Source organism: Sulfitobacter sp. PS-8MA, assembly GCF_040933935.1.
GTDB lineage: Bacteria > Pseudomonadota > Alphaproteobacteria > Rhodobacterales > Rhodobacteraceae > Sulfitobacter.
In genome coordinates this window covers 57672-115342 of sequence record NZ_JBFQYJ010000003.1, presented here as the reverse complement: position 1 = coordinate 115342, position 57671 = coordinate 57672, and the positions used below count along the sequence as shown (strand labels likewise).

52 protein-coding genes and 4 pseudogenes (1 of these 56 only partly in view) are annotated in these 57671 nt (G+C 56.3%); 23 read left to right on the top strand and 33 right to left on the bottom strand.

The features are described from left to right. The first annotated feature begins 347 nt into the window (after nt 1–347). The gene (locus AB4M76_RS01645; RefSeq protein WP_368440076.1) at nt 348–2063 is read left to right on the top strand and encodes a peptide ABC transporter substrate-binding protein; all 1716 of its coding nucleotides are present in this window, start codon (nt 348–350) and stop codon (nt 2061–2063) included. 203 nt (nt 2064–2266) lie between these two features. On the opposite strand, the gene AB4M76_RS01640 is transcribed toward AB4M76_RS01645, so the two are convergent. Next, complete coding sequence (locus AB4M76_RS01640; protein ID WP_368440075.1) at nt 2267–4651, bottom strand: 1-deoxy-D-xylulose-5-phosphate synthase N-terminal domain-containing protein; 2385 nt, start codon at nt 4649–4651, stop codon at nt 2267–2269. A 287-nt stretch (nt 4652–4938) separates the two neighbouring features. Here AB4M76_RS01640 and AB4M76_RS01635 point away from each other — a divergent pair. The 4 genes and pseudogenes from AB4M76_RS01635 to AB4M76_RS01620 all read left to right on the top strand — a co-directional run. Next, nucleotides 4939–5678 (top strand): annotated as a pseudogene (locus tag AB4M76_RS01635) (IS5 family transposase); the annotation flags it as partial. A 418-nt stretch (nt 5679–6096) separates the two neighbouring features. Continuing rightward, nucleotides 6097–6555 carry a hypothetical protein gene (locus AB4M76_RS01630; RefSeq protein ID WP_368440074.1) on the top strand — a complete coding sequence of 153 codons (459 nt, stop codon included), beginning with the start codon at nt 6097–6099 and terminating at the stop codon, nt 6553–6555. Next, nucleotides 6552–6860 (top strand): nucleotidyltransferase domain-containing protein, encoded by a 309-nt coding sequence (locus tag AB4M76_RS01625; protein ID WP_368440073.1) that lies wholly within the window; start codon nt 6552–6554, stop codon nt 6858–6860. Before AB4M76_RS01630 ends, AB4M76_RS01625 begins: the two co-directional genes overlap by 4 nt. Nucleotides 6861–7508: 648 nt before the next feature. Next, a complete protein-coding gene (locus tag AB4M76_RS01620; RefSeq protein WP_368440072.1) occupies nt 7509–7805 on the top strand; it encodes a hypothetical protein in 297 nt (98 codons plus the stop codon). Between the two features lie 157 nt (nt 7806–7962). Here AB4M76_RS01620 and AB4M76_RS01615 read toward each other — a convergent pair whose 3' ends face one another. The 7 genes from AB4M76_RS01615 to AB4M76_RS01585 all read right to left on the bottom strand — a co-directional run bounded on the left by AB4M76_RS01615 (nt 7963) and on the right by AB4M76_RS01585 (nt 13115). Continuing rightward, nucleotides 7963–8109, bottom strand: coding sequence for a hypothetical protein (locus tag AB4M76_RS01615; RefSeq protein ID WP_368440071.1), 147 nt, complete (start codon nt 8107–8109; stop codon nt 7963–7965). 17 nt (nt 8110–8126) lie between these two features. Further along, complete coding sequence (locus AB4M76_RS01610) at nt 8127–9314, bottom strand: zinc-dependent alcohol dehydrogenase (protein WP_271689205.1); 1188 nt, start codon at nt 9312–9314, stop codon at nt 8127–8129. A gap of 10 nt (nt 9315–9324) precedes the next feature. Beyond that, the gene (locus AB4M76_RS01605) at nt 9325–10020 is read right to left on the bottom strand and encodes an SRPBCC family protein (RefSeq protein WP_368440070.1); all 696 of its coding nucleotides are present in this window, start codon (nt 10018–10020) and stop codon (nt 9325–9327) included. A 395-nt stretch (nt 10021–10415) separates the two neighbouring features. Beyond that, on the bottom strand, nt 10416–10961 hold the full coding sequence (locus tag AB4M76_RS01600) for a hypothetical protein (protein WP_368440069.1): 546 nt from the start codon (nt 10959–10961) through the stop codon (nt 10416–10418). 625 nt (nt 10962–11586) lie between these two features. Next, nucleotides 11587–11760: a hypothetical protein gene (locus tag AB4M76_RS01595; protein ID WP_368440068.1), complete on the bottom strand. Its 174-nt coding sequence runs from the start codon at nt 11758–11760 to the stop codon at nt 11587–11589. Between the two features lie 6 nt (nt 11761–11766). Next, nucleotides 11767–11889, bottom strand: coding sequence for a hypothetical protein (locus AB4M76_RS01590; protein ID WP_277871167.1), 123 nt, complete (start codon nt 11887–11889; stop codon nt 11767–11769). Nucleotides 11890–12329: 440 nt separating this feature from the next. Next, on the bottom strand, nt 12330–13115 hold the full coding sequence (locus AB4M76_RS01585; RefSeq protein WP_368440067.1) for a cation diffusion facilitator family transporter: 786 nt from the start codon (nt 13113–13115) through the stop codon (nt 12330–12332). 129 nt (nt 13116–13244) lie between these two features. On the opposite strand from AB4M76_RS01585, the gene AB4M76_RS01580 reads away from it, so the two are divergent. Continuing rightward, on the top strand, nt 13245–13595 hold the full coding sequence (locus AB4M76_RS01580) for a helix-turn-helix transcriptional regulator (protein ID WP_014132722.1): 351 nt from the start codon (nt 13245–13247) through the stop codon (nt 13593–13595). 187 nt (nt 13596–13782) lie between these two features. Here AB4M76_RS01580 and AB4M76_RS01575 read toward each other — a convergent pair whose 3' ends face one another. Next, nucleotides 13783–14262: an SRPBCC family protein gene (locus AB4M76_RS01575; protein WP_368440066.1), complete on the bottom strand. Its 480-nt coding sequence runs from the start codon at nt 14260–14262 to the stop codon at nt 13783–13785. Between the two features lie 303 nt (nt 14263–14565). Next, a protein-coding gene (locus tag AB4M76_RS01570; protein WP_368440065.1) for an IS630 family transposase occupies nt 14566–15524 on the bottom strand; the annotation gives its coding sequence in 2 pieces (ribosomal slippage) (nt 14566–15180 and nt 15183–15524; 957 coding nt in all). A 115-nt stretch (nt 15525–15639) separates the two neighbouring features. Between AB4M76_RS01570 and AB4M76_RS01565 the strand changes: the two genes are divergently transcribed. After that, a complete protein-coding gene (locus AB4M76_RS01565) occupies nt 15640–15993 on the top strand; it encodes an MliC family protein (RefSeq protein ID WP_368440064.1) in 354 nt (117 codons plus the stop codon). 378 nt (nt 15994–16371) lie between these two features. Here AB4M76_RS01565 and AB4M76_RS01560 read toward each other — a convergent pair whose 3' ends face one another. Together AB4M76_RS01560 and AB4M76_RS01555 are read right to left on the bottom strand one after the other, a co-directional pair. Further along, on the bottom strand, nt 16372–17025 hold the full coding sequence (locus AB4M76_RS01560; RefSeq protein WP_368440063.1) for a GNAT family N-acetyltransferase: 654 nt from the start codon (nt 17023–17025) through the stop codon (nt 16372–16374). A 264-nt stretch (nt 17026–17289) separates the two neighbouring features. Continuing rightward, on the bottom strand, nt 17290–18009 hold the full coding sequence (locus AB4M76_RS01555) for a putative quinol monooxygenase (protein ID WP_368440062.1): 720 nt from the start codon (nt 18007–18009) through the stop codon (nt 17290–17292). A gap of 156 nt (nt 18010–18165) precedes the next feature. On the opposite strand from AB4M76_RS01555, the gene AB4M76_RS01550 reads away from it, so the two are divergent. Then, nucleotides 18166–19026, top strand: a complete 861-nt coding sequence (locus AB4M76_RS01550; RefSeq protein WP_368440098.1) for a LysR family transcriptional regulator — start codon at nt 18166–18168, stop codon at nt 19024–19026. 453 nt (nt 19027–19479) lie between these two features. Here the strand turns inward: AB4M76_RS01550 and istB (AB4M76_RS01545) are convergent, their stop codons facing one another. From istB (AB4M76_RS01545) to AB4M76_RS01535, 3 genes are all read right to left on the bottom strand, one after another. Next, nucleotides 19480–20211, bottom strand: coding sequence for an IS21-like element helper ATPase IstB (gene istB, locus AB4M76_RS01545; RefSeq protein WP_108485421.1), 732 nt, complete (start codon nt 20209–20211; stop codon nt 19480–19482). Then, entirely contained in the window at nt 20208–21707 is a 1500-nt protein-coding gene (gene istA, locus AB4M76_RS01540; RefSeq protein WP_368440061.1) for an IS21 family transposase, read from the bottom strand. The genes istB (AB4M76_RS01545) and istA (AB4M76_RS01540) overlap by 4 nt, the downstream gene beginning before the upstream one ends. 73 nt (nt 21708–21780) lie before the next feature. Further along, on the bottom strand, nt 21781–22938 hold the full coding sequence (locus AB4M76_RS01535) for an IS110 family transposase (RefSeq protein WP_368440060.1): 1158 nt from the start codon (nt 22936–22938) through the stop codon (nt 21781–21783). A 137-nt stretch (nt 22939–23075) separates the two neighbouring features. Here AB4M76_RS01535 and AB4M76_RS01530 point away from each other — a divergent pair. Continuing rightward, a pseudogene (locus tag AB4M76_RS01530) lies at nt 23076–23357 on the top strand (integrase core domain-containing protein); the annotation flags it as partial. A gap of 607 nt (nt 23358–23964) precedes the next feature. Beyond that, on the top strand, nt 23965–24321 hold the full coding sequence (locus AB4M76_RS01525; protein WP_368440059.1) for an H-NS family nucleoid-associated regulatory protein: 357 nt from the start codon (nt 23965–23967) through the stop codon (nt 24319–24321). A gap of 1134 nt (nt 24322–25455) precedes the next feature. On the opposite strand, the gene AB4M76_RS01520 is transcribed toward AB4M76_RS01525, so the two are convergent. Further along, nucleotides 25456–26730: a cbb3-type cytochrome c oxidase subunit I gene (locus AB4M76_RS01520; RefSeq protein WP_368440058.1), complete on the bottom strand. Its 1275-nt coding sequence runs from the start codon at nt 26728–26730 to the stop codon at nt 25456–25458. Here AB4M76_RS01520 and AB4M76_RS01515 point away from each other — a divergent pair. From AB4M76_RS01515 to AB4M76_RS01495, 5 genes and pseudogenes are all read left to right on the top strand, one after another. Continuing rightward, nucleotides 26700–27014: a GMC oxidoreductase gene (locus AB4M76_RS01515; RefSeq protein ID WP_368440057.1), complete on the top strand. Its 315-nt coding sequence runs from the start codon at nt 26700–26702 to the stop codon at nt 27012–27014. The genes AB4M76_RS01520 and AB4M76_RS01515 overlap by 31 nt on opposite strands. Next, nucleotides 27011–28234 carry a cytochrome c gene (locus AB4M76_RS01510; protein ID WP_368440056.1) on the top strand — a complete coding sequence of 408 codons (1224 nt, stop codon included), beginning with the start codon at nt 27011–27013 and terminating at the stop codon, nt 28232–28234. The genes AB4M76_RS01515 and AB4M76_RS01510 overlap by 4 nt, the downstream gene beginning before the upstream one ends. Nucleotides 28235–28454: 220 nt before the next feature. Continuing rightward, complete coding sequence (locus AB4M76_RS01505; protein WP_368440055.1) at nt 28455–28817, top strand: transposase; 363 nt, start codon at nt 28455–28457, stop codon at nt 28815–28817. Further along, nucleotides 28814–29161: an IS66 family insertion sequence element accessory protein TnpB gene (gene tnpB, locus AB4M76_RS01500; protein WP_368440054.1), complete on the top strand. Its 348-nt coding sequence runs from the start codon at nt 28814–28816 to the stop codon at nt 29159–29161. The genes AB4M76_RS01505 and tnpB (AB4M76_RS01500) overlap by 4 nt, the downstream gene beginning before the upstream one ends. Nucleotides 29162–29223: 62 nt before the next feature. Next, a pseudogene (locus AB4M76_RS01495) lies at nt 29224–30651 on the top strand (IS66 family transposase); the annotation flags it as partial. A 289-nt stretch (nt 30652–30940) separates the two neighbouring features. On the opposite strand, the gene AB4M76_RS01490 reads toward AB4M76_RS01495, so the two are convergent. Then, complete coding sequence (locus tag AB4M76_RS01490; protein WP_368440097.1) at nt 30941–31396, bottom strand: transposase; 456 nt, start codon at nt 31394–31396, stop codon at nt 30941–30943. A 125-nt stretch (nt 31397–31521) separates the two neighbouring features. On the opposite strand from AB4M76_RS01490, the gene istA (AB4M76_RS01485) reads away from it, so the two are divergent. Further along, nucleotides 31522–33090, top strand: coding sequence for an IS21 family transposase (gene istA, locus AB4M76_RS01485; RefSeq protein WP_368440053.1), 1569 nt, complete (start codon nt 31522–31524; stop codon nt 33088–33090). Next, a complete protein-coding gene (istB, locus tag AB4M76_RS01480; protein WP_317388941.1) occupies nt 33020–33748 on the top strand; it encodes an IS21-like element ISPkr1 family helper ATPase IstB in 729 nt (242 codons plus the stop codon). The genes istA (AB4M76_RS01485) and istB (AB4M76_RS01480) overlap by 71 nt, the downstream gene beginning before the upstream one ends. A 1-nt stretch (nt 33749) precedes the next feature. Here istB (AB4M76_RS01480) and AB4M76_RS01475 read toward each other — a convergent pair whose 3' ends face one another. After that, on the bottom strand, nt 33750–34538 hold the full coding sequence (locus tag AB4M76_RS01475; protein WP_368440052.1) for a transposase: 789 nt from the start codon (nt 34536–34538) through the stop codon (nt 33750–33752). 63 nt (nt 34539–34601) lie between these two features. Here AB4M76_RS01475 and AB4M76_RS01470 point away from each other — a divergent pair. Then, nucleotides 34602–34811 (top strand): annotated as a pseudogene (locus AB4M76_RS01470) (transposase domain-containing protein); the annotation flags it as partial. Between the two features lie 854 nt (nt 34812–35665). On the opposite strand, the gene AB4M76_RS01465 reads toward AB4M76_RS01470, so the two are convergent. From AB4M76_RS01465 to AB4M76_RS01420, 10 genes are all read right to left on the bottom strand, one after another. Next, nucleotides 35666–36268 (bottom strand): plasmid pRiA4b ORF-3 family protein, encoded by a 603-nt coding sequence (locus AB4M76_RS01465; RefSeq protein ID WP_368440030.1) that lies wholly within the window; start codon nt 36266–36268, stop codon nt 35666–35668. Continuing rightward, on the bottom strand, nt 36265–37905 hold the full coding sequence (locus AB4M76_RS01460; protein WP_368440031.1) for an IS66 family transposase: 1641 nt from the start codon (nt 37903–37905) through the stop codon (nt 36265–36267). The genes AB4M76_RS01465 and AB4M76_RS01460 overlap by 4 nt, the downstream gene beginning before the upstream one ends. A gap of 59 nt (nt 37906–37964) precedes the next feature. Then, entirely contained in the window at nt 37965–38315 is a 351-nt protein-coding gene (gene tnpB, locus AB4M76_RS01455) for an IS66 family insertion sequence element accessory protein TnpB (protein ID WP_072630505.1), read from the bottom strand. Continuing rightward, nucleotides 38312–38707 (bottom strand): transposase, encoded by a 396-nt coding sequence (locus tag AB4M76_RS01450; RefSeq protein ID WP_009827085.1) that lies wholly within the window; start codon nt 38705–38707, stop codon nt 38312–38314. Before AB4M76_RS01450 ends, tnpB (AB4M76_RS01455) begins: the two co-directional genes overlap by 4 nt. Before the next feature lie 277 nt (nt 38708–38984). Next, nucleotides 38985–39158, bottom strand: a complete 174-nt coding sequence (locus AB4M76_RS01445) for a hypothetical protein (protein WP_368440051.1) — start codon at nt 39156–39158, stop codon at nt 38985–38987. A gap of 130 nt (nt 39159–39288) precedes the next feature. Continuing rightward, complete coding sequence (locus AB4M76_RS01440) at nt 39289–39555, bottom strand: hypothetical protein (RefSeq protein WP_067631353.1); 267 nt, start codon at nt 39553–39555, stop codon at nt 39289–39291. Between the two features lie 24 nt (nt 39556–39579). Further along, the gene (locus AB4M76_RS01435) at nt 39580–40647 is read right to left on the bottom strand and encodes a sodium:calcium antiporter (protein WP_368440050.1); all 1068 of its coding nucleotides are present in this window, start codon (nt 40645–40647) and stop codon (nt 39580–39582) included. Beyond that, nucleotides 40619–43087, bottom strand: a complete 2469-nt coding sequence (locus AB4M76_RS01430; protein WP_368440049.1) for an NAD-dependent epimerase/dehydratase family protein — start codon at nt 43085–43087, stop codon at nt 40619–40621. The genes AB4M76_RS01435 and AB4M76_RS01430 overlap by 29 nt, the downstream gene beginning before the upstream one ends. Nucleotides 43088–43731: 644 nt before the next feature. After that, nucleotides 43732–44478, bottom strand: coding sequence for a PRC-barrel domain-containing protein (locus AB4M76_RS01425; protein ID WP_067937569.1), 747 nt, complete (start codon nt 44476–44478; stop codon nt 43732–43734). 466 nt (nt 44479–44944) lie between these two features. Further along, on the bottom strand, nt 44945–45715 hold the full coding sequence (locus AB4M76_RS01420; protein ID WP_368440048.1) for an endonuclease/exonuclease/phosphatase family protein: 771 nt from the start codon (nt 45713–45715) through the stop codon (nt 44945–44947). Nucleotides 45716–45785: 70 nt separating this feature from the next. Between AB4M76_RS01420 and AB4M76_RS01415 the strand changes: the two genes are divergently transcribed. Then, the gene (locus AB4M76_RS01415; protein WP_368440047.1) at nt 45786–46775 is read left to right on the top strand and encodes a lysylphosphatidylglycerol synthase domain-containing protein; all 990 of its coding nucleotides are present in this window, start codon (nt 45786–45788) and stop codon (nt 46773–46775) included. On the opposite strand, the gene AB4M76_RS01410 is transcribed toward AB4M76_RS01415, so the two are convergent. The 5 genes from AB4M76_RS01410 to AB4M76_RS01390 form a co-directional block, all read right to left on the bottom strand. Beyond that, complete coding sequence (locus AB4M76_RS01410; protein ID WP_368440046.1) at nt 46670–48211, bottom strand: phospholipase D-like domain-containing protein; 1542 nt, start codon at nt 48209–48211, stop codon at nt 46670–46672. The two genes, AB4M76_RS01415 and AB4M76_RS01410, sit on opposite strands and share 106 nt — an antisense overlap. 1021 nt (nt 48212–49232) lie before the next feature. Further along, nucleotides 49233–49910 (bottom strand): glutathione S-transferase, encoded by a 678-nt coding sequence (locus AB4M76_RS01405; protein WP_368440045.1) that lies wholly within the window; start codon nt 49908–49910, stop codon nt 49233–49235. Between the two features lie 178 nt (nt 49911–50088). Beyond that, a complete protein-coding gene (locus tag AB4M76_RS01400) occupies nt 50089–50595 on the bottom strand; it encodes a superoxide dismutase family protein (RefSeq protein ID WP_368440044.1) in 507 nt (168 codons plus the stop codon). A gap of 157 nt (nt 50596–50752) precedes the next feature. After that, nucleotides 50753–52786, bottom strand: coding sequence for a CocE/NonD family hydrolase (locus AB4M76_RS01395; RefSeq protein ID WP_368440043.1), 2034 nt, complete (start codon nt 52784–52786; stop codon nt 50753–50755). A 20-nt stretch (nt 52787–52806) separates the two neighbouring features. Then, nucleotides 52807–54138 (bottom strand): acetyl-CoA carboxylase biotin carboxylase subunit family protein, encoded by a 1332-nt coding sequence (locus tag AB4M76_RS01390; RefSeq protein WP_368440042.1) that lies wholly within the window; start codon nt 54136–54138, stop codon nt 52807–52809. A 401-nt stretch (nt 54139–54539) separates the two neighbouring features. Here AB4M76_RS01390 and AB4M76_RS01385 point away from each other — a divergent pair, with 401 nt between their 5' ends. The 4 genes from AB4M76_RS01385 to AB4M76_RS01370 form a co-directional block, all read left to right on the top strand. Next, nucleotides 54540–56351, top strand: a complete 1812-nt coding sequence (locus AB4M76_RS01385; protein WP_368440041.1) for an acetyl-CoA hydrolase/transferase C-terminal domain-containing protein — start codon at nt 54540–54542, stop codon at nt 56349–56351. 144 nt (nt 56352–56495) lie between these two features. Then, nucleotides 56496–56699: a dodecin family protein gene (locus AB4M76_RS01380; RefSeq protein WP_067627044.1), complete on the top strand. Its 204-nt coding sequence runs from the start codon at nt 56496–56498 to the stop codon at nt 56697–56699. A 378-nt stretch (nt 56700–57077) separates the two neighbouring features. Then, nucleotides 57078–57389 (top strand): MgtC/SapB family protein, encoded by a 312-nt coding sequence (locus tag AB4M76_RS01375; protein WP_368440040.1) that lies wholly within the window; start codon nt 57078–57080, stop codon nt 57387–57389. A 173-nt stretch (nt 57390–57562) separates the two neighbouring features. After that, a protein-coding gene (locus tag AB4M76_RS01370) for an HPF/RaiA family ribosome-associated protein (protein WP_067942133.1) crosses the window boundary here: on the top strand, nt 57563–57671 show its 5' portion. 476 nt of this gene lie beyond the right edge of the window; only the first 109 of its 585 coding nucleotides appear in the window; it begins with the start codon at nt 57563–57565; its stop codon lies off the right edge, out of view.

The window sequence follows — 57671 nt, the reverse complement described above, 5'->3', positions numbered from 1 at the left end:
GCAACCAATTTAGAAGTGACGATCGGCTCGGTATCAGTGCAGCTTGTCGGGAAATATTTCGCGCAGTTCACTATCACCGAAACCTTAGATGGAGGCTTGATTGCCCAGTGGCCCTGTCCCTAAGAAGGGCGTTTGAGACGGTCGGCGATTTAGATTAGAACCCATGGTGCCTTTGGATTCCGGTTTCCAATTGATCCTCGTTAGTCCTTCTCGGTAGTGGTGACCATTGTCCGGAAGATGCCTACTCGTTCGCCGAGGTGCGTCCTTAGCCTTGTAAATCGTTAAGAATCTGTTTGATTGGTTAAGTATTTATTCGCGTTAAACACGAACAAAACAGAGGATAGGCCATGCGGTTCATAGCACATTTACTCGGAGCAACCTCGATGACCTTATTGTCATCAATGGCGTTTGCCCAGGAGGGCGAGCGCGGTCGCGATGATCAACTCAACATTATCTACTGGCAAGCGGCCTCAATCTTGAACCCCTATCTATCCGGCGGTGTGAAAGAGCGCGATGCTTCCAGCATGGTGCTTGAGCCTTTGGCCAACGCCGATGAGAAAGGCGAGCTTGTTCCGAAACTGGCGGTCGAAATCCCAACGGTCGAGAACGGCGGCATGACCGAAGACCTAACGGCTATCACTTGGAAACTGAAGGAAGGGGTGACTTGGTCCGACGGCACGCCGCTTACCGCCGAGGATGTTAAGTTTACGGCAGATTATTGCATGAACCCCGAAGGCGGTTGCGCACAACTGTCAAAGTTCAATGACGTGAAAGAAGTCGAAGTCATTGATGACCACACCGTGACGATCCATTTCGACGAGCCGAAACCGTACCCCTATCTGCCATTCGTGGGCGCGGCCGTGCCCATCCTTCAGGCCGCCCAGTTTGCGGAATGCACCGGCGCGCGGGCACCGGGTTGTACGGAGGAGAACTTCAACCCGATTGGCAGCGGCCCCTTTGTGGTGACGGATTTTCGGCCTAACGACTCAATCCAGCTTGTCGCGAATGACAATTACCGCGATCCCAGCAAGCCTGCTTTCGCCAAGCTCAACTTCAAAGGCGGCGGGGATTCCGTGTCAGCCGCGCGCACGGTGATGGAGACGGGCGAGTTTGACTACGCTTGGGATCTGTTGATGGCTCCCGATGTGCTGGAAAAGATTGCCGAAGGCGGAACCGGCAAGCCTATTTTTGAGTTCGGCCCTTTGGTGGAGCGGATCGAGATCAATATGACGAACCCCTCGCCGGACCTGCCGCCGGAAACCCGGGCGACGGTGGAGGAACCGCATCCTTTCCTTACCGATCGGCGCGTTCGTCAGGCCATGAGTATGGCCATTGATCGCGAATTGCTGAACGAAATCGGCTATGGTCAAGCGGGTCGGCCAACCTGCAATTTGGTCCCCGCGCCGCCGATCTATAGCTCTGATAACACCGAATGTCTGACACAGGATTTGGAAGCGGCGAAGACGCTTTTGGATGAAGCGGGCTGGCAGGACCAAGACGGGGACGGCGTGCGCGAGAAAGACGGTATGCGTCTGTCGATCCTGTTCCAGACCTCCACCAATGCGGTGCGCCAAGACTTTCAGGCGCTGATCAAAGATTGGTGGAACCAGATCGGCATCGAGGTTGAGTTGCGCAACATCGACGCGTCGGTCTTTTTCGGCGGCGACCCCGGTAGCCCCGACACTTTTCCCAAGTTCTATGCCGATGTCGAAATGTATGCGAACCTCTATGACGGCACTGATCCGCAAGCCTATCTCGCGCAGCGCCGTTGTGGGAATGAGCCAAAACCATCAACCCAGTGGCAGGGCGAGAACATCAACCGCTTTTGCGATGAGGAATACGACTCTCTGCTGGATGAGCTATCTCGCACCAGCAAGATCGAAGAGCGGGCGCGTCTGGTGAAACGTCTGAATGACATTATCACCACCGAAAGCAAATCTATGCTGCCGTTAATCAACCGCGCGGCGGTGGCAGCACAGGGTAACACGCTTGGTGGCGTCAAGCTGAACGCTTGGGACAGCGACCTGTGGAACGTCGCCGACTGGTACCGCACAGAAGGCTGAACGAAAAAGCGGTGGTCCTATGTAGGGCTGCCGCTCCAACCTGAAGGAATGCTATTCAGAAGAACGGCTTTCAGAAAGAAGCCTTAGTGGCGCCAGGCCACATTTTTCCTGAAACGCTCATGCGCATTCATAGCTGTTCCTGCGTTCTTCTGAGCAAAGCTAGCACAGTCACCGCAGGAAAAAATCATCAGATCGTCGAGCTCTCAGTAGCCCACCATTACGCGGTGTAGCACCCGCCGCCCTGGCGTCAGCCCTTCGACCTTTGCAACGATCGACTGCGCGTCGATGCCGAAATGCCGGTAGAGGTCGGCGATGGTGCCGGTCTGGCCGAAATGTTCCACCCCGAGCGGCACCGTCTGATGCCCCACGACCGCGCCCAGCCACGACAGTGTCGCTGGATGGCCGTCAATCACCGTCACCAGCTTGCAGTCGCGCGGCAGCTCAGACAGCAGCGTCTCGATATGGCTTTGCGCCGCGTGGTTGCCGCGCGCCCGGGCGCGCTGTGCCGCGGTCCAGCCGGCATTCAGCCGGTCGGCGGAGGTCACCGCCAGCACGCCCACGTCGCGCCGGCCCTCGGCGATGCTGCCCGCGGCCTTGATTGCTTCGGGCGCGACGGCACCTTGATAGGCGATCACCACGTCGCAGTTCGGCCCGGGCTTGCGCAGCCAATAGGCGCCGTCGATGGCGCCTTGGCGGAAATCCTCGTCGACGCGTTTGCCGGGCTGTTCGATGGGGTTGGTCGTCAGCCGCAGATAAACCGAGCCGCCGGTCTCATCGCGCAGCCATGTGCGCTCGTCCGGATCGCCCTCGCCGTCGCGTTGCAGGTAGTCGAAGGCCCAGCCCATGATGACCGCAAGTTCATCGGCAAAAGCGGGCTCGAAACCCGCCAGTCCATCCTGGCTCATCCCAATGAGCGGCGAGCCAATGGATTGGTGCGCGCCACCCTCGGGCGCCAACGTGACGCCCGAGGGGGTGCCCACGATCATGAAGCGCGCATCCTGATAACAAGCGTAGTTCAGCGCGTCCAAGCCGCGGGCGACGAAGGGGTCGAAGACCGTACCGATGGGAATGACCCGCTTGCCGAAGAGCGAATGGGACAGGCCCGCGGCGCCCAGAAGCAGGAAGAGGTTCATCTCGGCGATGCCCAGCTCGATATGCTGGCCCTCAGGGGTGAACTCCCATTTTGCGGTGGAGGGGATTTTCTCATTGATGAAGGTGTCGGCCTGTTCGCTGCGCGCGAAGAGCTTGCGCCGGTTCACCCATGGCCCGAGGTTCGTGGTCCCGGTCACGTCCGGCGACATGGTGACGATGCGGGAGGCGAGATCGCTGTCGCCCTTCGACAGATCGTCGAGAATTTTGCCAAAGGCCATCTGCGTGGAGATTTCGCGGTCGCTCGACAGTTCGATCTGCGGCACCGGCAGCGTGGTATCATTGTAACGGCGACGGCCCTTGGCGAAGAAGGGCACGCGGTCAAGCGCCGCTTGCAACGCATCCGGGTCTTCGACGGTGGCGAAGGGCTCCCATTCCTCCCCCTCGGCCACGCCCATGTGTTTCTGCCAGTCGGCCATCTGGGTCTTGGTCATCAGACCGCCGTGGTTGTCCTTGTGCCCCGCGATCGGCGTGCCCCAGCCCTTGATGGTATAGGCAAGGAAACAGACCGGGCGGTCGTGGTCGATGGCGGCGAATGTCTCGGCCATGGTCTGAACGCAATTGCCGCCGAGGTTCTCCATCAGCTCGGCCAGTTCATCGTCGCTGCGCGCGTCGATGAGTGCCGTCACATCGCCCTGATCGCCAAGCGCTTCCATCAGCCGCTCGCGCCAGACCGCGCCGCCCTGATAGGTCAGCGCCGAGTAGAGCTGGTTGGGGCAATTGTCGATCCAGTCGCGCAGATTGTCGCCGCCCGGCTCCTCGAACGCCGCACGCTGCAATGCGCCGTATTTCACCTTCACCACATCCCAGCCGAAGGCGTCGAAAATTTGCTCGATGCGTTTGAACAGCCCCTCGCGCACCACCCCGTCGAGCGACTGGCGGTTGTAGATGATCCACCATGTGTTGCGCAGGTCGTTCTTCCAGCCCTCCTGCAGGGCCTCGTAGATGTTGCCCTCGTCCAACTCGGCATCGCCCACCAAGGCGACCATGCGGCCCAGATTGACATCCGCGCCCCAGTCTTTCGCGGTGATGTAATCCTGCACCAGCGAGGCGAAGGAGGTCACCGCGACGCCAAGCCCGACCGATCCGGTGGAGAAATCCACGTCATCCACGTCCTTGGTGCGACTGGGGTAGCTCTGCACGCCCTGAAACCCGCGGAAATTCTCCATCTTCTCGCGGGTCTGGTTACCCATCAGGTATTGCATCGCGTGGAAGATCGGCGAGGCATGCGGCTTCACCGCCACCCGGTCCTCTGGCCGCAGGGCGCTGAAGTAAAGCGCCGTCATGATCGACACCATCGAGGCCGAGGACGCCTGATGCCCGCCCACCTTGATCCCGTCCACCTTGGGCCGGATGTGGTTCGCGTTGTGGATCATCCAGTGCGACAGCCACAGCAGACGTTGTTCGATGGTCTTGAGGAGAAGTGGGTCAGATGTCATGGTCATTCCTCATTAAAATGAGACTTTCTGCTTATTGTATTTGAAGATCACCTACGCACGCTAGTGCGCCGATATAAATTCGAAGCATTGGCAATAGATGAATAACTATCAGACAACTGATCCCCCTAAAGTCATATTCGATCAGTCCGTTAAGTCAGATGAGCGATGACCAGCTATTCATCCCGGTATAAAACTATCGCATCCAGCCCCCCCGACCTTGCTAGGCTCAGGACCCATTGATTTCCGGTTTGGCGCATGTTTCACGGCTCTGAAAACGGAGCGGTGATATGTCTGATCTTTTCTGGCTGACGGACGCGCAGATGGCGCGGCTTGAGCCCTACTTCCCGAAGTCCCATGGCAAACCACGCGTCGATGATCGGCGTGTCTTGAGCGGCATTATCTTCATAAATCGCAATGGGTTGCGTTGGCGTGATGCTCCGAAGGAGTATGGGCCCCACAAGACCTTGTACAACAGATGGAAGCGCTGGAGTGACAAAGGCATCTTCGCTCAGATGATGGCTGGTTTTACGGCCGAGCATGGTGAAAAGAAGACGGTGATGATCGACGCCACCTATCTGAAAGCACATCGCACGGCGTCCAGCATGGGCGTCAAAAAAGGGGGCGCGGCCGCCTGATCGGCCGGACCAAGGGCGGCATGAATACGAAGCTCCACGCCATCTGCGACAGCCAGGGGCGCCCGCTGGACTTCTTTGTCACCGCCGGACAGGTCAGTGACTACATCGGCGCACGAGCCCTGCTCGGCAACCTGCCAAATGTGGAATGGCTCCTGGGTGACCGTGGCTATGATGCGGATTGGTTCCGAGAAGCCCTGAAAGACAAGGGGATACGCGCCTGCATCCCCGGCCGGAGACAGCGCAAGAAGACCGTCAAATATGACAAGCGCCGGTACAAACGCCGCAACCGGATCGAGATTATGTTCGGGAGGCTCAAGGATTGGCGACGTGTCGCCACCCGATACGACAGGTGCCCCAAGGTCTTCCTCTCAGCACTCGTCATCTACTGGCTTCGAAGCTCAATGAGTCCAGACCCTAGGTGTCCGGTGAAACGGGGGCCGGTCCATTCAGCAGATGCAAGCTTCTTCGTTTAAGACAAAGGGCCGTGAGGCCCAGATGCGGGGGCAGCCAAACAACTCTCGGTAACTTTAAGTAACTCTCATACCGCCAACCTCAAGCTTGCCAAGAGACGCCTTACGAGCATGACACTAAGCTCGCGGATGCATCGCATCCACCTCCGAATACCTAGCTGATTCAAAGCCAGCGTTCGGGAGTGCCTTGTTGAGCAACAGGCCCTATACACCCTACGGACAGCAGATTACCGTCGGCGCGAGAGTTCGACTCTCTCCACTCCTACCGCTCCCTTCGGCGAAGTTATTGGGCCCGCAATAACTCGGGGCAACTGTCAGTATGAGGGGCGAAGAGATAGTGATGACACAAGCGATTGCGCTGGCAGCCGTACAAGACGTGATCGCAGCACAGTATCCAGCACTGTCGATCGATCTGGTCGCCCAAGTGCATTATGTGCGACCCCATGAAATCGCGCATATCGACGTCTATGGATGCGATGATACCACGCGACGTCGGGCCATCAGGCAGCAAGCTGTGAGCTTGTTACGGCAGCTCGGCATCCGTGTGGAGTTGATCGGCGGGCATGACGTCTATACAGTATCGCCGGACCGCTCGGAACGCTTGGCGTTGCAGGGCTACGCTGACAGATTGTACCTCTTTGCGTGCTCTGAAGCGGGAACATATGTCGATCCACAGCGGCTGTCAGCGCCACTGCGAGAGCGTGTTGATGCCCAGGTGGCGCGGCAAAGGCCTGTCATTAACGGCCGCGAGTATTATTACGCCAACGACGTTGAGGCCGCGCTTGAGGGACATAGATGACCCGTGGCGCCAATATCCTTCAGTGTAGATCTGCCATCCGGTGTGAGAGGGCGCTGGCAGCTTGGCGCCAGATTAGGTCAGACCTCGAGGCCGTTGGTCTGAAATTGAAGCTCTTCGGCTCCTTGGCGAGGGGTGGTTTTTCCAGCCATTCTGATATCGATATCCTGGTCCAACTGGGGGAAAGCGGTCTGTCCAGATCAGCCGTCGAACGTGTCATCAGCAAGGTTTCGGGTGACATACCTGTCGATCTGATCTTCGTCGAGGATTTGACCCAGTCAGATTTGGAGACGTTGCTTGGCGCCTGATGGAAATTTGCTGTTCGCGCCAGGCGTAACTTATATTGAGGTAAGGTGCTGGGACTGCGGTCACATGGTGACGCGCCGACCGGGCGATGTGCCCAAGGGGATGAACAAGCATGATTACGAGCGCCGATCTGTATGCAGATGTGGCACAGGCTGGCCTCAGGTGACGCGGCACCCACGCACGACATCTACATCGATGTAGATGCTGGCGTAGCGCTAAAATCGGAACCAGGGACACGAGGATTTTCAATCCACTGCTCTACTCCTAAGCTATTCGGGCACCATAGGATCGGTCGGACTTCGTATTTGCTAGGTGGTCGCTCAAAGTTGCGTCAACCGCCTTTCCAAGGCGCACATTATCCTTAAAATAAGGCCTGATCGGCTTTTTAGATGGCGCTAAAGCCGCCCCAGCACCGCCTTAGCTCAATTGATTAGAGCGCTTAATTGTGAATCAAGAGGTCCCTGGTTTAGGGGCATGAGGAGGTACCACCCTTAGCCCCAGGTGAATGCAAGATTTAGGTTCTGGCGCCTTGTTCAGTTGAGCACAGACCCTGTGCGCTGCACCGCCGAAACTAAGGTGCGAAATCTATCGTTTCTTCACCAGAACGCCATCGCAATGAAGCGATGGAACGGGTTTGAAAGGAACTGAACATGAAGCTGATCATCACAACAGCTGCCGCCGCCCTGATTTCCACTGCCGCCACTGCGGATGTGTCCACCTATACCAAGGACCTCTTCCTCGACACTTCGATCGGTGCTGAGAACGTCTATAGCGACGAGACCCGCGTTTTGGCGAACGGTGAGTCCACCAAGGCCAACGACATCACCTTCGATACTGCCGACAACACATTCGAAGCCGACACGGTGTTCAGCACCAGCGGCGACCTGCGCAGTCCTGGCGAAGGCTATATCTACGGTGGCTACGGCCCCGGCAATGACAGCCGCTAAAGCTGACCCGTCGCAACCTCATCGATGGGCACAAATGTAGAAAGGCTGTTAATATTCGCGGGGTCTAATCTGCCCCTTCTGCGTGCGTGAGATGGCGCCCGAAAAATGCCCGGGCGATACGAAAAAGCAGCGCGAATTTCTCGCGCTGCTTTGCCGTTCACTTCTCTTGCTTCACCACCTTTTGCGGGTTCTTTGGATCGAACTCCTCGGGGCGGTGCGCCGCGCCTTCGTGGTCGTCCTGCGCATGGTGGCGCTCACGATGGGGCGGGCGTTTCTCTTTGGCGTGATCTGGCTCGTTTGGCATGTCACTCTCCTATTTTGCTATGCAGCGGCCTGCATGCCGGGTTTGAGGACCACTTTGGTCCAGTCGTTCTGGTCGAAGCGGAAGTTGTGATAGCCCTTGGCGGCCTGCTCCAGCGGCAGGCGGTGGCTGATCATGAAGCGGGTGTCGATCTCGCCCTCGGCGATGCGGTGCAAAAGCTCCTTGGTGTAGCGCTGCACATGGGTCTGGCCGGTGCGGATTTGCAGACCTTTCTCCATCATCGCGCCCAAGGGGAACTTGTCGAGGAAGCCGCCATAGACACCGGGGACGGAGACGCGACCGCCCTTGCGGCAAGCCATGATCGCTTCGCGCAGCACATGGCCCCCATCGGCACCGACGCCGACCGCCTGTTTGACGTTGTCCATCATCGTGTCGGGCGCGAAACCGTGGCTTTCCATGCCGACCGCATCAATCACCGCATCGGGGCCGTGACCGCCCGACATCTCCATCAGCGCCTCCAGCACATGGGTCTGGGTGTAGTCGATCACCTTGGCCCCCATCTGCCGCGCGAGGTTCAGCCGGTTCGGATAGTGGTCGATCGCGATGACCTGAGCGGCCCCCATCTTGAGCGCGCTTTGCACGGCGAAAAGCCCCACCGGGCCGCAGCCCCAAACGGCGACGGTGTCGCCCTCTTCGATGTCGGCGTTTTCGGCGGCCATCCAGCCGGTCGGGAGAATATCCGACAGGAACAGCACATCGTCATCGTCGAACCCTTCGGGAATGACGATCGGGCCGACATCGGAGAAAGGCACCCGCACATATTCTGCCTGCCCGCCGGGATAGCCGCCGGTCAGATGAGAATAGCCAAACAGCCCGCCAACCGCGTGGCCGAATTGCTTTTCGGTCAAATCCTGTTTGTCCGCCGGGTTGGAGTTGTCGCAGGCCGAATACTGTGTCTTTTTGCAGTGAAAGCAGGAGCCGCAGGAAATGGTGAATGGCACCACCACCCGCTGGTCTTTCTTGAGCGTGCTCTTGGGGCCGGTCTCGACCACCCGACCCATGAACTCATGGCCCAGAATATCGCCCGCCATAACGCCAGGGATTACGCCATCATAGAGGTGTAAATCAGAGCCACAGATCGCGGTCGAGGTGACCTCGATAATCGCGTCGCGGGGGTTGACGATTTCCGGATCGGGGACCGTATCGACCCGCACGTCGTGCTTGCCTTGCCATGTCAATGCGCGCATGTCTCTCTCCTCACTTGTCCGATTTGCGATTGGCGGAGGTGGCGATTTCGCCGGTCTCCATCAGCATTTTGAACCGCTTCAAATCCCGCCGCCCCTGAAGCGCGGGTTCGGCCTGAAACAGCTTGGCGATCCAGCGCCCCAGCTCCCCGGCGGGCGGGTTATAGGCGATGATCGCCTCCACCTCGGTGCCCCGGTCGCCCGGCGCGTCGCGGAACGAGACTTTGCCCTCCGTATCGATCTGCGAACTGTCGAGGGCGCGCCACGCGATCTCTTCCCCCGGTTTGTCACTGACCACTTCGGTCTCGACCCGCAGGTCTGTGCCCGCCGGGCCTGCGATCATCCAACGGAACTGCCCCTTGGCGGCGTCGATTGGCTCGACCACCTTCACGTTCTCCATGAACTCTGAGAGCTTCGTAAAGTCGCGCCAGTGGCGGTAGAGCTCGTCACGCGGACGGTCGATCGTCACCGTGCGTCCAACAACGGCATAGTCCCCGAAACGCGCCTGTTTCGCACTGCGCCCGGGCGCGGAATCTGCTGGCCGATGGCTCAGCCCGTCACGATCCCGCCGCGCGGCGTAGAGCGCATAGGCAGAGGCCCCGGCAAGCGCGCCGACGCCGAGCCCCCAGAACAGCGAGCTTTGCCGCTCTGTCAGCGCGTCCCGCGCGCCCTCAGCGGCACTGCGTTGGTCGTAAGGATAAGATGTCATCAAGAAACCTCCTGTTGCTGAACATTGGCGGATCGAGTGTTTCATCTTGAACGTGAGGGTCGCGGCTGGTGTTCCGAAGAAACTGCCCCGATAGCGATGCGCCGGCGGAAATCGACCGACCGGGCAGAGAGGTATGCCGCCGGTCATTGGAACCGTTCGTATGACCACCGGTTGTTCCCTTGCGGTCCGGCCCGAAGGAAAATGCAATGACGCCCCGCAAAGCTACGCCGCATGCGAAATGCGTAGGATATCCGATTGGTTTGAGATTGTTGTTCCCCCTCGCCGCCCTCAGCCTGCTCGCCGCATGCGATGACCTGCAGTTCATGTTTCAAAAGGCTTGTAGGTTAGTGCGAGAATCATGACCTATGCACCAACGCGAACATGGCGATGAAAATTCAGAACGGGATAGCCGCAATTTCGTCCTTGCGAGCCTCCTGTTCATCTGGCGTAAGCAGTTGACGACCAGAGCTTTCCTGTCTGAGGCACTCGGTATTCTGACGGAACGCCTTCTCCCGCTTTTGGCGGATAGAGTTCATCTCACTAGAGAGTTTTCGGCCACGCTTCGAGCCTTTGCCAACGACATGCCGGATACCTCCGAGGTGCGCTAACAATCGTGTCGATGTTATATCAATCTCGTCGAGCGTTACAGCGCGCTGAAAGTCTCTCCATAACTCTTTGGACCGCCGTTCCACACGCTTTGGAACCACTAAGTTACTGCCCACAACGCCGATACCAGTGATGAAAACAGCTTTGTTGCCCGTTTGATATTTCAGCTTGTGTGATTTCAATCCAGCCGATGAGATTATCTCTCGAACTTTCGCGACAAATTGGCCGGGTATAGAAGCTCCGGATATCGTAACATCATAAACCCTGTAAACACCATCAGAAATGTCACCGGCTCTGCAAAGTAGAAATGTCACCAGCGTGAGCGACGGAAGCAAGGCTTTGCAGCCCGGACCCCTTAAATATCGGAGGGTTGAAAAGCCTTGCGTGTGTCAGTGGAAAAGCTGGCGCTTCTCTTTCTTGGAGAAGAATGCAGCGAGCCCTTCTTCTACGTCCAGAACGCCGCGGTGCGCCGTACCAGCCCCACGCGGGTGAGATTCCTCATGGGAACGGAGCCGCTCAACCTTATCGGCATTTCTCGGCGCAGCGCTCATCGTTTCGGGGACTTTCCTTGGCCTTTGGGCCGAAAGGCCCCGCTGACGCTCGCAGAGCTTGAAAAGCATCGATCACAATCGCAACGCGACCGGAGCTGTTTTGCCCGTGACGTGCCCCTTACCTTGGCCTGAGCGAGTATGCCGCGCCATGCCCTGGGTGCCTGTTTCGGTGACGCCGCGCTGCATCTCCTGCCACCTCGGCACGCGGCAGGGTGGGGCCGATAGTGACGGACATGCCGGTCGCGGAGCGACTACGCGGTACGGCAATTACCTGCGCTCACCCGTCGGTCGGCAGGGAGGCATTTTGCACTTGCAGCGAATGGCAGTAAGGTCCGCAAAGCTGCCGGATGGCCAGATGGAGACTAAGGTCTGCTTTTCGCCACATCTGGACCGAACTCAGACGTTTATGTCACTGGCTAAATCCACCGTATTTGTCCCACCCGTGTTGACCATAGGTTTTATCCAACAGCAGACGTTCGTGGAGAGCGCGGCGAAAGTCGGGAACGAGCCCATTTGGGCTGTCACTGCTTAGTGCGCCAAAGACCCATAACCCCCTGCCGGCCAGCACATTGTGCTGGATCATGGCTAATCACCATTTCAAATAAATCCAGTAGCAGAACATTGCCACAAGCACCAAAATGACCTGCAATACCATTGCACGGATTAGGAATTTAGAACGCTTTAGGTCGGTATCGACATCGATCTTTTTCATGGGGAAGCCTTTTATGAAGAGCTGTCGCTTACTTTGCATTGCACAGGCGGCAACAACTGAAGTAGCGGGTAACACCTATCACAAAACACTGAGGATGGCACTTCCGATTTCGACGATTGGCAACAACGTCCGCTCGGTGGACCTTCCTGCACTGTGCAGCGAAGAGCGATAAAGCCTCGCCCAGCTCTTGGGCTGAAATGGGGAAAGTCCGGGTCAATTTAATACTATTTGTAATACGGTTTCACACCACGCTGTTCTGGCCGAACCAAGAAAGTGTTAAGCTGCCTTTCCCGTTTCCATATAGAAACTCCTGTAGCGACCGACCCTAACCCGCCGTTCACAATTTGCGCGGCGGAGGTCAGGTATGAGCCCAAAGTTCCGGACTCGCTGCGCAGTGGCGAATGTCGGTTTCCGGTTCGCACGTCAGCTTTTCCGCCAGATCACTCGGTTTCTGACAGATCACCCCGCGCATCCCGGATGATCATCCATGACGAATGCAGGAACAGCCCTGCGATGGCGAAAGCAACGATGAGGTCAGGCCAGGCACTGCCGAGCCAGGCGACCAGTCCGGCAGCGATCACCACGGCGAGGTTGCCGATGGCGTCGTTCCGGGAGAACAGCCATACGGCCCGCATGTTGGCGTCGCCCTTGCGGTGTTTTAGCAGCGGCAGCACCGCAAGAATGTTTACGATCAGCGCGCCCACGGCGAAGGCTCCCATTAACCCGGCCTCTGGTGTCGTCTGATTCAGGACACGCCAGATTGTGCTGCCGACAACGCCAAGCCCCAGAAATCCCAAGAACACGCCCTGGATCATCGCCGACCGCGCCCGCCATGTCAGACTCCAACCGATAGCGAGCAGGCCCAGAAAGGTGATTGCGCCGTCGCCCAAAAAATCCAGGGCATCTGCTTTCAAAGCTTGCGATCCGGACAGGAACCCGCCGAACATCTCGATCACCCCGTAGCCGAGATTGAGCAGGACCACGATCCAGAGCGCGCGGCGATAGCTCGGGTCTTTGTAAGCCGGATCGGACGATGTACCCCCGCTCTTGATCAGCTCAAAGCCATAGCCGGTTGCGTCCAGTGCTGGACGCACTTTCGGCAAGTCGTCTTCGGCGATCCGCAATGTCATGACATGGGTTGCGGCAGACACCTTCACATCGCCTTCAGCCACGCCCGCAGACCGAGCGGCCCGTTCGATCTCGGCGGCATCCTTGGCGCAGTCCATGCCATGCACCCGCATCCGGATCGGCAAAGACGTTGTAGGCAACGTGGTGTTATCTGCTCGGCTCATATGCGATCCTCTTGAAGGTAGCGTGCGAAAGAAGTCGCCGCTAACGTATCAGTGGATAATGATATGACATTGCAAAACATTCAAGACGATCTTTCGGCAGCTGACACCCTTGAGCCGCGGGCAAAGCTCTTCCGGGGTCTCGGCGACCCCAGCCGTCTTGCGATCCTCGATGCGCTACTGTCGGACGAACGCAGCGTGCAGGAAATCGTTACCCAAACAGGGCTTGGTCAGCCCAATGTCTCGAACCATCTGCGCTGCCTTTTGGATTGCGGTCTGGTCAGTCGCAGGAACGAAGGTCGGTTCGTCCGGTATCGCCTTGCGGACAGGCGGATCGCTGATCTCATCCGCGACGCAGATCAACTACTTGCCTCGACAGCCGTAGGGGTCGATGCCTGCCGAAGCTATACGGATTAACCGACGTGTCCTGCTGCAATGTTCTATTGGTGCGCCAGGCCTAAAGCAGCCATTTGCGCAGCCGCAGCAAAATGGCGCTTTGTCCGCACTGTAGTCCTTGGTGCCCGTTGCAGCTAACCTCTGCTTCGAGCCCTTTTTGCAGTTCACTGCACATAGCGCGAAGGGCCGCAGTCCATCTTGGTTCACTTCACGGCGATTCTGCATCGGACAACTCAGTCTCAGACCGTTTCGCCCGCATGTCCGCAAGCATTTGAACGCGCGGTTCATGCCGCTTGCGATACAGAAACCGTGCCCAGAGCGCGAAGGCCCATGACATCCAGCCCGCGTCGATTTCAATGACGTCGCGCAGCCTGGATCCTGACTGCTGCGGTTCCACGGTCAGAGTGTGACGCCACGATTTGACGCCTGCGCCCTTTTCAGAAGACCGCAAAATCATTGCTTCGTCGTCGCACTCCAGGACTTCCATGAAATACGGTTGAAGCGGTAACTTCCCGAACAGCGACACCTGCACGGTAATTCTCTGGCCTTGGTATACGCGACCGCTCGGCAACCCTTCGAAGCTGACAACCCCATCCATGATTTCCCTGAGTGCATCGAGGTCCGTTGCCAGCGCCCAGACCTCCTTCGCCGGTGAGGCGTATTCGTGTTCGAGGATGACGGTCTTCACAGTCGCTCCTGTGGTTCAAAAAGCTATCCCTGGTTGATTGACCTAAACCGGACATCTGCGCAACCGCAGCGAAGGTCAGCAAAGTCCGCAAAGCTGCCGGATGGCCAGATGGAGACTAAGGTCTGCTTTTCGCCAATCTGGACCGAACTCAGACGTTTATGTCACTGGCTAAATCCACCGCTTTTGGCGCATGAGTTCTGGCAGGGAGTTTATGTCCGGTCTGCGGGACTTTTCTGCCGTTCGTAGGAGCCATACAGTCGGAGTAGGATCGTGGACAACAGCTGTTACTAGAGCATTTCTACTTTAACCTGAGGCATAGCCGGCAGCCTGAAAGTAGTTTGAACACTCCTGCGGGGAGTACATCGCGCAGATATCGCCAAGGGCTTCGAACACCGAGGTGAATGATCGCGCACTGATGCGTCTGAGGTGAGCCTTCAATTTGGAGAAGGCCAACTCAATCGGGTTCAGGTCTGGTGAATATGGCGGCAGATAGAGAAACCAGCATCCATGGGCCTTGAGCGCCGCCGCGGCTTCTTTGTTGCGATGCGTCGCGAGGTTGTCGAGAACCACTACCGTGCCGGGCGCGATCTCAGGGATCAGTACCTTGCGCACATAGGCTGCAAAGGCAGGGCCATCCATCGCACCTTTGATCACCCAAGGTGCGATCAGAGCCTCATTTGTCAGCCCCGCAATCAGGGTTTGGGTCCCCCAACTGCCGAAGGGCGCGTCCATTGTTAGGCGCTCGCCACGAGGGGCCCAACCGCGTAGCCGTGTGAGGTTCGTTTTGACCGCTGTTTCATCAAGAAAGACCACGCGTTCCGGCATCCGCGCGATGGCTGGCAAGCGGTGTGCGAACCAATCCTCACGTCGTCGCATTACCTTTGCGCGGTGACGTTCGGTAGCGACCAGTGACTTTTTCTATGCGTGAACCCGAGCCGCTTTAGCAGGTGTCCGATAGCAGAGTGGTGGACCTGAAGTCCGGTTGCATCAGCAAGTGCATCACGCAACTCAAAAAATGTGATATCAGGGTCTTGAGCGATCAACTCTTCGAAAAAGCCAACGTAGGGGGCTAATTTTCCAGACCCTTTTGGACGCCCCTGTACGGCCGGATCAGCCCGGCCTGTCTTTTGAATCTGTTGCCGCCACCGCGCGCCTGTTGCTGGCGACAACTTCAAGCGCACCGCCGCCGCTCGCCCGCTTAATCCTTCCTCAATATATCTCTGGAACCGCGCCCGAAGCGCTGATGGCAAAGGTGCTGACATAGTTCATCCTCCCAAGCAGGATGAATCACAATCAGACCATTTTGGGAATCCCCTACGATTCAGGTTTCGTTAGAAACGCTTTAAGGCCGTCTCTGACAAACAGGAAGGATATTTTATGCGCTTTGTGTCAAGTATTGCGATAACTGTCGCATTAGCTTCGGCCGCGTCGGCGGACGTCTCTTTTTCGCTCGGCTTTGATACCGAAGACATGGCGATACGCACGATAGAATACGAATGCGACGAAGGGCAACCGTTCGTCGTGCATTATTTCACTTCAGAACCCGACGTGCTGGCACTGGTGCCAGTGGATGAAGATCATCGTGTATTCGTCAACGTGGTTTCCGCCTCAGGCGCCCGTTACGTGTCTGGGCGGTACGAATGGTGGACAAAAGGTGAGAATGTCACGCTGACCGATACGATCAAGGACGAGTCCCTGCTGCAATGCACACCAAACAATGAGTCAAACTAGGGAACAAAGAGGCGCGGCGGGCATCAATAACTGGCTTGGTCCCGTCGTACTCATCAACGCCAGGACGGTCGTTACGTACAATGTCCGGGTTTCAATTAGCATCAGTTGGCGTTCTTCCGTTCCTCTCACTCTTACACTCAACGAAACATTTCACAATTTGAACCGCCCCGGCTTGCCCGGAGGGGCGTTTCGTTCAGCGCGGAAAGCTGAAATTGGGCTCGTTCCAGACCTTCTCCGCACTGCAGGATGTGCCAAAACTCAGCCGTTTCTGTCACAGACGGAATCGACCGTTTTTGACGCACACCTTCTGGCAGGAGGTTTATGTCCGGTGTGCGGACAAAGCGGACTTTGGTTCTGATCGAAAACACTTCCCGCAAGTCAGACACGCAGAGGCTTGTACTGCTGTCCTTGATCATTGAAGTTTTCGGGCGCCAGCCAATCCTCATAGATAGGCTTCATGCGCTGCCAGTCCCCGTCCGTCATCGCGAACCAAGCCGTGTCACGATTGGCATTTTTCACGACCATGTGCTGCCGGAACACCCCCTCCGGGCGGAAGCCAAACCGCTTGGCCGCGCGTTTCGATGGATCATTCAACTCATTGCATTTCCATTCGAACCGGCGATATCCGAGGTCGAATACGCGATCTGCAAAAAGGTACAGGGCCTCGGTCGCCATTCGGGTCCGCTGCAATCCTGCACCCCACATGATGTTGCCAATCTCCACCACGCCATTGCTCGTGTCTATGCGCATCAAGGCCTGACGCCCCTCGGCGCGGCTACTGGCCTTGTCAATCACGGCGAAAAACATGGGATCGATCGACGCGGATGCCTCTTCCAGCCATGCATCGAACTCTATGCGGCTCGGTGGCTCTTCGGAGAGCCAGCGAAATCGGTCTTCTACCCCCGGGGCGGATGCTGCCATGAACAGTGTGTCAGCGTGGGCGGACACAAGAGGTTCGAGCCGCACATATTGTCCTTCGAGCGTAACGCGCTTAGGGCGTGGGCGCGGGACCCAATCTGTCAAATCCGTCATCCGGTGTGCTCCCTACCTGCTTGTTGCGGACGCTGCCACCATCTGTAGGTAAATTGCAAGATGCCGTTCACTTTGGACTCCTTCCTGCCATTCATTGCTGTTGGAAATGGCACCGGCGTTGAGGTGGCAGGTGAAGGTCGGCTTGACGGACAAAGCGCTAATTCGCTGCAGTTACTCGAACGACCGCTTCATGGTGAATCTAAATTCGTTCGGCAAAGCGCCTGATGCGTTGCACCAGGCGCCTTTTGTTCCTGTCACATCGCGTTACTTGATGGCGAGGATGTCGAAGTTGTGGACGTTAGCGACCACACCGTCGTCCCACCCGCCGGCGACCAACTCCGCTGCCCGTTCGTTCAGCAGCCCGGCGACTTGACCGGCAAAGTGTGCTTCACGGCCAGCATTGTTGGTGAAGATGTCGAAGATTGCGAAAGATGTTTCGTCAATCTGCAGCGCCGCCCAGAACAATGTGCCGGGTTCGGTTTCTCCGACGATGGGACCAGCTGCGGTCAGCAAGGCTGCCAATTCCGACCCTCTGCCGGGTGCTGCTTCGAGCGTGATGTACGTGGCTGTCGTGGCCGAGTAGAGATCAACCGGTTCCCTCACCGACAGGACATCGGAATTGTTGATATTCGCGATAACACCATCGTCCCAGCCCCCGGCGACCAGCGCGTCGGCATTTTGGTTCAAAGCCGCAGCCACAGCGCCGGAGAAATGCGCATTGCGCGCTTCTTCATCCACGAAGATATCAAAGATCGCGAGCGTATCGTCGGCTTGTAAGGCAAACCAAAGCACGGTGCCTGGTTCGGTGTCCGCGACAATCGGGGCGGCTCCGGCCAGAAATTCGGCGAATGCTTCGGTCTGGCCTTCAGCAGCGGGCATGGCGATGTAGCTGGCAGTGTGATTTTCCATTGGGGTTCCCTGTGCGGATGCAGATGTCGTGATCAAGGCCAAAGCGGCGAGTGTCTTGAGAATTTGTGCTTTCATGGTCGCCTCCCGATTGAGGGGTCGTTGTGTTTGGTTTCGATGCACCCTTTTCCCATGCCGAATGCCTCAGGCACCAATCCCGAACTTCTATTCTTTGATAGACATGTGCTATGGTGAACCTCATGGCGGAAAGTGACGGAGACTGTGGCAGTGGAGATGAACCAGATCAGGTATTTTTTGGCTGTCTGCCAGCATCGCAACTTCACCCATGCCGCTAGCGCCTCAAATGTTTCCCAACCGTCCTTGACGACCGCGATCAAGAAGCTTGAACACGAGCTCGGGGGTGATCTGTTTGTCAGGGACCGCGCGGGATGCAGGTTAACGGCACTCGGAAAACTCATGCAGCCAAGGCTACAGAAAGCGCATGACGAAACGCAGGCAGCTAAGGCAGAAGCCGTCCGCCACACGCGACTAGAGCGGGTTCCTATTTTGGTCGGTGTTGGCGAAACGATTGGTCACAACCGGATTTCAACCGCCCTGGAACGCTTCCGTACACGATTGCCGCAAGCCGAAATAGAGTTGATCGTGGCCTCTGCCTCCAAGCTTCTGGCCGGATTGCGAGAGGGTAAATTTGACGTCGTTGTCACAGCGGCGACGGTCAGTGAAGACCTCTATCGAATAGACCATCTCTATGACGAGTCCTACAAGGTTGTGGTGTCCAAGACGCACCCGTTGTCTGAACGAGACGCTATTTCTCTTTCGACACTCGCTGAAACTGACATGCTCGATCGACCCAATTGCGAAATGCGGGATGCGTTGCATGGGGCATGTGCAGACCAAGGTCACGAACTCTACGCGGCCTATCGGTCAAATCGCGTGGATTGGTTAGTCGAACTCGCGCGGCAGGGATTAGGCGCGGTGATTTTGCCAAGCACGGCAATTCCAGCAGACAGAGGCCTCGTTTCGATACTCATCGACGGCCTTGAAATTTCGCGAACTGTTTCTGCTCTTCGTTATCGGCACCAAACGACGAGACCAGAGACAAATGATCTGATCCGTGAGATTGCGCGTGTGTAGGCGTAGTATCATTGATGGCCGACATTCGCGCATAGTGCAGTAACTGGTACTTTGGGCTCGTTCCCGACATTCGCTGCGGTCATTACCAAGGTCCGCACTGGGCTGGCCGCTTTAGGTACTTTGATATCGTAACGAGGAAGGCAGCTTAACACTTTCTTGGTTCGGCCATAACGGCGTGGTGGGAAACCGTATTAGTAATAGTGTAAAATTGACCCGGACTTTCCACATTTCAGCCCAGGAACTGGGCGAGGCGTTTTCCGTCTTTCGCTGCACAGTGCAGGAAGGTCCACCGAGCGGACTTTGCTGCCGTCAACGCAAAGACAAAGTGTCAATGAGCGTTTAAAAGTGACCCGGTTTCAGCGTTTAATTTTGACCCGCCTATTGGGTGACAAAGCCCCCAGGCGGACCGCCCTCATATAGCGAGTCCGTCTGGGGGCTTTGCTTGCGACGTGGCTATTTTTCTCTGCGACTTTTGCTCTGAGCGAAGCGATATGACGTGTTGCCCGTTTCGATGATGGCACAGTGGTGCGTGACGCGATCCAAGAGCGCAGTTGTCATCTTGGCATCACCGAAGACAGCGACCCATTCCCCGAACTCCAAGTTGGTGGTGATGATGACGCTGGTTTTCTCGTAGAGCTTGCTGATCAGGTGGAACAGCAACGCGCCGCCGGATTTCGGGAACGGGATGTAGCCTAACTCGTCGATGATGACGCAATCCAGGGCCGACAGCTGCCGGATGATCTTCCCGGCATTGCCGTCGGCCTGTTCCTTGATCAGGGCATTGATCAGATCGACCGCGTTGAAGAAGCGGACCTTCTTGCCGTTGTTAATCAATGTGGTTCCAAGCGCGATGGCGATGTGAGTTTTGCCTGTCCCGGTTCCGCCGACCAGGATGAGGTTGTGCGCCTCTTCGGTGAACTGACCCGAGCAGAAGGGTTCGATCTGGGCCTTACTCACCGCGGCCGCGCCGTAATCGAAGGTGGCGAAGTCCTTATGATGGGGGAACTTCGCGATGCGCATTTGATACTGGATGGAACGCACTCGCCGCTCTACAGTTTCCGCGTCGATCAGTTGCTTTATCGCTGTGGTCAGACTTGGTGGCTTGCGCGCGGACAGCAAATCATGGGCGCAAGCTGCCATTCCATGCAGCCTCAAGGCGGTGAGTTGGTCGATGAGAGCGTTCATGCGGCAGCCTCCTCGGCCGAGCAGAGCGCCTCATAGCGCTTGCAGTCGGCCTCGGGCCGCACGGTCAGCTGCGGATAGACATTGCCCTCATTCAACGGCGTGATGATTGGCTCCACCAACTGGTTGATCAGATTGGTGATGGCAGGAAGGCGCAACGTGTTTTGTTCAACTGCCAGTTCGCAGGCCGTCTCCACCACCTCGATTCCGTGGTCCTGGGCCAGCAGAAGCAGATCGACGAACTCCCGGTCCCCGCCTTTGCCAGCCATGTAATGCTCCCTGATCCGATGCATGGCCTCAGGCAGTTGCCAGTCCACAAAAGGGGCGCCGTCGCGCAGAGCCCCGGGCTTGCGATCCAGTAGAGGAACATAATGCCAAGGTTCAAAGTAGCTGACGTTGCGGGTGAAGCGACGCTTGTGCTCGGCAATAACGTCCTGGCCTGACACCAGCACGATCCGGCTCGCATAGGCGCGCAAGGAGACATGCTGGCCTGCAAACCGGGAAGGCACGCTATAGCGATTGCTGGCATATTGAACCAGGCAGGTGGAACGGACCCGCACCGTCTTTTCCACATAACCATCAAAAGCCCGCCCCAGGGGGCGCAGCTCGGCGCGCTCATCTTCAAAAACCTCCGCAATCGTGCGGGACGATTGATCAGGATGGGCGCGGCTTGCCAATTCCTCGCAGCGCAGACGCAACCAGTTGTTCAGCCCATCCAGATCATCAAAAGCTGGCATGGGAACAAACAATCGGCCTCGTAAAAAATGGACCTGGTTCTCCACCTGACCTTTCTCCCAACCCGACGCGGGGGTGCAGGCAACCGGCTCCATCACATAATGGTTCATCAACGCCAAGAACCGCGGATGGAACACCCGGTCCTTCGAGCGGGAGACATAGGTCACCATCGTTTTGGGATTGTCGATGATCACCCGTCGCGGAACCCCGCCGTAGAAGGACAGCGCCCGTACAAAAGCATCCAACACCATCTCTTGGCTCTCGCCGGGATAGGCTACGATAAAAGGTTTGCGACTATGGCACAGGCGGAAGTGAGCAACCTTTACCTTCTGCTCGACACCACCGAGAACAACGCGCTCTTCGCTCCAGTCAAACTGGAGCGCATCACCGGCAGCAAAATGCAGGGGGATAAACGCCTCTCCCGATCCAGCATCGGCACGTTTGAGGTCTCGGATAAATCGCTGAACCGGAGAATAGGACCCAGTATACCCTTCCGAGACGAGCTGTTCGTAAAGCTTCGTGGCCGTCCGCCGCTCCCGGCGCGGGCGCTTGTGATCCTGCTCGAAAAGCTCTTGCAGCCGCGCGTCAAATCCATCGCACAGCTTATGCCGGGTCGGTGGCGCTTGCCGTTGATAGCTCGGTGGACTGTCGTCCTTCAGATACTTCTTCACCGTGTTCCGCGACAAACCGGTTGCCCGCGCCACAGATCGGATGCTGCGACCCTCAACCAATATCCAACGACGGATCTTCGATACACTTTCCATCAATATCACCTGCTCATTCCTCCGCGCTATTCAGCGCGGATGCTAACGTGGCAGGTGGGTCAATTTTGCACGCTCATAACCCACCCAAGTGGGTCAATTTCGCACGCCGATTCACATCCTGTGCGATGTAGCGCTCGAACTTATCGCGGAAGCTGTTGGTCCGCTGCAGAATGGCAACCTGACCAGCCATCCACAGGGTGCGGCGCAAGCGGGCATTCCCGTATTTTGACAATTTGGTTTGGCCCCGGAATGTACCCGACTGGATTGTAGCGAGGTCCATTCCGCAGAACTTCAAGAACTGCCGGTGGTGCCCAAAGCGGCGCAAGTCGCCAGCTTCTGCCAGGATGGTCAGGGCGTTGATCGGGCCGATCCCTGGGATTGATGTCAGCAACTGATAGTCAGGCAGATCTTTGAGCAGCGCGACGGCGCGATCTTCAATTTGATTGCGTTGCGCAATGAGACTGCGCCCTTCGCCAAGAACCAAGCGGAACATACTTATAGCATCAGAATCTGAGGCTACCGGCAATCCGACAGAGGACTTGGCTGTTTCGTAAATATCTGCAAGTAAACGCTCTTTTGCGACCTTGCGCCCAATAACTTCCCAAGCATCAGCGGTAAACGCCTCCTTGCCCATTTCCGTGATAAAATGTGGTGATGGATAACGCTCAAGGAATGCAAAGAACCAATCACTGCGTGAGCTGCGGTGAAATCGATCCGCTTCAGGGAAGTACAGCGGCAGATAATGGGTCAACACCCGGTGCCAAAGTTCAGTCTTCGACTTGGAGACAATATCGTGGGTTTTGGACAGCTCTTGGATGTCGTTTGTGCCGCATACCAGAGGGTCGTGGTAATATTGCTCGTTCCCGATCTCCATCATGTGCAGGATCACTTGCGCGTCCTTTGGGTCATTCTTATCCCAGCTGTTGGTAAGGGCTTCGCGCATGCGCGCTAAAGCTACTGAGGACACCAGCTTCACCTCAAAACCTGCTGTTGCCAGATGGTAGGCCAAGGCACGGTGATAATTGCCAGTCGCCTCAAAGGCTACACGAACTGGGCGTCCGTATTCCTTAAGTGCGGAGACCAGGCGGTTGAAGTCGGCGCGTTCGTTCAAAACTGTTAAGCGACGTCGCCGTTTCTTATCTGGAATAGCGATCAAAACTTCATGCCGGGCCTTGGCGATGTCGATAGCCACCAAAACAGGGGCATCTTGTGCAACAATAATCTTGGTCATAGTTGGTCTCCTTTGCGGTGTGGTTTGTGCAAAACCACTGTAGGGACCCGAGACCCGGCTATGACCACCTGCTGCGCTATCTGGAGGCTGCGCAGGCGGCCATAGCCTCTCAATCAGCTTCATTCCAAAGGTGTTATGGAAACGCTTACACAGCAAAGGAAACCCGCACTTTCGCTCGCCAGCTCGGCCTGAAGTCATGCTTCACCCCAGTCGCCAGCCCGCAATCCAACGGCATGTCCGAAGCCTTCGTAAAGACGCTCAAACGCGATTACGTGCGCGTCAATCCACTACCCAATGCCGAAACCGTTTTGAATTTGATAGGAGACTGGATCGAGGACTATAACAACAACCACCCCCACAGCGGCCTAAGATGGCGCTCGCCTCGCGAGTTCATCAAGGCCAAAACCGAAACCGCTTAGGTGTCCGGTGAAACGGGGGCCGGTCCAGTGGTGGTCCAAGCGGGACATTTGTGTTTGCACGCATCGGAAGTCACATAGGGGATTTGGGGAGGCGGAATTAAGGCTAACGCGTCCCTCGGTGGCGGTACTATTTCAAACAGATAAGAACTGCAGTGAAATCGCTTCAAAAGGTGAGTTCCAGAGTTCTCCATGCGGTACAGGAAGAAATTGAAGGGCAGCCTACCTGCCCAGGTTGCCAACAAGAGCCTCTTCAAGCAGTTTAAGTAGACTATGGCATCTCCACGCAAATCATCCTTGCCAATTGATTCTATTTATATATGCAGGTCAGAAGGTCTGGGCTTTCTCAGTCCTATTGAAGCAGGTCGGTTTTCCAATGATCTGAAAGGCTGCGGCGACTCTTTCCCTTTAATACCCCAGGTGGGTCGTCGCAGCTGCTGTTCGGCCCCATACTCAATAGCGAGCTATCTTCAAGTCCGTCGCCTCGATCTGGGTGGCTATCTTTCACGGTGAGCGTCGATACGTGGATTTAGGGTTGCAAATACCATGTCTCATTGATTGAACGTTAATTTAAAGAACGTACGCTCTCTGGGATTGTAAGTGAAAGAACATGTTAGATAAACGTGAATTAAAGGAAATGTCCCGCAAGGATCTTGAAAAGCTGCAGGCGGCTGTCCAAAAGGCGCTATCAGCCGCGAAGGCTCGTGATCAACGACAAGCCAAGAAAGCCGCGGCAAAGGCGGCGGCGGAGTTCGGTTTCTCCTTGGGTGAGATTGCAGGGACGCCAAGCGCAAAGGCGTCTTCGACCAAGAAGAAAACGAAGCGAGCTGGAAAGCAGGCGAGGCCAGCTTATGCTAATCCAGATATGCCGACACAGACTTGGAGCGGCAGGGGACGAAAACCGAATTGGTTCGTAGCGCATGTGGAGAACGGCGTGACGCCTGATGCGATGCGGGTCGAAAAGTAATTATCTTGGGCGGCTACATCGTCTGGCCAGCCTGTTCTCCTGGCGCATTTTGACAACTGCGCTGTCTTGGAAACGAGGTTGAAGAGGTTTGCAGTCGTCGTTCATCCCGCCGATGATATCTTTCTAGTAGACGACCTTCTCCGAGGTCGCGCTTGATGCAAAACAAGTTCAAGTCTGACGCGTACCTCAGAAACTCGGGCAAAACAAGTTGATTAGGCAAGTTCCTGCACATGCGAGCCTGAACCAACAGTTCTACTAGAACGAGAGCCAACCAAATGCTATACTCCTTCGAAAGGAACACATATGCCTAGAGAAGAATCGCATATCCTCAGAAACTTGCAGCGCAAGAAGTCCCGATGGCCGTGGAGGTTTATTTCTGTGGTTGCAGTTCTGTGGCTCGTCGCGCTCGCAACCGTTTTCAAGCTCGTAGCCTATGATTGCATATATTACTGCTAAAGTCTAACAATTAGTAAAATATTGACGGCGAATCTCGCAAAGATATGAACACAAATATCATATGAACTTGACCAAGTTCGAGTAGCGTCTGATACAATCAACTTTTTTTCCTGACATCTACATTCTCCGAAGTTGCCCACATCCATGGAACAGTCCGAGGACCTACTTTCGCCTGAAGTTTTCGCGAAGGGGACAAAGTGTATCGGTTTTGTGATGGGGGGCTTCTATAGCTTCTGATGTTTTCGTTCTTTCCTAATTAGCCTTCGACCCGGTTGTGACGTATATCTGCTTCTGCAGAAACTCAGAATATTTTGGTTGTTTCGAAGGTATAGCTGCATTCGAGCCCTCGAAATCAGTTCTATACACAGTTGGATGACACAGTCACCGGGAACAAAGTCCAAGCCGTCGCGATCAAAGCAGACCATGCGGATACAAGATTTAATTGATGGTAAAAACGAGATGTTCGCTTGCAAAGCTGTCTTCTCACTACCCACAATAGCAGTAGTTGCAGCACAATAGTAGCGAACCAAGCTATCATCAGCGCCCAACGAAATAGTGACAAGCCGAGCCAAGCGACCTCCGCCCAGCCGAGGGCGCAGCCCAAACCGTGCAGCCCATAGATCGTGCTGAAACTGGCCAGCCAGACCAGCAGCGGCAAGAGAATGCGCAACAACTCTCTCACGCGATCATCCCCGGCAGATGCGCCGCAAGCAGGATCAGCACCGTGATCGCTGCCAGATAGTCGGACCAGAGCGCCACAATGGCGAAAACCGCCCGACGCTGAGGCGAGGTGAAACCACGCCGGACCTGCAGGATCAGAAAGCCCTGCATTAGCCCCACGAGCAGAGCATGGGCCACCCCATAGGCGCCGAGGATGAGGAGCGTGGCGGCATAGGCATGGCCGTCCGGGGGCGGGAGGCGCAGCAGCAAGGCCCCGAACACCGCCGCTGTGGCAACCGTTGCCAGAAATGCCGGGGCAAGAGCGACCATAGGGGCGGTGCCCGCGCGGTTGCGGCGGGCGCTCAGGTGCTGGGCCAAGGCGGCGACGAGCGCTGTGCCGATGCCGAAGCCAAGCTCGATCCAAGAGGGGACGAGCCATTGGGCAGGGGGCCAGCCGGGCGCGACGGTCCAGAGGAAGGCATAGCCAAAGAGAAGTGAGCCGAAGAAGGTCCCATTGGCCACCAGGAGGAAGGTCGAACCCCACCAGCCCGGCGATCTGTCGCCCTCACTTGCCAGCGGCAAGCCCGTGCCGCGCCCAACCTTTTGCGGACCTTGATCGGCGCGCGCGCCCAATTGCCAGACCCAGAGCAGCGCCAATGCCGCCACGCCGGCCAGTGCCAGCGGGGTGAGCCAGAAAAGCTTGAGCAAGATCGACAGGAAGAATCCACCCGTCACCGCCGCCATCAGCATCGGCAAACGCGTATTGCCGGGGTATATCACCAGCATCTCGGGTCGGCCGCTGGCGGCATCGACCATCAGGGTCTCGCGCCGGGCCACATCGGGCGCGCCGAGATAGCCTTCGCCCTTGGCCAGTCGGTTCGCGAGATCCGGTGTCTCAGAGAGTGGGCTACGCCCCCGCACGTTTGGCAGACTGGCGAAGTTGTAGGAGGCGGGCGGGGACATGCCGGCCCATTCCAAAGTGCCGGCCCGCCAGGGGTTGCGCGGGCCGCGCACCGCGACGAAACCGTGGATGATGATGTCGACCAGCACCATCGCAAACCCGATCGCCATGACGAAACTGCTGACCGAAGAGATGAAGTTGATCACCCCCCAGCCGGTTTCCGCGTCATAGCTGTCGATCCGGCGGCGCTGGCCCAGCAGGCCGACCCAATGCATGGCCAGAAAGGTGCCGTGGAATCCCACGAAAATCAGCGCGAAGGCCAGCTCGCCGAGCCGGAACAACCGCTTGCGCCCGCTCACTAGTGGCAGCCAGTAGTAGATCCCCGCCAGCATCGGAGGTCAACGTTGCAGAGCGCAAGGGGTCCTACGACTCGATGCCCTATCAGACCACCCACAACACAGGCGGCACGATCATGGGGACCGACCCACAGACCAGCGTCTGCAACCGCTATTGCCAAAGCTGGGATCTGCATAATCTCTTCGTCGCCGGGGCGGGGCTGTTTCCGCAGAACGCGGGCTATAACCCCACCGGCACCGTCGCAGCGCTGGCCTATTGGTCGGTGGCGGCAATCATCGATCAATATATGGCCGATCCCGGTCCGCTGGTGCAGGCATGAGACGGCTGGCGTTGATAACCGCCTTCTGCGGCGCAACCGTCGGGCCGGCGCAGGCCCAGGAACTCTCCTCCTCGGAAATGGAGCGTGGCCGCTATCTGACGCAGGCCGGCGACTGCAAGGCCTGCCACACGGATATGGAGAACGACGGCATCCCCTTCGCCGGGGGGCAGGCGCTGTCGACACCCTTTGGCACGATCTATTCCTCAAACCTCACGCCCGACGATGAAACCGGGCTTGGCCGCTGGTCGCGCGAAGATTTCTATAACGCGTTGAACGAGGGGATCGACGACGAGGGCCGCCACCTCTACCCGGCGATGCCCTATCCCTATTTCACCCTGATGACCCGCGACCAGACCGACGCGATCTTTGCCTATTTGCAATCGCTCGAACCGGTGCATGTGGAAGAAGAGGAAAACAACCTGCCGTTCCCGCTCAGCATCCGCATGTCGGTAAGCGGCTGGAAGCTGTTGTTCTTCGAGGACAAGGAGTTCGTGGCCGATCCAGACCGTTCCGAGGAATGGAAACGCGGGCGGTTCCTGGTCGACGGGCCGCTGCATTGTGGCGGCTGCCACACGGGCAAGAACCTGCTCGGCGCCAGCAAGGACGATGAATATCTGCGCGGTGGCACGTTGGAGAATTGGTTTGCGCCCAATATCCGGGGCGGAGAGAACGGCGGCATCGCCCATTGGGACGAAGATGACATTTTTGAATTCCTGAAATACGGACGCGCCAAACACACCGCCCCGATGCAGCGCATGGGTGAGGTTGTCTCGATCTCGACCCAGTTCCTCAAAGAAAAAGACCTGCGCGCCGTCGCCACCTATCTCAAAAGCCTTGATGATGATCTACACGAACCGGAAGAGGCGCCTGAAACAGCGCGGATGGAGGCCGGCAAAGGGCTCTACTTCGACAATTGTGCGGCCTGCCATGCCGCCGATGCGTCGGGCGTGCCCTATTTCTTCGCCCCGCTAAGCACTTCGAACAAGCTGCACGCTAAAGACCCCGCGACCGCGATCCGCATCATCCTCGGCGGTGCCCGGGCGCAGCCGACCGAAACGATTCCCAGCATGCTCGCGATGCCGCCCTTCGCTTGGAAACTTACCGATGCGCAGATCGCTGACTTGCTGACCTATTTGCGGAATACCGGGGACCGTCGGAGCGGCCCGGTTTCGGCTGAGGCCGTGGCCGAGATGCGCGAATATCTTAATGAGGAACATTAAGGGTTATCTACTTCAGGTTTGACGCTTGGCTTGTTTTTCTCAAGGGTGTCAATGGCCAAACCTTCTTGGCAAAGCATCGCGCGCACACGCCCCTCTTCGTGGATTGGAGAAAAATGCATTGTAAGCGCTCGATTGTTACCGCCTGCCGCGTGAACCCATACTCACTTAGCTACTGTCGTTATTGTCGTCGTTACTGACGTCGTATGAGATGGGACGAGATATGCGTCATGAAGTGATTGTCGGCGTTGAGCGAAGGCGCCGTTGGCGCGAAGAGGAGAAGTTATCGATCCTCGAAAAGGTTGGCTTAAATGGCGCAACGGTCAGTGATGTTGCGCGTTGTCATGACATTACACGCCAGCATATCTACCAGTGGCGCCAGGAACTTCGGCGTAAAGGGGTTTTGCCGCGGGCTTCGGAGACGGTCTTTCTGCCGCTGCCTTCGCCTTCTGAGCCAGAGCAATCAAAAGATCGACAACCGTTGGAGATCGAAGTCGTGCTTGGAAATGGACGCAAGCTACGCTGCGCCAGTGATCTGCCATTAGAGCGCGTCCAGCAACTCATTCGGGCAGTTGAGGCAGCATGATCGGGCCCGGAACCGGTGTCCGTGTGTATCTGGCGTGCGGTGTGACGGACATGCGCAAAGGGATCGCAGGTTTGTCCGCTATGGCTCAAGATGTATTGCGTCAGAAGCCCACGGGCGGTGCTGTGTTTACCTTCCGGGGGCGGCGCGGGGATCGGGTTAAGCTTCTTTACTGGGACGGTCAGGGGTTTTGTCTCTATTACAAGGTTCTGGAACGCGGTCGCTTTCCTTGGCCGAGCGCGGAAGACGGTGCCTTGCGTTTGACCTCTGCGCAGCTTGCAATGCTCTGGGAAGGCATTGATTGGCGACGCCCTGCTTGGGGCGCTCCGCCTGAGCGCGTGGGGTGATTATAGCTTCTGATCTGCTATATTTATATGGTGTTTGCGCCTGAATTTTGGTAGTCAGGCGCATGTCGCACTCCGCCAAAAAAATGCCAAATGACCCCGCCGAATTGAAGGCGATGATTGCGGCATTGCAGGCCGAAAATGCTCAGATTGCGGCGGAAAACGCCAAGATGTCAGCCACGCTGCGGGCCCATGATCAATTGGTGCAGACGCTGCGCCTGCGGATCGCCAAGTTGCAAAAGCTGGCGTTTGGTAAATCCTCGGAGAAGGTCGAGCGCGAGATCGAGCAACTGGAACTGGCTTTGGAAGACCTGTTGGTTGCAGTGGCTGAGAAGGACGACGCCCCTATCGACGAAGGGTTGGACGAGCCCGTTCCAGAGGAGGCGTCAGCTACTGTTTTGCGCCGCCGCCCCCGTGTCTCGGATGCGACCCCGCGGGAACGCCGCGAGCTTGACCCAGGTGCGTGTTGTCCAGACTGTGGGGGCGATCTGCGCGTGGTGGGCGAGGATGTCAGCGAACTGCTCGACATGATCGCCGCCCAGATGAAGGTGATCCAGATCGCTCGGATCAAGAAATCCTGTCGGCGCTGCGAGCGGATGGTGCAAGAACCTGCGCCCAGCCGTCCGATCCCGGGCAGCATGGCCGGACCGAACCTCCTGGCGCATGTGTTGGTCTCGAAGTTTGACGACCATCTTCCTCTTTACCGTCAGCATGAAATCTTCGAGCGCATGGGGGCCGACATCCCCGAAAGCACACTTGTGGGCTGGTGCGGCCGCGCCATGAAGACACTATCGCCGCTGATCGAGCGGATCGATGCGGACATTCTGAGCAGCGACCTTCTGCATGCGGACGATACCCCGATCCGGGTATTGGACCGCTCCAGAAGAGATAAAGGGTTGGGGAAAGGCGTGAAACAAGGCCGGGTCTGGGCCTACGTGCGTGACCAGCGCCCGTGGGCAGGAGCCGCGCCACCTGGCGCTGTCTACCGGTTTGCGCCCAACTGGAAAGAAGAGCACGTGCTAAGTCATCTGGCCGATGCCCGCGGCATTCTGCAAGCGGACGGCTACAAGGGCTATGCCAAGCTCTACGCGCCTCAACCCGATGGCCCGCCGCGTTTGCGCGAAGCGGCCTGTTGGGCGCACCTGCGGCGAGACTTCCACGACTTTTGGACCTCAACCAAGTCCGAGATCGCGCGCGAGGCGCTCGACCGGATCGGTGAGTTCTATGATATTGAGCGTGACATTAACGGCCAGTCCGCAGAGGCTCGCCTTGCGGCCCGTCAAAGGCTGAGCCGACCAAGGGTGGAGGCCTTCTTCGAGTGGTCCGAACAGCAACTCCTGCGCATTCCTGGCAAAAGCGATCTGGCCAAGGCCTTCCGCTATGGCCTCAGTCGAAGGGATGCCTTCAGCCTGTTCCTGTCCGATGGTCGCGTAGCCATCGACAATAACCCAGCAGAGCGGGCTCTGCGCCCTATTGGTATTGGGCGAAAGAATTCTCATGACCGTTGTCAAGATTTCGGGCGTGCTTCACCGATCGCCGATAAGACGTTTGTTGACTTTTGGCTGATGGGCTGGTGCAGAACGCTGAGTTCAACGCGACGGTTGCTCAAACTCTCATTCGGGGATCCTGTTCGGCCCCATATTGATGGTACGGCGTAAAGGGCTGCCTTAATCTAGCTGCGGAGATCCGGTTTGCCGGCTCCAAATTCTTGCCCAAGGATTCCCTTAACCGGTCTCAACGTTCTGCATACAGACCATCAGATTTGTTCGGCCCGAGATTGCTCTATCGTACGGCCATTCCGCCTTCTGCGTTGCGAGCAATCGCCCAGATAAATCCAACCAGTTCACGCGCGACAGCTGTCACAGCCACCTGACTGCGTTTGTGGCGTATCTGCGTGAGACGCTGATATCGGCCATACAATCGCAACTGCGCTTTCCAGGCGATATCCTTCGCCGCCTGTGACAGGTCTTTCTGTCGAACCAGTGACCACTGTCCCACTTTTGGCTTCAGCCGGTAGAGCCAAGCAGCTTCGAACAAGAGCGCGCGAACGTCCGAGGATCCTGCCTTAGTGATCCCGCGCGGGCGTATGCTGGACCCACTTGAGAATTCCCCCGGCACTAGGCCAAAATAGCTCATCAGTCGACGTGGGTTTTCAAACCGAGCAAAATCGCCGACTTCGGCGACAACCGCTGCGGCTATCACTATGTCAAGACCGCGAAGGGCTGTGAGTTCTCGCACGATCGGGGCCAAATGTGAACAAGCATGCAATTTTGACCCCGTAGAGGGGTGATCGGCGTCCAAAAATGACCCCCTTACACTGATGTGGATAATGCCCCCGAGGCTATCGGGGAGCACAGTGTGGGATGTTGGTTGTGGAGACGATTGCGAAGATCCGGCGGGCGTATTTTCAGGACAAGAAGCCGATTAAGCAGATTTGCCGGGAGTTACGGGTATCGCGGAACACGGTGCGCAAGGTAATCCGATCCGGTGTGACGGAGCTCACCTACGAGCGGACGGTCCAGCCGCAGCCGAAGATTGGGCCCTGGAAAGACAAGCTCGACGAGATGCTGTCAGTGAACGCGCGCAAGCCCAAGCGTGAGAGGCTGACCCGGATTAGGGTCTTCGAAGAACTCAGAGCCCTCGGATATGACGGCGGCTACGATGCTGTCCGGCGCTACGCGGCCTCATGGTCCAAGGAGGAACAGGGGGCATCAGCCGCTGCCTATGTGCCGCTGACCTTCGATCCCGGTGAGGCCTATCAGTTTGATTGGAGCCATGAGATCGTGGTGATCGATGGCGCGACGACGACAGTGAAGGTGGCGCACGTCCGCCTTTGCCATAGCCGAATGCTGTTCGTACGAGCCTACCCGCGCGAGTCACAGGAGATGGTCTTTGACGCCCACGACAAAGCTTTTGCCTTCTTCGGCGGAGCCTGTGCTCGGGGGATTTACGACAACATGAAGACGGCGGTGGATACGATCTTTGTCGGTCGCGACCGCGCCTATAATCGCCGGTTCCAGCAGATGTGCGGACATTACTTGGTCGATCCGGTCGCCTGCACCCCCGCCTCGGGCTGGGAGAAGGGACAGGTCGAGAACCAGGTCGGCGTTGTCCGGCGGCGGTTCTTCGTGCCGCGACCGAAGTTTAAAAGCTATGCCGAACTGAACGCTTGGCTTGAAGACCGGTGCGTTGCCTGGGCTCAGTCCAACCCGCACCCCGAGCTCCGGGATCGGACAACTTGGGAGGTGTTCAAGCAAGAACGAGCCAGCTTGGTGCCGTATGTCGGCCCCTTCAATGGCTTCCACGCGCTGCCTGCCTCGGTGTCCAAAACCTGCCTCGTTCGGTTCGATAAGAACCGCTACTCGGTGGATGGTCGAGCCGTCGGACGCCCAGTTGAGATCCGTGCTTATGCCGAGCGAGTCGAGTTCTGGCAGGACGGTAAGATTGTGGGGCAGCACGACCGAGCCTTCGGCCGCGATAAGTCGATTTACAACCCGCTGCACTACATCCCTGTTCTGGCTCGCAAACCGGGCGCGCTCAGGAATGGTGCGCCCTTCAAGGACTGGGAGCTGCCGCCAGCAATCAGGCGTGTGCAGCGCAAGCTTGGTAAGGTGCCGAACGGCGACCGCCAGATGGTTCAGATCCTGAGCATGATCCCAACCGACGGGCTGGATGCCGTGGATGCCGCTTGTGCCGAAGCCCTGAATGAAGGGGCTCACGCCGCCTCCGTCATCATTAACATCTTGGCCCGGCATCGTGAGCCGCCGCCGCCGTTGACCATCGATACGCCGGACGCGTTGCGGCTGACTTGCCAGCCCGTGGCCGATTGCCAACGTTACGACAGCCTCAGGAGACCCAACCATGGAAAGATCACAAGTGCTGGATGCGATGAGCCAGCTGAAGCTCTACGGCATGAAGGCCGCCTACGATGAGATCATCACGACAGCAGTGAAGCGTCAGCACGAACCGCAACAGATCGTCGGCGACCTCCTGCACGCCGAGATCAGCGAAAAGCAGGCGCGTTCGATCAGATACCAGATGAGGATTGCCAAACTACCACTGGCCAAGGAGGTCGATGAGTTCAGCTTCGAGAACACGCCGGTCAACGAGACGCTGGTGCGCGATCTGGCCTCCGGAGAGTTCCTTGAACATCAACGCAACGTCGTGCTGATCGGCGGCACCGGGACCGGCAAATCCCATCTTGCCGTGAGCATCGCCAGGGCCTGCATCCGCCGTGGTAAACGCGGCCGCTTCTTCAACATCGTCGACCTTGTGAACAAACTCGACGCAGAAGCCCGGGCTGATCGCCAGGGGCGCACTGCGGATCTCTTGTGCCGCCTCGACTTCCTGATCCTCGACGAGCTCGGCTATCTCCCCTTCGCCCAGACTGGCGGTCAGCTGCTGTTCCACCTCGTCAGTCGCCTCTACGAGCGCACGTCCATCATCGTAACGACCAACCTCGACTTCGGTGAGTGGCCATCAGTCTTCGGAGACGCCAAGATGACGACAGCACTGCTCGATCGCCTTACACACCACTGCGACATCGTCGAAACCGGCAACGAGAGCTGGCGCTTCAAGACCCGCGAATGACCTAAACCCCGCTGGCCCGATACGGCTGCGCTGTATAAAGGCTACACCGCATCGGGCCAGCTACCCGAGCGCTCCGATGGGGGGTCATTTTTGGATGCCGATAGGGGGTCAAGATTGCCTGCCGATTGACAGCCAAAACCCAGTCAGACATCAGGTTCTCAATCTGTCCGTCAATCTGGGCCCGTCGATCAACAGCTTGCTCTTCCTCATTGAGATAGCTCTGCAAAGCGAATTGCGTTGCCACATGGCCGAACTGAAGATCTGCCAGCCAGACCCGATGTCGATGCCCCCATTTCTTCCGTTCATAACGCCGGCCGTGCTTCAACAAGAAGCACCTGATGCGCTGGCGTGCCTTACGAACTTGATGAGAGGATATGCGCCGCGCCTTGACCAGGTCCTGCATCGCCTCGTGGGTCGCATCCGGCGTCCAGATACAGGTGAGTTCACCGGCCCGGTGCAGTCGGGCCAGATTCAGCGCGTCGATCGTATCGTTCTTCATGCGCCGCTTTCCCGGCTGAACAGGGGTTCTGGAGGGTGCAACGACGTCGCATTCGTGTCCGAGTCCGATAAGATGGCGGTGCAGGCCATAGCCGCACGGACCTGCTTCATAGGCAAAAGATATCGCTTCAAACCTGACCGCCAATTTCTTGACCATTCGATTGATTGCGGTCGCCTCGTTCGGGATTGAACCCAAAGAGCAAACCTCGCCGGATCGTTCGCCTTCAGCAAAAGCCACAGCGATTGTATCTTTGTGTACATCGAGCCCCACATAGGCATCAAAATTATCCATAACAGTTCTCCTTTCCTCGCCGCACAATTATGCACTGCAATCACGGAAAACGGTCATCTCATCTGGCTCTTTGCAGGCGCCGACACAGGTGCGGAAACTTTAGCTCGCGCCAGGACCATTATCGAAACAGCCAAGCTAAACGGCCTCGATCCACAGGCATATCTCGCGGACGTTCTCGACCGTATCCACGACCACAAGATCAACAAGCTGGACGAATTGCTGCCGTGGAACTGGAAGGCGTTGCCACAAGAAGTTGACAGTCAAGCCGCGTAAACCGCGGTATCGATGGCGCGGTTACAATGCATTGCGTGAAGCCTCAATACAACGTCGAGTATGCTGGGCTTTAACAGCCAAGTTGCAGAGGCTCTGGTAAAAGGCGCTAAAACTCGAAACGCCGCTTGCCGAGGTTAGGAAGCGGTCAGATTGGGAGGTTCTAAATTGAAAGTTGCCGCGATTTTGGCGCTAGCTGTCCTGCCCTTGCAGGCTATGGCCCAACAGCATCCTGTATATGTCGCCGAATTTAATGGGTTCTGTCTGGCTATAAGCTTTTCGACGCCTGATGAAGCTCCGGATTTCAGTCCTGCCGATAAGAAAGCAGCGGAAGTATGTCAGTCGGTCGGAAGGAGTGCCGAGCTGCAAAGGCGGGAAGAGGTCAGAGCGCATGGGTTCATACTATATTACCTTTGTCTTTGATAGGCGATTAGTCCCAATCAGGAAACCTCAGCTAACGTCGTTTGGTCGACCAAAGCGGTGCCGCGCCTTGTGGTGTCGAATCAGCGCGTTTAATTTTCGTCCGCTATCAGCTTGCAAAGAAATTTCGCGCTGGCATTCGCCTCAACGCCGCGTTGGCGAAGGTTCCGAAGGCCGGCGGCAGCGATCTTTGGCTCGCGGGTCCTGCGGATCGCCTGGGAACTCGCCGCCGATCCAGATGCCATAAAAATTCGCTCCGGATTGATGGCGAGCTCTGTTGCCGCGGTTGTTTTCGATCAAGGCGACGATGTGCTTGGGCGAGCGGTCCCCGAAGTGCTTGCGCGCTCTCGTCGTGACACCACATTGCTCGTCCGAACTGGATACATGATGAGATCGTCTGTAAGCATTCGGCGAAGGCCGTGGGCGCGCCGTATTGATCAGAGGCGTTTGGGTGCGGCTTTTGGTTTGCGCGGTTTCGGGGCCCATTTCTTTGCAAGACGCTCGAAGTTATCGAGGATGCGGCCGATCTCTGCCTCATCCGGGTCGAACTGCCCCCCATACCATTCCAGCATCTGGCTGTGTTCTTCGTGCTTGGGGTCGGCTATGGCATCGAGGAAGTCAGCGTAGCCGGAGAAGCCACCCACATCCTCCGGAGGGCAAGCACCGATAGCCCTGACAAGGCGTGGATATGCGGCGCCCGCGATAGAGCCATCGATTTTCTCGATCTTGATCACGTGGTGCCAGTTGTCGCCAAAGTCATAGATGTAATGGATGGTCTTGGTTCCCAAATCTTCGATCACGTCAAGCAGGCTGGTTTTGCTGGCGGGCATCGGGCCATCGTAAAAACCATCTGGGTCTGGCACGCCCCAGCCGCTGCCACCGGCTCTGAACTCATACAAGTGACTGTCAGTCCATCCCATGGCAGCCTGGATCACATCATGCAGGCGGTTCAGCTTGATCTTGAGGGGCACATCAAAGCGTCGAAGCACCTGAGGCTCGACATCGGACAATGTGACCTTGATGCGCGCGACCAGCGTCATGCAGCAATCCTCTTCAATCCCATGGCGGCCTTCCAATTCCAGGGTAACAGCTCTGGCAAGCGTGACACAGGCATCTCGGGCAGTCGCGCCAAGACGTCTGCCATCCATGCCTGCGGGTCGATGTCGTTCATCTTTGCTGTGACAATGAGGGTATACATGAAGGCTGCCCTGTCGCCACCGCGTTCAGACCCTGCAAAAAGCCATGACTTTCTGCCCAATGCGATCCCTCTGAGCGCCCGTTCGGCGGCATTGTTCGTGAGGCAGAGACGCCCGTCATCAAGGAATGCGGTGAAGGCCTCCCAGCGACCTGTGCCCTCGAGCATGTAGTTGATCGCCTTGGCAACTGGGTTGTGCTTTGACATCCGAGCCCGCTCGGCCTGCATCCAATCATGCAGATCATTGACCATCGGCGCTACCCACTGCTGGCGAGCTTCACGACGCGCTGCATCTGACAGGCCGGTGATGTTACGCTCGGCCGCAAAGATCGCATCGATCCGCGTCACAGCGTCCAGCGCGATGGGCGAGATTTCTTTTGCTACCTTTTTACCCTTGCGGGCTATGGCCTTGATGTCGGCCAGTTCAAAGAACTTGCGCCTTGAGTGGCTCCAACACAGCGCACTACGGACCGGGCCCGGGCTACGATCTGCGAGATACAAATCATTGTAGCCGCCATAGACGTCCGACTGAAGAACACCGTGCCATTCGGCCAGATGCCGTGTCGGGTGTTCTTTCCGGCGATCTGTTGAGAAGTGGAAGAGTGCGGTAGGTGGCGCACCCCCACCCCACGGTCGATCGTCGCGCACATAGGTCCACAGTCGCGCCGTTTTTGCGCCACCACGCGCCAGTAGCGGCACGGTGGTATCGTCACCATGCAAACGGCCAGCATCCAGCACGTGGCGCGCGATTAACGCATGAATGGGGGTCAGCGCCACACAGGTATGGCCGATCAGATCAGCCAAGGTGGACAGGCTCAGATCAATCCCCTCCCGTGCAATGCGCTCGGATTGCCGGTTCAAAGGTTGATGTTGTCCATACTTGTCGAAGGCGATCATCGCGATCAGTTGCGGCCCTGCCCAACCGCGCGGAATGGCGTGGAACGGGGCCGGCGGTTGGCTGATCTTCTCGCAAGCTCGGCAAGTGAATTTCTCGCGGACCGTTTGGATCACCTTCCACTGGCGGGGGATCACCTCCAGCGTCTCGGTGACATCTTCACCCATCTTTACGATCCGGTCCGAGCCACAGCAGGTGCAGGCGGCAGGTGCTTCGACGACAACCCGCTCGCGAGGCAAATGATCGGGGAACGGTTTGCGCACGGGCTTGCGTCGCGTGAAGACACGCACGGCGCTGGCCTTGTCCGCAGCCTGTTCAGCCGCCAGCGCATCCTCGGTTGCGGCCGCTTCCAATTCCTCAAGCTGCAATTCCAGCTGATCAATCAGCCGCGTGCGACGCTCGGAGGTGATGCCATATTTGTCACGCCGAAGCTTGGCGATCTCCAGCTTCAATTCTTGGATCATTGCGTCTGTGCAGGAGGCCAGAGCGCGAGCCTGCGCCAATTCGGTTTCCGCAGCCTGCGCACGGGCGGTCTGCGCGGCAAGTGCAGCGCTTAATCTGGCAATTTCGGAAGCGGCGTCGGACATGGCAAATATTTACCACAGAAGCCGCTAAATACCAATAAAAACAGGCGCTTCAGCGCAAATTATCCAGCCGCTTTGGGCCTTTGCGTCCAGCGTGGGTTACGCCAATCGATCCCCTCGAGAAGATAGCCCAACTGCGCCGCAGATATCGCAACAGCCGTCCCGTCTTGGCTCACCGGCCAGATGAACTTCCCCGCCTCAAGACGCTTCAAATATAACGACATGCCCACCCCGTCATGCCAGAGCAGCTTCACCAGGTCACCCTTTCGACCTCTGAAGCAAAAGATCTCGCCCGCATGCGGATCACGCCCAAGCCCCTGTTGCACTGTCAGCGCCAAAGTATTCATGCCTCGGCGCATATCCGTCACACCACCTGCAATCCACACCTTCGTTCCAGCCGGAAACGCGATCATGACCGCACCATCAAGCCGTTAAGCAGCTGCGCAGCAGCTTCCATGTCAAAACCTGACGGGATCGCCACACGACACCGCTTTCCGAGATCAATAGTCATGACAGGAGCTTGCGGCGCTGGCGCAGTGTCAGTGCCATCAGAAGCATCTTCGATCTTCATAACGCGCAAAAATTGCGGGCCAGAACCAAGCAATCCATTCTTATGGCGATAACGCCAATCATAAAGCTGAGACCGCGATACCTCATGGCGTCGTGCTACCTCCGCCACTGTCACGCCGTCGCCAAAGCTTTCCTCAACGATACGGATTTTTTCGTCATCAGACCAACGGCGGCGACGGCCGGTATCAGAGACTGACAAAACTTGAATGCGGGGGGTGTCTTCGTGTGCGTCCATAGGGACACTCGATAAACGATCTCACAGCTCAGCAGCCAGACGGCCCTCGGCGAAGGTTTACGATCGTCTCAGTCCGGAGCAAGGTTAGAAAGCGCCGTCGAACACAACCTTCACGATCGCGTGAGACTACTAACAATTCTATCGGGTCTTTTCTGAACCTGCCAAAGCGATTTGCCACCATTTTCCGCAGATCACGCTAATTTCCATTTACGCAAGTGGACGCTGACGTAGTTCAAGAAGCAGTTCATTGGCTTGTCGGATGAAATCGTGTTTTTCTTTATCGTCTTTTTAGGTGTTGGGTCTCTCTAAGGAGCGTTTCCGATTTCCTTTGAAGCACCAATAATTTCTGATGTTCAGCTTCTGAAGCTCTGCTTCGCGCGATTTCACCTGACCGCTCCGTCATTGCTTCTTCCAGCTCATGAGCTTTCTCTTCAAATTGGTTCGGTTCCATTGGTGTCTCCTTGTTTATGTTGTGATGGGTATATGTCTCGCTGTGGCACCCGTCGTATGGAATGTAGATTCCGACATTGACTCTCGGAAATGGCGTGAACCTGGCAGTAAGGAGAAACCTCGCGCCAGATTCACAAGCTATCGTCCGCTTTGGGGTCACCTGGGACGTTTTCTTTTAGGATATCCGAAATCTCGGCCACCAGTTCGGCGCGGGTGCTGTTCGGGCTTTCGTGCTGTTCCGTTTCAAGCCGGGTCAGAACCTGCTTCAGCCAGCCTTTCCGTCCGCTAGCCGAATAGCCTTCATCCGCCAGTACGTCCATAATTTCATTGCGGGTCAAATTTTTTCCGATTTCGGGCAGAAGCACTTCACCGGGCGCTGGCTTTTCGGGGTCGGTCATCTCAGCCTCCTATTTTCTGAAACGTCACCGGAGCGTGAACAGTAACGCGATCCCTCCAATGTAGATAGTCATAACGGCGTAGGAATCGAGTCCGACGCCGAACAGAGCCGGATCGCGCCGCTCGATCAGGCCAATCACATAGACCGCAGTCACCACAATGCCTGTCAGTCCTGCGACGATAGAGAACATTCCAACCTCGTTTAGAACTGCCCCGCCCGGATAGAGTAGATCAACCAAAAATATCACGCCAACGTCGAACAAATTGGTGCCGAAAATGTCCGAAACTGCCATGACGTGACGTCCCAGCTTGACCGCTGTGAGAACGGTGCTGATCTCGGGTAGAGATGTCGAGATCGCGATAAATACCGCACCGAAAAAGCTGTCGCCTAGCCCTGTGCGCTCTGCCAGTGCCTCGCCGCTGGTGGAGAGAAAATATCCCATGACTAGAATTACCAGAGCTACTGCCGCTGTCGCACCCAGCAGTTGCGGGCGTGTGAGATTCTCAGTCGGGTCATCCACGTCGATGTCCGGCGAAAGCGGTTCGCCTATAACTTCCCAACCGGGTTTGTCTTGTGCACGGGCGACCATACGTACGGCATAGACGAAGAGCGCAGCAATGCCCCATGTCCAAAGGCCTGCCCCAGCGAAGGGGATATCGCCCACGCCGATGCCGGTGATCGTCACAGCAATCAGAATGATGCCCAGCACACCCTGCAGGAGTACGATGGGATCGGGCACGGTGCCAGTTAGTGCGTTGCGACGGATTGCCATGTCGGCCAGAGCGAGCACGGTGACTTGCATTGTGAAACCGCCCAACAAGTTATTGACCGCCAACGCAGCATTGCCGCCAATCGCTGCGGTGCCCGTCACGGCAATTTCGGGTAGCGAGGTGATCCCGCCCAGCAGGACTACCCCCAGCACTGCCTGTCCAACCCCGAATTCACGTGCGATCCCATCGGCATAGCGTGACAGGCGCACCCCGGCGAGCCAGACGGAACCAGCCGCGACACAGAAAACCGCGATTAGAATAACGACGGACAGAGCATCAAATGGGACCATAGCGTTATCTAATGAACCGATCCCAAGTGCCATAGGTGCTTCTGATTGGGCCACGAGGAATGCTGAGAGCGATCAGCGCGAATCCGATGAAGGCCGAAAACAACAGGGCACCCCAGCTGGCGCCGACGACCAAAGGTGCAAAAAGCAGGACTATTCCCATCAGCGCGTTCAAAAAACGTCCCAGTCGAGCCACTGGGGCGAGTGCGGCGACGGTCACGGTGATGACCAGCGCGCCCACGACGTGGTTCGTAGCGGCAGTCCCGCTGTCCCATCCGTAAACCAGTGGCGACAGCATTAGCACGAGGCCGAGCGCGAGTGATGCCATAAGCGTCCAAGGAAAGGTCATTCCGCCTGAAACCATGTCCTTTATGATCACTTGGGGGCTGCGTTCGAAATCGTCCAGCGGATGGTCATCGGGACCTTCGTCGGTGTCGCCTGTAAAAAACACGAGCAACCAAGGCTGACCTGCCCGGTGACGCCGTCGCAGGAACTGGTAGGTCGCGACCAGTTCGTCAAGCGAATAGGGGATCTGCCAGACCATTGCGGCGGCAGCAATCAGAGCCAGTGTTGAGTAGGTACCGATTACAATAGGCTGGATCACGATGAAAAAGATCGACACTGCGCCGAGCGGCACGATCATGATCCCGAAAAGTACTACGAGCCATGGCATCGTGCGCCACCGCCTCGCTGAGCCTATGGCACCAACGATGATCTCCAATGCATAGGTCAGCGCACCTATACCGGCGTCTGGCACTGGCCAAGCTTCGGAAACGGATGAGGTGATGATCTGTTCGGTTCCGTTCTTCCCTTCCAAGGTGCCGCTAAAAAACGGTTCCCAAACGCCGCCAATGGTTTCGAGTTGATAGGCCGTGAGATAACGGGAGACGAGAAGACCCACGACCGCCAACATGATGACCGGAAGGCGTTGGAACCAATCAGATGGAGAGTAATTCCAGCCCTTGGGAATTGTCGGCCCGGTTTGTGCGGCCACCGGCGAAACCCCCGGCGTCGGCGACAAGCATAGCGCGAAGGCCACGGCGAGCATACCTACGAGGGTGTCATTCAGGTAAGCCGCGCCATTGTCTGTCCAGAAGACTAGCGGCGCGAACATGATCCAACAGCCCAGAACTGCGGCGCCAAACCGTGCCCAAGGCATCTGCCAAGACAGTGATAGCATACCAAAGACAAACAGGAGCAGCCCAGAGATTACGTCGCTAACGATCATACCGGGATCCTGTACGCCCAACAAAGGCGGGGAGGTCAGCAACCACAGGCCAAGGCCCGCGTTGGCCCAGCCGCTCCATAGGTTGGCACGGTGCTGTTCGCGATATTCCGTCTCGTGTTGCACGCGCAACGCTTCAGGATCATCTACCCGTTTGTCTGCCGCTTCAAGCCAGGGCGGCGGCGTGATGCCGTTGGCGCGGTACCAACCCAAAGGATTATCCTTCAGTGCCTTGATCAGCATCGGCAGCCGGTCCATGATGCGTCGCTCCGGTTCCCAGTCCAGCAGGTGGCGCGCCTTCGAGATGTCGAGCGCGTATTGATCGCTTGCCATGTCGATCATGAAAGGACGGATAAAGGGCTTTTCTCCTTGATCAAGAGTATCGGGCACCACCGGCTCGGATTCTGTTTCGAGCCTGGCGCCCAACTTGGCCATCGAGGAAGGCAGGACAAACGTTCTCCAACTCTCCTCGCCATGGATCAACGCCCCGATGCGGTCTTGGAGCGCGTCGTAGCTCACCGTATCTGGCTCACCCGCGAGAATTACCTCCCCGGCTTGCAACTCTTTGCGGCTGTTTACCACGCAAACGAAAAGTTCCAACATGTCATCGAGATGAATAAATGCCTGTCCAGCTTCGGTGTTGCCGGAATATAGATGCGCCTTAAAGGTACGCTCATAGATTCGGGCAATCTGGTGGCTCAACGTGGGCACCGCAGTCTCATCGTCATAAAGTCCGGCCAGATGCAGGAAAACAGTGGGTATATCGCCTGCTTCTTCTCGAATAATCTCTTCAGTGCGGGCCTTCGACTGCGGATAAGCCCAACGGGGTGCCAGCGGCGTATCTTCGGTAATACGTTCACCCGGACGTCCCGCTCGATGGACAAGCATGGTTCCCGAATAGACGAATTGTTCGACCTCGATATCCTGCAAAGCGCGCAGCAAGTTGCGTGTGCCTTCCTCGTTCACCGCTTCGTATTGAGGTCGATCCTCGCCGCTGAAATCGAAATAGGCTGCCAGATGGATGACTGATGCAATAGGTTCGCTAGCGGTTGCCTCGTGCAATCTCTCTATGGCCCGCGCAGTCGATTCCGGATCGGTAATATCGCAGCCAATTAATCCTTCTCGCCCTTCGCAGTTCGCTGGAAGGTCGAGGCCGATGACTCGATGCTTCCGCGCAAGAATCTTGCTAAGTTTACTGCCGATGTTGCCTGCTGCGCCGGTAACAACTACAACTGGTTTGTTCCCTGTCATGCTTCCGAGTTCCCCCTGTTGCGTATTCTATCAACTCCCCACACCACAATATGATCCAGCGAAACACTCCCAGTCACGCAAGCGCCGAGAGAGGAGCGTTGAGGCCTTACTCCGCAGTATCACTCCATCGGCGGGAAACGCCGGGATGAGGAAAATAAGCGCAGGGGTGGACAGAGGCCTGCGGTGGCATGGTGCGATAATTCGAGGCTGGGTTATGGCTTGATAAAATTTGGCCGATTATGCCACTGACACTGCAGTAAAGGCACGACAGCGCGCGGCTTGATTAGTTCACTTGGAACATGCCCGCCATTTGGCGTAAACTTTTCTCCCTCAGGCGTAATCAGATACCGTTACAGCCCTTACGGTTACGCATTCAAACATTCTGGGGTTATGTAGGAAATTTCTGCCACTTTGCCATCCGCAGCTCGGGTGTCGGCAGTGAAAAGATAGGCTGCTCGCCCGACTTCAGCCGCGAGAAATTCACCCTGTTTATCGCTTTCGACGACTTAAATCGATGCCGCATCCTGAGCGGCGGCAGGGGCTGGGATAACGCTGGAGCGGCGATGAAGAGTGTATGCATGGAAGCCTAACTTTCGGCCTATGACTGAAATAGCCCGCTCGTCAGAAACGAGCGGGCTGATGGATTATCGCTGAAGTGAGTTGTCGAAGCGATTATAGTCGAGACGCTCGGCGTCGCGGACATCATCTTCGGTATAGGGCATGTCGTAGTTGGGGCTGCCAGCATTCCAGCCGGAATCATAACCATAGTAAGGATAAGCCCGATATCCTGGTCCATATTCGGACCGAGGTTGAACAACCACGGCAGCGACCTGATTGTCGCGCAGAATCAGGTCGCTGACATATCCGTAATCGTTATAGCCATCATCATTCTGAAGCCGAGCATAGTCCCCAATCAATTCAGAGGCTCGCCACGCGCGTGGGATAGGCTCATCATCTACACCTTCGACGATGTCGGAGTCGACTGCACCGTTCTGAATGGGTTCGTCGTTCCAGAAGCCGTAATCGCCAACGGTATCTTCCGTAATCGGAACCACGATCTGGCCATTCGACATGTCCACTCTGTTGAGGGGAATGCTGACATGGGTATCACCGATATCCCAGAAGCCACCGACTTCCGCAACGATAGAACGAACCTGCCCATCCGAACCGATGAGGATATCTTCTACGTCGCCGATCTCGTCGCCGGTTTGTCCGTACACTTCCCTGTCGATTAGGTCTCGGGCACTTACACCGTTTGTATAGAGGTCATCGTAACGCCAGTCGTCAAGCGCAACGACCTGCGCGTTCTCAAGAGCGTTCTGCTGAGCCAAGAGCGGCTCTGCCAATACTAATGCTGTAACCGTCAAAATCGTTGAATTCTTCCATGTCATGTCATTACTCCTTTGCCGCATTGCAGTTGTCGCAGGCTGAGAACCCGACTGAGAAGCTCTTGCCAGTGGAGGCGCAATGCATTGATGCCACAGGCTGACCTGCATTGTTACTACAGACAAACGAGATGAGGCTGTATCAAGTTCCGCCACTTTATCGGCATTTCAGGTTAAAAGCGGGCTCAAGAACTTTGGCGAAAACCAGCGGGTCGAAAGCGTGTCGCGCATGAGTTAAACTTGATAATAGCGTGAATCGTTCCTTTTCGGTAAGGTTGTTCACTGACCAGAGGATTCATGAAGCAGCATTGCCAAGTTGTTCGGTAGGGCAGACCAGATTATTCCAACAAAGTGAGTATTCCAAAATGTGTCGCGCCTCCACGCTGCAGTCGAAAGAAGTCTCTAGATGGATGACGGAAGTGACATGGTGGCTGCCAATGGTGTCAGGCGCCTTGGCCATAATTTTGTTGCGCTACGGGCAGTTTCCCAAGATGAGATCAGCGATAACTGGAAGATGGTCGGAAGCGAGCCGAGCCGTATGATCTGTCTGACTGCGCTGCAGTATCGACTTCGGGCGGCAATATATGCGGTCCAGCGGGAAAATGGGCCGACATGCAGGGAACGTCTTCATGTGGCTGTGTCCCGGGAATTGTCTGTCCAATATCCGCCGCACTGCACCTCCGGCAATCCAATCGTTCAGATCGCCCATGAGCACCGAACATTTATCACTCTTCCGAACGATCTGCACAAGCTTTTCGGCTTGTTGGCGTCTTTCACGAAAACTCAAACCAAGATGTGCTGCCACAACGTGCAGAGAGCCATGGGGTGTATCCACCACTGTTTCGATCGCCGCGCGCGGCTCGCGCCGCTTGTAGGAAATGTCATGATAGCGCGCCGCTGCCATCGGCCAGCAACTTATTACCGCATGGCCATAGTCGCCGTCCGGGGCGCGGATCAGACGGGTTGCATGGCTGTTGCCGCCAAGTTCTTTGTTTAGGAAATCAAACGCATCAGGTGTGGACGATGTTCCGCGACGCGAATCAATTTCCTGCAGCGCAATGATTTGGGGCTGATGGCTTTGAACCAAATCCACCACGCGTCGCAGGTCGCGGCTACGGTCCGGGCCTATGCCACCATGAATGTTCCATGTCATGACGCGGATGGTTGGTGAGAGAGCATTATCCATAAGCTTGTTTACCCCCGACGTTTCCGCCAACAGGACGCGTGGGTCGGACCCAGCCATGATGCTTTTTGTGGATCGAATGCTGCACGTGGGGTGTTAAGTTGCCATATAGCGAAAAGGAAATCCTCATTTGACAGCCAACGACCGCCCTGAAAAACAAGACTGGAAACCAGCGTACAAAAGACGCCGTTGGCTTGGCTATATTATCGCCGCCGTCGTAGCGACGCTGGCGCTTTACCTGCTCTATCGGACATTGTCCCGGTACGATTGGCTTGACCTCGTCCATGCAGTGACCGCGGTTTCTTGGGCACGGTTGTTTGCCGCCTTGGGCTTTTCGGTGCTGAGCTACCTTGCTTTGACCAGTTTTGACTGGCTGGCGCTGCAATATGTCGGTTGTCCATTGGACTACCGCAAAGTTGCCATCGCGTCTTTTGCAAGTTTGTCGATCGGCCATTCGTTGGGGTTGGCAGCGTTGTCCAGCGGGGCGATCCGCTATCGCTATTATACGCGATGGGGGCTTGATCGTGCTGATGTCGCACAACTGATCGTTTTCTGTGGGGCGACAGTTGGACTCGGGCTTGCCGCCCTCGGGGGCATAGCGCTGCTCGTAGCGCCCGAAATTGCGATAAACGCCTTGGGACTTAGCCCAGGTGTTGTCATGTTGATGGCTCTGGTTACGCTCGCTTGTCCAGTTCTGTATCTCGGGGTGGCAGCTTTCGCGACGGGGGCAATCCACATTCGTGGGCACAAACTCGCGATGCCAAAGCTCTGGTTGGCCGTGGCGCAGTGTGTATTCGGACCTCTGAATTTCGTCTTCGTTGCTGCCGCGCTGCATCAGACTGTTCTTTCCGTCGCCGAAATCAGTTACTTTCCTGTGGTCGCCGCCTACGTCAGTGCGAATGTCGCCACAATCGTTAGCCATGTGCCGGGCGGACTTGGCGTGATTGAGGCTGTGTTGACCTACTTGCTGCCGGGACAGGCTCTGATTGGCGCAATTCTCGTGTTCCGCTTTGTCTATTTTCTTATCCCTCTTTGTGCTGGGCTATTGGTCTTAGGGGTTTCCGAGTTGTTTTTTTCGCGTACTGGGTCACGGCGGGTCACTCGGGACCATAACCTGTGAAGCGCGTTGAGAAATGGAAGAGGCCGTTCGGGATCAAGTAGAAAGGTGCCGGGAAACGACCGTGTCTTCCCCGGGACTACGTTGACAGGCTGCAGGCTTTTGCCTTCGCACAGCAGCCCGTCAATTATCTTACGCAGGTTTTTTTTGTGCGCCGCCGATTGCTGCAGTTCCTCGCGTTTAACGCCCAGATGTTCCCCTAACAGCGTGTCACGCACACGATGGATTGTATCGCGAGCTTGCTGCGTCTGCGCGATTACTGTCACATCACATTCGGTGTCCAACCCCACCGAGCGGTTGTTGAGATTCGCCGACCCAATGCGCAGAAAACGGTCGTCTATGATCATTACCTTGGAATGAACAAGCAGCCGGTGCTTTTCGTCATTGTCCGTTACGGGGCAATAGACGTGAAGGCGATTGTGCCGGTCGACGGCTTTCAGTCGACGCAGCAGCCGCTCCCTGTTCGCCCCCATGATGAAGCGCTCCAGGATGCCGTTGGCGATAAGCGTGCAAATGACCACGATTTCTGGACCCTCCGGCTGCGCAAGCAACCGCTTGAGCTTTCTGCCCATGCGCCGTCCAGTGAAATACTGCGCCTCAATATAGATCGTCTCGCGTGCCGCCTCCAACAGATCGTCGGTTAGCTGCGCCGCCTCTTCAATGCCACGCTGAGTGACTAAGTTGGGTTTTGTCTGGGAAACCGCAACACTGATATTTTCAAAGTCAGGTTTCACCTCGCGAGGCCAAAGGTCTACAGTTGCCTGGACTGACAACGCTTCCCCTGTTGCATCGTACCATCGGGAATACGCGATAGTACAAAGATCACTCACTACTGGCCCGTCCAGAACCATTTGGACATCATGAACCGGTTCATAGGGTGTCCCGTCAGTATCCTTTCGCAGCGGCTCGTCTGACTTATGTCCAGGCTTGTCCCAGCGTGCAACCGTCAGATCCATTCCACCGACAAAAACCACAGCGTCATCAACGATAACAATCTTCTGATGATGAGATGCATAAATGGGATGATGAGTGTCAAGATGCAGGTGGATACGCTCATGGTTTGCCCAACCGGATCCGACAAGGAGCGGCGTAGCTGCACTTGGCGTATGAACAGTCGCCAAACTCCAGATTAGAACCCGAACATGGAGGTCCGCACGCTTTTCGACCAGATCGCGCAGCAGATCCCCCAGTACGGGCGCATTAGGCCCGTCCTGTGGACGAAGACGAATACTCGCGTCAAAATCCCAGCCGATAATTGTAATGGATCGTTCAGCCGTTCTTAGGACGGCGTCCAAAGCTGCGAAATAAGATGCACCATCAATCAGTACAGTCGCACGGTTTGCCATTGATATAGCAGAGCAGTTGCGGCCAGCTGAGAGAACCGACTGCGCGTCCGCCGCGGTCGGGTTTACTAGGTCATGCGTTCGCTGCCTGTTCATCTCACCTACCTTATCGAAAGTGAATGCATCTGTCGGAACGTTGCCCGCATTGTCGGCCGAGGATTGTGGCAATTCTGTTCATAAACTTCGCTTTGCAAGCTATTGTCTTACATAGAACTATTCCCGCGCGAAAAATGTTCCACCATAGCCCGTTAGCGCGCCCATCAGATTCCTTCTGGCTAAGCTTTGTGGAAGAACTCGGTTTTTGGCGGGCTGAAAGTGGCCGTTTTTGATGACGCCGTTGGCCATTTTGATCAGCCTTCGTCCGATTGCTAAGATTGTGAGTATGGTATTTTGGTTTGATTGATATTCGAATACATAAACGGGTTATACAATCCGCGCCGCCGTAGTTTAACATAGGAATAGAAAAGCCCTGTCGTTTTCGAACGGAAGGCGACTTAAACGAGCACTAGGGGCGGCACGAAACCAGGACGGGACCAATCTGGAGCGTCAGAACAAGGAAAATTAAACTTCGGGCTAATGTCCTGGCTGTTTTGCAAACCAGGCCGCGTTCACACGGTTGGTGGGCGCTCTGATGTTAGAGCAGAATAATGAGTGGGCAATCATACGGCGCTACATGATACTAGAAAAAGACGCCACTATTTGCGACACTCTCCCCATGGACCCGGCTGCAATCGCCGCTCTGAAACTGCGGTCGAGTCGAAGCGGAAGAGCAAAATTACACCATTCGGTCGAACATTATCAGAACTGCAAGGCATGTTGGACAGATGACAAGGCTTCAAATGGGATTATGGGCGGTAGTGGCCATTGTCGCTCTTGGCGCAACGGTAGTCGTCGTTTGCGGGTAAGTGCGGCGAACAAAATGCTGCATTTTCGGCGGTGGCCGAGTTGGGGTTCTCAGAACATGATATGGTCCTCTACCCAGCGACGCACGAAATTGCAAAAACCTTCTCGTTGTGAAAACCGCGCATCAGATACAGCTTGCTGAGATCAGGATGAGCCGATCTTCTTCTATGCTGCGGCGGGCGTATTCTTTAAGGTATGGGCTTGGGTCCGCTGATTAGCCTTGAACGACTTCTCTTAACGATTTTTCAATCTCTCCGCCGCACCAGACGTTGCCGAAGCGCTCCCGGCTTTCCTCAGCCTGCGCAAAAAGCGCGCCCTGGGACCGGGCCTGTTCCACAAGCGTGGCAACATTCGGTGCCTCCGTGCTAAGAAGTGCGCGAAGCTGGGGTAACCGCTCGGTCATCGTTCCCCAGAGAGTAGCGGTTGCGATATAACCGAGCTCGTTCTGGTTTACAGCAAGAAGATCCTGCACGACCGCTGCCTCCCAGATCCTCATCCAGCGACGTAAGCGAGGACGAAAGTGTGTCCAAGACTCTGTCGTCCACATCGTCTTGCCGCCATTGAGCGTCATCTCGTCCAAGACGTCATTGGCATCGTTTATAACCTTTAGCGCGAGCGCTTTCTGATGCGGCGCGCTTGGAGTCAAGTTGAATTGCTCGGCCAACCAAAGGCAGATCGCAGGCATTTCAGCGATCCCTTTGCCAGATGCATTGTCTACCAACAATGGCGGTGCCATGTGCGGGACGGGCTGATCGCTAGGGTCCATATCCATCATCGCAATGACCGCGTCGCTATCAGGCTCGTCAACTGTTGCGCCAGCATGGGCGAGAAGCGCACGGATGAATTCACCGCGAAACGGCACAGGCCAGTAATAGAGGGTGAAGTTTGACATATTTAGCAGTTCCTTTTGATGAACGTGCGAATGGAATTCTGTTCAGCTAACCATTCAGAAAAATGGTCCGTTCAAACTTCGATCAAGTTACCGTACATACAGGTGTCACAAACAAGTGCTCATTGCTCATTGTTCATGGTGTGGCGTCTGAACCAACTCGTCTGACATGTTCTCCAGCTTACTGGTTGCGTTCAGTGAGTTCTCCGCAAGCGATCCGGTCTCCTGCATCCCCAGCCGGCTGACTTTCGTAATCATCCAAACCTTGGTGCATAACGAAGGCAGAGCCATCTGAGTCTAACAGGTCGTTCTGCACGGATAAGAATGGCATAAAAACTTCTATTTCGCCAACTCCATTGGATTTTACGGTTAAGTTTGGCATGTCACCAGGGTGCGGGCCGCCGTCAACCATCACACCATGTTTGCGATCACCTGCAACATGCCCGCCAGCGGATTTAAAGTCCTCTGAGGAACAATCGCCAGTTTCATGTAGGTGAATGCCATGCACGCCTTCGGGCAAGCTGTTTAAAGTGAGCGTCGCCAAGGCCATGCCAGAGGGCAGGTCTTGTATGATTACGGCACCAAGCCTCTTGCCATCGCGATCATGTACAGTTGCAGTGACCTCCGCAGCGGCCACAGCTGCAGCTGACAAGCTAAGAGAGATTGCAGTTCCGATAAAAACTTTCATGGTTTCCTCCTTTTATTTAGCCAACGAGAACCGGCACACTAGTGATTTATCTATGTACGTTCAGCCTTTCCCGGGTATTCGTTCTTCTCTGTCAAGGTGTAGACTTTAGAAACTCGTTTAAGGTTTTTGTTCGCATCTACCCCGCTTGAAACGACCATCAAACCATGTCCCGAGGGATCGTTTCGTTCCAGCTTTGACATCGCACCCGCGCCCCATTTTCCCAAGCGTCTAACTCGGCCGTAAGATAGAAATTTTCTTGGTCTGAAGTCAGGCAAGTGCGGGTGCGTGTTTCGATCAGCCATCCGTCGCGTTGCAGGGTCCGATACCATTCGGTTTCGCCAGTAGCAGACGTGAAATCTCCCGGTCTTGCACCATAGATTTCTACCGCCCGCGCCCCGACCGTTAGGTCAATTCGGTCCAGTCGCATCTTTCCTCGGTCGTCGGTGACGCGTAACTCCGTCCATTGTCGCCCTAGATCCTGATGGATGACCCATTCGTGCGCGGGTGGTGCCAATGAGGTTACCGAAGGAGCCGGTGATTGGACCGGCGCTCCGAATTCCAGCGCTTCATCGCTGACTTTGGGAGTACGACAGGGCAGTGTCAGCATGCTTTTCTCTGTGCGGATCGTCAAGCGCACAGAGGCGGGCGGAGTCCATGCCAAGGGCCAGTAAACGGTCGAGATCGACAGACGTACACGGTGACCTTTAGGTATCTTCTGCGCAACGTAGCACATTGGTACTCGGACTCGATAAAAGCATCCCGGTTTCAACTCTTCAGGATGTTCACGGCTGTCACGGTGGGTTAGATTTAACATTCCATATGTGATGCGGGTTACTTGATGATCAGGCCGCATGTCGGACAGCCTCACCGCGACCATGGCTACGGGACAATCACTGGCCAGCTCCAATTCGACCTCTGGCGCCCCCAAAATATACATATCTTCTGTTAATGGATCGGACTGGAAAACCAACGCACCACCGTCGTCTGCGCGCTGATCGCTTGCCAGATCGGGACCATTGGCATAGGAACACCACTTGCCGGAATGTAGGCCCAAAGTCACCGGCGACTGCACATCCAGGTTAACTTCTTCTTCCTTCTGCGATGGTATTTTCTTTTCGGGACGCAGTTTTCGTCCTTCAGCGATCGTAAATCGTTCGTATGTGATATCTGGCGCGGGCCAAATGGTTTCTCCAACCCAGTGGCCCGGGCGATGATCGTATTCCGGATTAGGCGGAGCGCTATCCAGCATCCACGCAGTGATCATCGGGTCGTTCTCCACGCCGGTGTCTTTGCCCTTGAGCCAGCGGTCCCACCAACGCAACAACTCGGATAGAAAATCAATGGCCGGGCCCGGACGGCCGAAATGTGGATAGATATGGCCCCACGGGCCAACCATCCCCTTGCGGGGAACGTCAAGGTTTTCCATGAGTCGGAAAACAGAGTTGGTATAGCCGTCCGCCCAGCCACTAACCGCAAAGACCGGTACCTTGATGGCGGAATAGTCCTCACGCACAGAGCCATGTCGCCAATAGGCATCGCGCCGTTGGTGTTGCAGCCAATTCTTCAGCCATAGGTCGGAGTTATCTAAACGTTCCAGCCACATGTCGCGCCAGCGACTGCCGACCAGCGCAGGGTCCGGGGGCATGGTGTTATAGGAGAACATTACCGACGCCCATGATAGGTTGTCGCCCAGCAAACAGCCGCCCATGTGGTGGATATCATCCGAATAACGATCATCAGTTGAAGACATCGTAACGATGGCCTTTAGTGATTCCGGCTGCATCGCGGCAATCTGCAAGGCGTTAAAGCCGCCCCATGAGATTCCCATCATACCAATATTACCATCGCACCAAGGTTGATCGGCGATCCAATGCAGTGCGGCAACGCCGTCGTCCAACTCGCTTTGCAAATACTCATCCCTCAGCACACCTTCACTTTCACCGCTGCCGCGAATGTCCAACCGGATACAGGCATAGCCGTGTCCAGCTAGATATGGATGGGTGTGTTCATCGCGAATAGCCGTGCCAAACCTTTTACGGTAGGGGATGTATTCTAGGATAGCCGGTACTGGGACGTTCTCCGAATTTTTGGGCCGCCAAATTCGAGCGGCTAGTCGGATCCCATCGGTTGAGGGAATGAACACATTTTCTTCTTCGATCACCTCGTTCGGAAATGTGCTTATCGTTTTCATCAATGCCTCCTGTTCGCGGCTTAGTCCGTGTCGTCCATTGGCTTAATCAGGAACACCAGCGTGTCCCGGCAACGTCTATATGCATCCTCAATGAACTCGGCGCTCTCGCCCCCCAGAAAGACATCCATTAACTCGAACGAATAGCTGTCCTGATCGACTAGTTCAGAGAGGTTCTGACCCTCATTAACCAACAATTGTACTTTCAGGTTGGGCATCAATGCGCAGAGCTTGTCGATCTCTTCTTGGCACGGGACAGTGTGAACAACACCATTTGCTTCGTGGCTACGGACCATAAACTTGGCGGCCATAGGGCTAGTGCCCTTACGTTTAGGTCTGTCGGGCGTCTGCCCGAGCGCCAACTCAATGATTTGTTTGTGATGGGAGCAGCCATCGACGATTTCAAAAAGCGGAGCATGGGATTTTGAAAGCCGGGTGTTGATTTCCAGCAGGTTTAATGCACCGGTTTCGGGATCATGGAAAAACTCCACATTGAAAGGACCGTTGTCGAATCCCACCTGCGTGAGCACCTTGGTCACTTGTTGTTGCGCTGCTTCAACCACTTCCCCGGGCAACTCGGCGGGGTAGTAATAGCTTGATAAACTAGACATGTGGCGCCCGGACCGCCTGCTTTCGATGGCCCCGTAGATCGTTGTTTCGCCTTTGTGCCTATAGCCCTCGAGGGTGAAAAGCTGATCTTCCGAGATCAATTCTTCAGCAACAGCGTAATTACCATCAATTTTGTCTGTGGGAAGTTCTGCCGGATCAAGGTGCTTGAGAAAGGCGTTGAACGGTTCACCGTACCTATGAATGGCCCTGCGGCAAGCGCTGAGTGCTTGGGTTAGTTCCGAAGCTTCACGTACGCGATACCCAAGCATGGATGAATGACCCTTCACCGGCTTTAGCCAGAATGGAAACGGGAGCGGCGGCTTTCGCATGATATCTGGATCGAAAGGATTGATGGCAACCACGCGAGGCGTGTGATCTGGCAGAGCATCCTGCTGATATTGACGCATCCAGTATTTATGCTCGCAGCGTGCCACTGCTTCGGGCGATGCGGCAATCAATCCATGGTCACGGCACAGAAGACTCACCAATGCGGAGACGGGGAAATCAAGATGGCCAATTATAGCGTCCGGCGGGCGATCGAAACCGCTGATGATTGCCCGGGCTTCATTCAGCAAGGTGTCAAAATCGAAGGTACCGTTAGGTTGAACATCGGTACGGTGCAGAACCTGTTCCAACTGCCAGTCTTTTGCCTCAGGTATTCGACCAATCATTTCCTGATGAAAAGCGTCGGAGCCTACGATGCAAACAAGCTTCTTCGCGGTCTGGTTTCTCGTTGCACTCGCCATGATCGACGCCCTCTTTCGCACCCCCACATATCAAAACAACAGCCCGCGAATGAGAATGTTCCTTGCGGATTGCTTTCGTTCGCCGGGGGCAGCAGAACTCGGAAAAAAGAAGTAAGACGAAACAACAGCTTGATCCTCGCCAGGAACTCTTCGCAAAGATAAAGGTTTTCGTACATAGGAGTTCTGAGGTCAAAGTATTTAAGTTCCACTGAGGTCGCCTCACTGCGCAGAGGATTGTTTAAAAAGGGCGAAACATAGGTGAGAGTGAAGTTTGGGGTGCGAGGCCACCCGGGCTTGCTGGGAGGATTTGAGACCGAGACCTCGCACCCATGGTTAAGATTCTTTGGTGCGCCAAGATGCTTGGTTGCACCTCTAACGCAATCTACAGGATATCTGTATTTATGGAGCGGGAAGACGAAGCCGATACCATTGCGCAGCAACTGTACGAGTCTACAGGCGGCGAGATTAGGTTAGCTCTTCCATTAGGTTTGGGCAAACCACTGACGCTGGTAGACGCTCTGGTACGTGGCGCCCGCAACGTACCAGAGCGGAAGCTGTCTATTTTTACGGCGCTCACCCTGGAGCGACCTCCATTGTCATCGGACATGGAACAGCGATTTCTTGAGCCAGCGCTCGACCGACTTTTCGGTGCCTATCCCGGCCCCCTCTATGTGAGGATGCTGCGCGAAGGGACCTTGCCGAGCAACGTCACGGTAAATGAATTTTTCCTGTTTGCTGGTCGATGGCTGGGGGTGGACGCAATGCAGCAAGCCTATATCGCAGCGAATTACACCCATGCCCGCGACGTTCTGTTGGATCGACAGCCCAATGTTCTGCTCCAACTGGTCGCAGAGAAAGGTGGTCAGTTTTCGCTGTCGTCCAACACCGATATTTCCGCCGATCTGTTTGCATTTCGCGCCGCGGGTAAGGTCGATTTCCAAGTGGCATTCGAGGTGCATCCCGAGATGCCTTTCATGCAGGGCGATGGTGCCGTAATGAACGCAAATGAGGCGGATCACGTCCTGCATGGCGCTCCCGACTACAATCTTTTTTCGGCAGTACGCCGCCCGGTCGAGGACGCCGCGCATGCGATCGGGCTGCACGTGAGCGGCCTCATCAGAGACGGGGGGACGCTGCAGATCGGCATCGGGGGCATCGGCGACGCTGTGGCGCATGCTTTGATACTCCGCGATGAAGGAAAAATGCACACCATCCAACGTGGTTGCCCATTCCCGCAAGGGGATCGACACGAGGCGCCGTTTCGAGAGGGCCTTTACGCTGTCACTGAAATGCTGGTTGGCGGGCTACTAGCACTTTTCGAGGCTGGGATTTTAAGGCGCGAAGTCGATGGCGCCGTGATTGATGCAGGTTTTTTTGTCGAAACGCGCGATTTTTACAAACGCTTGCGATGCTTGCCCGAAGATCAACGCGCGAAAATCGCGATGCGGCCCGTGAGTTTCACCAATTCCCTCTATGGCGATGAGGAGGCGAAACGTGCTGCGCGCGTGAACGCTAGGTTCGTCAATGGGGCCATGCAAGTGAGCCTTTTGGGCGACGTCATGTCTGACACGTTGGACGACGGACAGGTGGTCAGCGGTGTCGGCGGGCAATTCAATTTCGTCGAACAGGCCTTTGCGCTGGAGGGGGGGCGTTCCATCATCACGCTTCCTGCCTGGCGAATGAGCAAAGGCAGACCGTGCAGCAACATTCGCTGGACGATCGATACCGTGACAGTGCCGCGTCACATGCGCGATCTGGTTGTGACCGAATATGGTGCCGCCGACCTGCGCGGATTATCCGACGCGCAGGTGATCGGCGCTCTGCTGAACATATCCGATAGTCGTTTCCAGGACAAATTGATGGCCCAGGCCAAATCAGCGGGGAAACTTCCCGATGATTATGAAATCCCGAAAGCCCACCGCCAGAACTATCCTGAGCGGGTCCATGCATGGATTGAGGAGCATCGTAGGACGCTTCCAGCTTTCCCGCTCGGCAGTGACTTCGATGATATCGAGCGCGTTTTGCTGCCTGCGCTGGAAGAGCTCAAGATGCTTTCATCAACATGGCGAGGCAAAGCGCAGTTGTTGGCCGCATCGTTGTGTCTTCCGCCGCATGTGAAGGAGCGCGAGGCATTGTTGCGTATGGGGTTCCAGACCAACAAGAGCGTCACCGCACGCGCCTTGCAAGGTGCGTTGAGACGGACGGTGCGCTGACTTCGCCTGTGCAGAGCCTCGAATTCATTCTCTGCTAAAGTCGCAGAACGGTAATTCGGCAACATCATGCTGCTCTCGAATGAACCTGGAACAAGCCAGCAAACCGGCTGTTGGGCCTACAGTACCAAGAGAAAGGAGAACGCCATGACTATTGCACGAGTAACCGAGATATCTGCAACGTCACCGGATAGTTTCGACGACGCCGCCAAGCAGGGTATTGAACGTGCTTCAAAGACGCTGCGAGGGATCAAGAGTGCTTGGATAAAAGATCAGAATGTAATGGTCGAGGATGGAAAGATTACGGAATTCAAGGTCAATTTGTCCGTAACTTTTGTCTTGGACGACTGACAGCTGCTATCGTAGCTTGTCCGGGTAAGCATCTGAATAGATGCCTGGGCCATCTGACACTATTCTGGTGCCAGATGGCACTGTTTTTATGCGGACCGGAATTTTCCCGCCCGCTGCGTTTCTTCATTTGGGTCACTCGCAATATAAGTTCAATAAAGAATAAACATTCCGATCAGACACTACACTGATCAGCCTGCGACCATCATCGCATTGAAAAGGAGTAATACGGGGACAAGAGATCTGGTCGACGGTCACACAAGAGCTCTCCGACGTACCAGACATTGCCACCATAACCCGTGTCACGTTGCGCTTAACTCTCGCTGCCTTGCTGGGTGGCATGCTGGGCTAGAGCGCGAACTCAAGGAGCGCAATGCAGGGGTGCGCACCCTTATGTTGGTGGCGGTGGGCGCAGCATTATTTTTGATCGGGCCGCTGCAAAGCGGCATGGAGATCGCCGATCTATCACGGGTCTTGCAAGGCATTGTTCAAGGCATCGGCTTTCTCGGAGCGGGTGCAATCATCGTGCGTACCGCAGAGCGAAAGATCCAAGGACTGACCACTGCTGCCAGTATTTGGGCGACCGCCGGGATCGGGATCGTAGCTGGTCTGGGTCTCGAGGCAACGGCCGTGCTGTCGACTGTTATAGTATTGATTATCTTGGCCGTAATTCCTCAGATGACCCGACGCTGACACCCCGATGCGGCGGACATCAGCCATTGTCGAAGGCTGAGCGGAACAGAGCACTTCTGTGGGAAGTTTAGCTGTTGCAAGGGAAAAAACCTAAATGTTCGTTCCCAAGAACAGGTGCCGGCGCTGACAGCCAACGGCGCGGCGTCGGGCCATAGCAAGAAGGCATGACTCACATGGACACTCCTTTGGAAATCGCTTGGCACAATGTCGAAAAATCGGAACCGCTTGAAGCGCGCATTCGTGAGCGGGTCCAGAAATTGCATCGCTACTTTGATCGTATCA

Bases quoted from the DNA above. Each gene is read 5' to 3' on its own strand.
- AB4M76_RS01645 (WP_368440076.1), top strand. From the start codon at position 348: ATGCGGTTCATAGCACATTTACTCGGAGCAACCTCGATGACCTTATTG.
- AB4M76_RS01640 (WP_368440075.1), bottom strand. From the start codon at position 4,651: ATGACATCTGACCCACTTCTCCTCAAGACCATCGAACAACGTCTGCTG.
- AB4M76_RS01630 (WP_368440074.1), top strand. From the start codon at position 6,097: ATGACACAAGCGATTGCGCTGGCAGCCGTACAAGACGTGATCGCAGCA.
- AB4M76_RS01625 (WP_368440073.1), top strand. From the start codon at position 6,552: ATGACCCGTGGCGCCAATATCCTTCAGTGTAGATCTGCCATCCGGTGT.
- AB4M76_RS01620 (WP_368440072.1), top strand. From the start codon at position 7,509: ATGAAGCTGATCATCACAACAGCTGCCGCCGCCCTGATTTCCACTGCC.
- AB4M76_RS01615 (WP_368440071.1), bottom strand. From the start codon at position 8,109: ATGCCAAACGAGCCAGATCACGCCAAAGAGAAACGCCCGCCCCATCGT.
- AB4M76_RS01610 (WP_271689205.1), bottom strand. From the start codon at position 9,314: ATGCGCGCATTGACATGGCAAGGCAAGCACGACGTGCGGGTCGATACG.
- AB4M76_RS01605 (WP_368440070.1), bottom strand. From the start codon at position 10,020: ATGACATCTTATCCTTACGACCAACGCAGTGCCGCTGAGGGCGCGCGG.
- AB4M76_RS01595 (WP_368440068.1), bottom strand. From the start codon at position 11,760: ATGATCCAGCACAATGTGCTGGCCGGCAGGGGGTTATGGGTCTTTGGC.
- AB4M76_RS01590 (WP_277871167.1), bottom strand. From the start codon at position 11,889: ATGAAAAAGATCGATGTCGATACCGACCTAAAGCGTTCTAAATTCCTA.
- AB4M76_RS01585 (WP_368440067.1), bottom strand. From the start codon at position 13,115: ATGGACTGCGCCAAGGATGCCGCCGAGATCGAACGGGCCGCTCGGTCT.
- AB4M76_RS01580 (WP_014132722.1), top strand. From the start codon at position 13,245: ATGACATTGCAAAACATTCAAGACGATCTTTCGGCAGCTGACACCCTT.
- AB4M76_RS01565 (WP_368440064.1), top strand. From the start codon at position 15,640: ATGCGCTTTGTGTCAAGTATTGCGATAACTGTCGCATTAGCTTCGGCC.
- AB4M76_RS01560 (WP_368440063.1), bottom strand. From the start codon at position 17,025: ATGACGGATTTGACAGATTGGGTCCCGCGCCCACGCCCTAAGCGCGTT.
- AB4M76_RS01555 (WP_368440062.1), bottom strand. From the start codon at position 18,009: ATGAAAGCACAAATTCTCAAGACACTCGCCGCTTTGGCCTTGATCACG.
- AB4M76_RS01550 (WP_368440098.1), top strand. From the start codon at position 18,166: ATGAACCAGATCAGGTATTTTTTGGCTGTCTGCCAGCATCGCAACTTC.
- istB (WP_108485421.1), bottom strand. From the start codon at position 20,211: ATGAACGCTCTCATCGACCAACTCACCGCCTTGAGGCTGCATGGAATG.
- istA (WP_368440061.1), bottom strand. From the start codon at position 21,707: ATGGAAAGTGTATCGAAGATCCGTCGTTGGATATTGGTTGAGGGTCGC.
- AB4M76_RS01535 (WP_368440060.1), bottom strand. From the start codon at position 22,938: ATGACCAAGATTATTGTTGCACAAGATGCCCCTGTTTTGGTGGCTATC.
- AB4M76_RS01525 (WP_368440059.1), top strand. From the start codon at position 23,965: ATGTTAGATAAACGTGAATTAAAGGAAATGTCCCGCAAGGATCTTGAA.
- AB4M76_RS01520 (WP_368440058.1), bottom strand. From the start codon at position 26,730: ATGCTGGCGGGGATCTACTACTGGCTGCCACTAGTGAGCGGGCGCAAG.
- AB4M76_RS01510 (WP_368440056.1), top strand. From the start codon at position 27,011: ATGAGACGGCTGGCGTTGATAACCGCCTTCTGCGGCGCAACCGTCGGG.
- AB4M76_RS01505 (WP_368440055.1), top strand. From the start codon at position 28,455: ATGCGTCATGAAGTGATTGTCGGCGTTGAGCGAAGGCGCCGTTGGCGC.
- tnpB (WP_368440054.1), top strand. From the start codon at position 28,814: ATGATCGGGCCCGGAACCGGTGTCCGTGTGTATCTGGCGTGCGGTGTG.
- istA (WP_368440053.1), top strand. From the start codon at position 31,522: ATGTTGGTTGTGGAGACGATTGCGAAGATCCGGCGGGCGTATTTTCAG.
- istB (WP_317388941.1), top strand. From the start codon at position 33,020: ATGGAAAGATCACAAGTGCTGGATGCGATGAGCCAGCTGAAGCTCTAC.
- AB4M76_RS01475 (WP_368440052.1), bottom strand. From the start codon at position 34,538: ATGGATAATTTTGATGCCTATGTGGGGCTCGATGTACACAAAGATACA.
- AB4M76_RS01465 (WP_368440030.1), bottom strand. From the start codon at position 36,268: ATGACGCTGGTCGCGCGCATCAAGGTCACATTGTCCGATGTCGAGCCT.
- AB4M76_RS01460 (WP_368440031.1), bottom strand. From the start codon at position 37,905: ATGTCCGACGCCGCTTCCGAAATTGCCAGATTAAGCGCTGCACTTGCC.
- tnpB (WP_072630505.1), bottom strand. From the start codon at position 38,315: ATGATCGCGTTTCCGGCTGGAACGAAGGTGTGGATTGCAGGTGGTGTG.
- AB4M76_RS01450 (WP_009827085.1), bottom strand. From the start codon at position 38,707: ATGGACGCACACGAAGACACCCCCCGCATTCAAGTTTTGTCAGTCTCT.
- AB4M76_RS01445 (WP_368440051.1), bottom strand. From the start codon at position 39,158: ATGGAACCGAACCAATTTGAAGAGAAAGCTCATGAGCTGGAAGAAGCA.
- AB4M76_RS01440 (WP_067631353.1), bottom strand. From the start codon at position 39,555: ATGACCGACCCCGAAAAGCCAGCGCCCGGTGAAGTGCTTCTGCCCGAA.
- AB4M76_RS01435 (WP_368440050.1), bottom strand. From the start codon at position 40,647: ATGGCACTTGGGATCGGTTCATTAGATAACGCTATGGTCCCATTTGAT.
- AB4M76_RS01430 (WP_368440049.1), bottom strand. From the start codon at position 43,087: ATGACAGGGAACAAACCAGTTGTAGTTGTTACCGGCGCAGCAGGCAAC.
- AB4M76_RS01425 (WP_067937569.1), bottom strand. From the start codon at position 44,478: ATGACATGGAAGAATTCAACGATTTTGACGGTTACAGCATTAGTATTG.
- AB4M76_RS01420 (WP_368440048.1), bottom strand. From the start codon at position 45,715: ATGGCTGGGTCCGACCCACGCGTCCTGTTGGCGGAAACGTCGGGGGTA.
- AB4M76_RS01410 (WP_368440046.1), bottom strand. From the start codon at position 48,211: ATGAACAGGCAGCGAACGCATGACCTAGTAAACCCGACCGCGGCGGAC.
- AB4M76_RS01405 (WP_368440045.1), bottom strand. From the start codon at position 49,910: ATGTCAAACTTCACCCTCTATTACTGGCCTGTGCCGTTTCGCGGTGAA.
- AB4M76_RS01400 (WP_368440044.1), bottom strand. From the start codon at position 50,595: ATGAAAGTTTTTATCGGAACTGCAATCTCTCTTAGCTTGTCAGCTGCA.
- AB4M76_RS01395 (WP_368440043.1), bottom strand. From the start codon at position 52,786: ATGAAAACGATAAGCACATTTCCGAACGAGGTGATCGAAGAAGAAAAT.
- AB4M76_RS01390 (WP_368440042.1), bottom strand. From the start codon at position 54,138: ATGGCGAGTGCAACGAGAAACCAGACCGCGAAGAAGCTTGTTTGCATC.
- AB4M76_RS01385 (WP_368440041.1), top strand. From the start codon at position 54,540: ATGGAGCGGGAAGACGAAGCCGATACCATTGCGCAGCAACTGTACGAG.
- AB4M76_RS01380 (WP_067627044.1), top strand. From the start codon at position 56,496: ATGACTATTGCACGAGTAACCGAGATATCTGCAACGTCACCGGATAGT.